This window comes from Streptomyces sp. WAC05292, assembly GCF_003949955.1.
Taxonomy (GTDB): domain Bacteria; phylum Actinomycetota; class Actinomycetes; order Streptomycetales; family Streptomycetaceae; genus Streptomyces; species Streptomyces globosus.
Genome location: NZ_RPSE01000016.1, coordinates 1 through 43,514 on the forward strand (window position 1 = coordinate 1; position 43,514 = coordinate 43,514).

Here is a 43,514-nt window from a genome sequence, read left to right on the forward strand (position 1 = left end):
CGGCCGGCAGCGGGTCCACGGCCTCCCGGGCGCCGGGCAGTACGGCGTCCACGCACTTGGCGATCTTCCAGGACTCCAGTTTCGCGCAGGCCGGGTAGATCGGGATCAGCTGGTTGGCGAAGGCGGTGGCGGCGTCCCGGTCGGAGGCGTCCGCGCCGAGCGGCTCGTAGGCCGGGTGGGCCAGTTGGAGCTTGCGGTTGAACATCGAGACCTTGCCGGCGAACATCGCCCGGCTGCCGGGCAGCAGCTCCTTGTGCGGCTTGTGCACGCCGGCGCCGAAGAAGACCAGCTGGAGGCGGCCGCTGCCGTCGGTGATGGTGACCTCCAGGCGTTTGCCGCGGCCGCCGTTGAAGGTGTGGATCCGCGCGTCGGCGACCTGCGCGACGACGGTGACGTGCTCGTCGAGCTGGTCGGCGAGCCCCGCGAGGGAGGTCAGCTCGCCGCGCTCGGCGTACCGCCTCGGATAGTGGTGGAGCAGGTCGAGGGCCGTGTGCAGGCCGAGCTGTTCGGCCAGCACCTTGGCGGTGGCGGGGCCGAGCGTCTTCTTGAGGTCTTCGTCGAGCGCGGGCACCCGTTCATTGCACACCATCGCGCCGACACAGCGGCTATTCGACCCCGATCAGCAGCGGGGCGGAGTGCCGGCCGCCCTGGTAGGTGACGGTGTCGACCGCGAGGTGCCCGTGCTGGACGTACGCCTCCAGCCGCTCGGCGAGGGCGTCGGGCGCGTCCGGTCCGAGGACGAGGGTGACGAGTTCGCCGCCGGAGCCGAGCATGCGGGCGAGGACGGCCTCCGCGGTCTCGGCGAGTCCGGAGCCGATGACGGCGACGTCCCCGTCGATGAGGCCGAGCACGTCCCCGGCCTGGCAGATGCCGGCGGAGGTGAAGGACTGCCGTTCGGCTATGGCGAGTTCGGCGTAGCGGGTGGCTCCGGCCGCGGAGGTCATGGCGACCACGTCCTCGTCGAAGCTGCCCTCGGGGTCGTGGACGGCGAGGGCCGCGAGGCCCTGGACGGCGGACCGGGTGGGGATCACCGCGACGCGCACGCCGTCGGCGCGGGCCCGCTCGGCGGCGGCGTGCGCGGCGGCGCGCTGGTCGGGCCCGCCGGGCAGCAGCACGACCTCGCGGGCGTGGGCGCGCCGGATGGCGGCGGCGAGCCCGTCGGCGTCGGGGGCGGCTCCGGGCGGGGCGAGGAGGGTGGTGGCGCCGGCCTCCCCGCACAGGGCGGCGAGGCCCTCGCCGGGGACGACCGCGACGACGGCGCGCTGGGCGCGCTCGGCGGGGGTGCGGCGGCGGCGCTCGTCGCCGAAGTGCGTGATGCGGATCCGGTACGGGCGTCCGGCCTCGACGCCGGCCTCGACGGCGGCTCCGGGGTCGTCGACGTGGACGTGGACGTTCCACAGGCCGTCGCCGCCGACCACGACGAGGGAGTCGCCGAGTCCGTCGAGCCGCTCCCGCAGCCGCGCCACGGCCGGTTCTGCGGCCTCCAGCAGGTACAGCACCTCGTACGCCGGCCCGTCGGGCTCCTCCGCGGCGCCGCACGGCGCGGGCTGCCGCACGGCGGGGGCGGCGGCCGGGCCGCCGACGGCCTCGGCCTCGGGCTCCTGCCCGGACAGCGCCTGCCACAGCGCGCCGAGGACGGCGACGAGCCCGCAGCCGCCGGCGTCGACGACGCCCGCCCGGCCCAGCTCGGCCAGCTGCCGCGGGGTGTCCGCGAGGGCCGCGCGGGCCCCGTCGTAGGCGGCGCGGGCCACGTCCGCGGCGGTTCCGGCGGCGGCCCCGGCGGCCTCGGCGGCCCGCGCCGCCGCCGCGGCGACGGTGAGCATGGTGCCCTCCACCGGGTGCGCGACGGCCTGGTACGCCTCCTGCGCGGCCCGGGTCAGGGCGTGCGCCAGCAGGCGGCCGGGGCCGCGGTGGTCGGCGGGGGTGTCGCCGAGGCCGTCGGCAACGCCGCGCAGCAGCTGGGCGAGGATGGTGCCGGAGTTGCCGCGGGCGCCTATGAGCGCGCCGTGGGCCCAGGCCTGGACGGCCTGTGCGAGGCCCGCGGCGCCGGCGGCGTCCAGGGCGCGGTCGGCGGACTCGGCGGTGAGGTAGAGGTTGGTGCCGGTGTCGGCGTCCGCGACGGGATAGACGTTGATCGCGTCGATGTCGGCGCGGGCCCGGCCCAGCGCGGCCACGGCCAGCGAGCTCCAGGTGCGCACCGCGTCGGCGTCGAACTCGTCGAAGGACTGCAGCTGCGGCTCGTGCGGCACCGGGCGTTCCTCCTTGTGCGGGCCAGGGTTCACCGCAGGGTAACGGGGCGGTGCCGGGACGTCCGGACCGCGGGGCGGGCCGGACGGCGGCCATGGTAGTTTTTTGGGACGGGAGCAGTCGTTGTATGCTGCTCCGGTTGCCCGACGACCGTCGGGTCTTCCCCGGCAAACCACTTCAGATCTCTGATCCGGTGCGCCGGATTTCACTGTAAGTGCATCTGAAGTCTTTGGAGTGACCTGTGGCTGCCAACTGCGACGTTTGCGGCAAGGGGCCGGGCTTCGGCAACAACATCTCGCACTCGCACCGCCGTACGTCCCGTCGCTGGAACCCGAACATCCAGCGCGTGCGTGCCGTGGTCAGTGGGACGCCGAAGCGCCTCAACGCCTGCACCTCGTGCATCAAGGCCGGCAAGGTCTCGCGCTGACGCTCCCACGTCGTAGCGCAGCCCTTCCCGGTTGCCAAGAAGGCCGGTCCACCTCGTGGACCGGCCTTTTGCCTTTCCCGGGAGCCGCGGGGCGCCGCTGATCGCGGATCCGCGATCAGCGGTGCCACTGCCAGGCGTGGCCGACGGGGCCGATGCCGCCGCCGAGCGCGAAGCCGGCGGCGATGGCGCCGGTCACGTACTCCTTGGCCTCCATGACGGCCTGCGGGACGTCCTGCCCCTTGGCGAGTCCGGCCGCGACGGCGCTGGCGAGGGTGCAGCCGGTGCCGTGCGTGTGCCGGTTGTCGTGCCGGGGCGCCCGCAGCCACAGCGCGGTCTCGCCGTCGGTGAGCAGGTCGGCGGCCTCGTCGCCGTGGGCGGCGAGGTGGCCGCCCTTGATGAGCGCCCACTCGGGGCCGAGCGCGAGGACCGCGTCGGCGGCCCGCCGCATGCCGTCCTCGTCCTCCACGACCACGCCGGTGAGCTGCGCCACCTCGTCCAGGTTGGGCGTGGCCACCGTGGCGCGGGGGAGCAGCTCGCGGCGTACGGCGTCCAGGGCCGAGGCGGCGAGCAGCGGGTCGCCGTGCTTGGAGACCCCGACGGGGTCCACGACGGCCGGCGCGCCGGTGCCGGCGAGCAGTGCGGCCACCGTCTCCACGAGGGCCGCGGAGGCGAGCATGCCGGTCTTCACGGCCTGCACGCCGATGTCGTCCGCGACGGCCCGGTACTGGGCGGTGACGGCCTCGGGGGGCAGCTCCCAGACGCCGCGGACGCCGAGGGAGTTCTGCGCGGTGACCGCGGTGACCACGCTCATCCCGTGCACGCCGAGGGCGAGCATGGTCTTGAGGTCGGCCTGGATGCCGGCGCCGCCGCCGGAGTCCGATCCGGCCACGGTCAGGCACAGCGGCGGCGCGTCGCTCATCTCGGGCTCTCCTCGGTGGACGGGTCGGGGCCGAAGTGGTCCCATCCGCCGGTGTTGGTCCAGGGCGCGCCGTCGACGGTCACCTGGGGCAGCGCGGACCGGTTCAGCACCTCCCCGATGACCTTCCAGCGGGCGGGCAGCTTCACGTCGGGCGGGAAGGTCGCCACGATGGCGTGATCCTCTCCCCCGGTGAGCACCCACTGCAAGGGGTCGACGCCGACGGCCTGGCCGATGTCGTGCATCTGCGTCGGGATGTCCACGGCCGCCGAGCGCAGGTCGATCCGCACGGCGCTGGCCTCCGCGATGTGCCCGAGGTCGGCGATCAGGCCATCGCTGACGTCGGTCATCGCGGTGGCGCCGAGACCGGCGGCCGCGGGGCCCGCGTGGTACGGCGGCTCGGGGCGGCGGTGCGCCTCGACGAACGCCCGCGGCGAGCGGAAGCCGCGCGAGAGGACCGCGAAGCCGGCCGCGGACCAGCCGAGCCAGCCGGTGACGGCCACGACGTCGCCGGGCTGGGCGCCGGAGCGCAGCACGGGCTCGTGGTTGCGCAGGTCGCCGAGGGCGGTGATGGAGACGGTGATCGTCTCGCCGCGGACGACGTCGCCGCCGACCACGGCGGCCCCGGCGACCTGGCACTCGTCGCGCAGGCCGTCCATCAGCTCGGTGGGCCAGGTGACCGGCAGTTCGGCCGGGACGACGAGGCCGAGCAGCAGCGCCGTGGGCACGGCGCCCATGGCGGCGATGTCGGCGAGGTTCTGCGCGGCCGCCTTGCGGCCGACGTCGTAGGCGGTGGACCAGTCCCGCCGGAAGTGCCGGCCCTCCAGCAGGATGTCCGTGCTCGCCACGACCCTGCGGTCGGGGGCGGACACCACGGCCGCGTCGTCGCCGGGTCCGAGCCGGACCGCGGGGGTGGTGGTGAGCCGTGAGGTGAGCTCCCGAATGAGCCCGAACTCCCCCAGCTCGCCCACAGTGCCCTTCATCGCTGTGCCCCTTCTTGCCCAGTCCGCTTGCGGTCGCGATCCGTCACAGCTCTGGGTACCGTCAACTGATACGTCAACTTCTGCTCTCCGTACGCCCCGCTGTGCGTGGCGCCGTCCACCCGGGTCTCCCCGCGGCGCGCGGCGACGCGGTACCGTGGCGTCCCTTCTTCCCCGGGCCCGCCCGCTGTCCATGGGCCCACCCTGAGGTTAGGGGACTCGATCCTCGTGGCCGCCCTGGAGGTTCCGTGGTACAGGCGTACATCCTCATCCAGACCGAGGTGGGCAAGGCGTCGTTCGTCGCCGAGTCCATCGGCAAGATCCCGGGGGTGATCCAGGCGGAGGACGTGACCGGCCCGTACGACGTGATCGTCCGCGCCCAGGCCGACACCGTGGACGAGCTCGGGCGCATGGTCGTCGCCAAGGTCCAGCAGGTGGAGGGCATCACCCGCACCCTGACCTGCCCGGTGGTCCATCTGTAGCCCCCGTCTACTCTTGGCCGGTGATGTCCGTACACCGCCGGCCCTTCCGTGTGACCGCCCTGCCCGCCGTGGCCGCGGCGGCCGCCCTGGCGGGCTGCTCCCCCGGCGGCGGGGCCCGTGTGGACCCGCCGCCCGCTCCGCCCGCCGACGTCGCGGGCCACTGTGCGGCGCTGCACGAGAAGCTCCCGGAGACGGTGGCCGGCCTGGCGCGGACCCCGACGGAGCCGGAGTCCGAGCTGACCGCCGCGTGGGGCGGCTCGGCGATCGTACTGCGGTGCGGCGTCCCCAAGCCCGCGAAGATGCTCGATCCGAACCAGGAGGGCATCCACGTGAACGGGGTGGCCTGGCTGCTGGAGAAGCAGGACGACGGGTCGTTCCGGTTCACCACCGGGATGCGGCTGGCGTACACGGAGGTCGTGGTCGGCAAGGAGCACGCCACGGACGCGGGGATGCTGGTCGGGCTGTCCGCCGCGGTGGCCGCCGCCGTTCCCGAGGGGATCGCCTCCTGACCCGCGCCCCGCGCGCACACCGACCGCCCGCCGGGATCCCCGGCGGGCGGTCTGCGTCGTACGGGCCGCGGCCCGGGGCGCCGTCTAGCGCAGCCCCGTGGACCGGCTCAGGGCCGCCTGGATCAGGCGGTCCACCAGCTCCGGGTACGAGACGCCCGACTCCTGCCACATCCGCGGGTACATGGAGATCGGCGTGAACCCGGGCATGGTGTTGATCTCGTTGATGACGAACGTGCCGTCCTCGGTGAGGAAGAAGTCGGCGCGCACCAGGCCCTCGCAGGACGCGGCCTCGAAGGCCTCGACCGCGAGCCGCTGCACCTCGGCGGTCTGCTCCGGGGTGAGCGGGGCCGGCACGATGCCCGCCGCCGAGTCGATGTACTTGGCCTCGAAGTCGTAGAAGTCGTGGCTGGAGACCGGCGGGATCTCGGCGGGCGCGCTCGCGCGCGGGCCGTCCTCGAACTCCAGGACGCCGCACTCGATCTCGCGGCCGCGCAGCAGCGCCTCGACGATGACCTTCGGGTCGTGGCGCTGCGCCTCGCGGATCGCCGCGTCGAGGCCGGAGGCGTCGTCGACCTTGGTGATGCCGATGGAGGAGCCGGCCCGGGCGGGCTTCACGAACAGCGGCCAGCCGTGCTCGGCGGCGAAGTCCAGGATGCGGGCCTTCGCCGCGTCCCGGTCGGCCTGCCACTCGCGGGGGCGGACGGTCAGGTACGGGCCGACGGCCAGGCCGAAGGAGGTGAAGACCCGCTTCATGTACTCCTTGTCCTGGCCGACGGCGGAGGCGAGGACGCCGGAGCCGACATAGGGGACGCCGGAGAGCTCCAGCAGGCCCTGCAGGGTGCCGTCCTCCCCGTACGGGCCGTGCAGCATCGGGAAGACGACGTCGACCTCGCCCAGGGCCTTGGGCACGGCGCCCGGCTCCGTGTAGACGACCTCGCGGCTGGCCGGGTCGACGGACAGCACGACGCCGCCCTCGTCCGATTCGGCGAGTTCGGCGACGCTCGGCAGCCGGCGGTCGGCGATGGCCATCCGCTCGGGCTCGTCGGCGGTCAGCGCCCACCGCCCGTCCGTGGTGATGCCGATGGGCAGCACCTCGTACTTGGAGCGGTCGATGGCGCGCAGCACGGCGCCCGCGGTGACGACCGAGATGGCGTGTTCCGAGCTGCGGCCGCCGAACACGACCGCCACGCGGGGCTTGCGGCCCTGCTGCTCAGGGGACTGGGGGAGGTTCTCGCTGCTCATATCGCCACGAGGGTACCCGCTCGGGCGTCCGGAAAGGAGTCAGCGCCGTTCCGGTTTGGCGCTGCGCGCCATCAGCTCCTTCAGCGCGACCAGCGGCGGCTTGCCGTGGTGGACGATCTCGACGACCGTCTCGGTGATCGGCATGTCGACGCCGTGGCGGCGGGCCAGATCGGCCACCGACTCGCAGGACTTGACGCCCTCGGCGGTCTGCTTGGTGACCGCGATGGTCTCCTCCAGGGTCATGCCGCGGCCGAGGTTGGTGCCGAAGGTGTGGTTCCGGGAGAGCGGCGAGGAGCAGGTGGCGACGAGGTCGCCGAGGCCGGCGAGGCCGGAGAAGGTGAGCGGGTCGGCGCCCATGGCGAGGCCCAGGCGGGTCGCCTCGGCGAGGCCGCGGGTGATCAGGGAGCCCTTGGTGTTGTCGCCGAGGCCCATGCCGTCGGCGATGCCCACGGCGAGGCCGATGACGTTCTTCACCGCTCCGCCGAGCTCGCAGCCGATGACGTCGGTGCTGGTGTAGGGGCGGAAGTAGGGGGTGTGGCAGGCCGCCTGGAGCCGCTGGGCGACGGCCTCGTCGGAGCAGGCGACGACGGCGGCGGCGGGCTGCCGGGCGACGATCTCGCGGGCCAGGTTGGGGCCGGTGACGACGGCGACGCGGGCCGGCGGGACCTTGGCGACCTCCTCGATGACCTCGCTCATCCGCTTGGCGGTGCCCAGTTCGATGCCCTTCATCAGGGAGACGAGGACGGCGTCGGGCGGGAGCAGGGGGGCCCACTCGGCGAGGTTGCCGCGCAGGGTCTGGGAGGGGATGGCGAGGACGGCGAAGTCGGCGCCGCGCGCCGCCTCGGCCGCGTCGGTGGTGGCGCGGATGCCGGCGGGGAGTTCGACGCCGGGGAAGTAGTCCGGGTTGGTCCGGGTGGTGTTGACGGCGTCGGCGAGCTCTTGGCGGCGGCCCCACAGGACCACCTCGCAGCCGGCGTCGGCGAGCACCATGGCGAAGGCGGTTCCCCAGGAGCCGGTTCCGAAGACGGCGGCCTTCACGGGAGCGGTCACTTGTGGTCCTGTTCCGCGGCCTTGCGCCGCTGTTCCGCCCTGGCCTTGCGGTGGTCGTAGGGCTGGTCGGGCGCCTTCTCGCCGCGCAGCTCCTCCAGCTGCCGGGTGATGGCCGCCATGATGGCCTCGGTGGCCTCCTTGAGGACCTCCGGCGTGGGCTCCCGGTCGTAGTACGCGGAGAGGTCCACGGGCGGCCCGGCGAGGACCTGGAGGGTCTTGCGGGGGAAGAGGCGGACCTTGTTCTCCTTGGCGTACGGCGGCATGGCCAGGTTGGCGCCCCACTGGGCCACCGGGATGACCGGCGCCCTGGTCATGAGGGCGACGCGGGCGGCGCCGGTCTTGCCGGCCATCGGCCACATGTCGGGGTCCCGGGTGAGGGTGCCCTCGGGGTAGAAGGCGACGCACTCGCCGCGCTCGATCGCCTCGACGGCGGCCCGGAAGGCGTCCAGGGCGTTGGTGGTCTCCCGGTAGACCGGGATCTGGCCGGAGCCGCGCAGGATGGCGCCGACGAAGGGGACCTTGAACAGGGCGGCCTTGGCGAGGAGGCGCGGCACCCGGCCGGTGTTGTACTGGAAGTGCGCGTAGGACAGCGGGTCCAGGTACGAGTTGTGGTTGACGACGGTGAGGAAACCGCCGTCCGCCGGAATGTGTTCCATTCCCCGCCAGTCCCGCTTGAAGAACACGACCAGCGGCGGTTTTGCGATGACCGCGGCCAGGCGGTACCAGAAGCCGATTCTGCGGCGGGACACTCGGACACCTTCCTCTACGACCGGTGCGCGGCTGGGGCACCTCTTCGGGCCGGACAAGTGTGGCGCCCGGCCCGGTCTCTGTCGAGAACACCGTACGCCCCGCTCAGGCGGGCCGGGCCCCGGGCCGGGGGTCGGGCGACAATGGGCCCCTGCCCGGCGGGCGGACCGCGCCGGGCCGCGGTGCCGGCCCGCGCCGCCGCCCACGGAGGGAAGGAGTCCGCCACGGACGCCGTCTGGAGCCTGGTGATCCCGCTCAAGCCCCTCGCGGTGGCCAAGAGCCGCCTCGCGGCGGCCGTGGGCGCCGCCCGGCCGGGGCTGGCGCTGGCGTTCGCGCAGGACACCGTGGCCGGGGCGCTGGCCTGCCCGGCGGTGCGCGAGGTGGTGGTGGTGACGGACGACGCGGCGGCCGGGGGGGAACTGGCCCGGCTCGGGGCGCGCATCGTGGCGGACGCGCCGGGCGGGGGCCTCAATGCGGCGCTGGCGCACGGGGCGCGCCGGATCCGGGCGGGCCGGCCGCGGGCGGCGGTGGCCGCGATGAACGCGGACCTGCCCGCGCTGCGCCCGGGGGAATTGCTACGCGTGCTCGAAACCGCGTCGGCATTTCCGCGGGCATTTCTCGCGGATGCCGCGGCATTCGGCACGACGCTGCTTTCCGCGGGTCCGGAGTCGGAATTGGCACCCGCGTTCGGCGGCCCGTCGCGGGCTCGGCATTCCGCCTCGGGGGCGGTGGAAATCCCCCTGTCCGGGGTGGAGAGCGTCCGGCGGGACGTGGACACCGGGGCGGACCTGCGGGCGGCGCTCGCGCTGGGGGTGGGGCGGCACACGGCCCGATACAGTGCCCGTATGCAGGCGACCGCGTACACCTACGACCCCACGACCCGCAGCGGCAGCGTGCTGCTGGACGACGGCACTCCGGTGCCGTTCGAGGCGCCCGCCTTCGACGCGGGCGGCCTGCGGCTGCTGCGGCCGGGGCAGCGGGTGCGGATCGAGACGGAGGGGCGCGGGGCGTCCCTGAGGATCACCCTGGTCACCCTGCAGACCTTCTAGGCGGGCCGTCCCTGCGGGCATCCCCGCTCGCCGCGCCTGCTCCGACCTGCGCTCCCACCCGTTCCGACCTGCTCGGACCTGCGCGGACGCACCGCGGGCCGGCTCCCCGAGGGGAGCCGGCCCGGCGTGTGTGCGACGTGCCCGGGGGCTACTTCTTGCGGGCGGTCGTCTTCTTCGCGGTGGCGGTCTTGCGCGCCGTCGCCTTCTTGGCGGGCGCCTTCTTCGCGACGGTCTTCTTCGCCGGCGCGGTCTTCTTCGCGGTGGTCTTCTTCGCTGCGGCGGTGGTCTTCGACGCGGCGGTCTTCGCGGTGGTGGCCTTCTTCGCCGTCGGCGCGGCCTTCTTGGCCGTGGCCGTGGTCTTCTTCGCGGTGGTCTTCTTCGCCGTCGCGGTCTTCGCGGCGGTGGTCGCCTTCTTGGCCGGGGCGGCCTTCTTCGCGGTGGTCTTCTTCGCCGCGGCCTTCTTGACCGTGGAGCGGCTGCCGCCGGCGGCGGCCGCCGCCATCAGGCTGCCCTTGGGGGCCTTCTTCACGGCCACCTCGTCGCCCTTGGGGAGCTTCTTGGTGCCGCTGACCAGGTCCTTGAAGCCCTGGCCCGCGCGGAAGCGGGGAACCGAGGTCTTCTTGACCCGGACGCGCTCACCCGTCTGCGGGTTCCGGGCGTAGCGGGCCGGCCGGTCGACCTTCTCGAACGAGCCGAAGCCGGTGACCGAGACCCGGTCGCCCGCCACGACCGCGCGGACCATGGCGTCCAGTACCGCGTCGACGGCGTCGGCGGCCTGCTGGCGGCCGCCCAGCTTGTCGGCAATCGCTTCTACGAGCTGCGCCTTGTTCACGTCTTCCCCTTCGGAGACCTCGCCAGAACGAATGTGTTCAAGCTTATTTCGCACGTTAGGCGGATATATACCGCAAATCAAACACGAAACGGGCTAATCACCCTAGTGCCGCAACGGGAGTGCCCGTTGCGGAGTTCCTTCGCATCAGTCGCCTTCAGGGAATCGACCCTCGTCGAGGTCCTTCATCAACCTGTCCAGGCGCCTTGCCGCATCGGCGAGGTCGTGCTTCGCCGCGGCGGTGACGACCAGCAGCTTCCGGGACAGCGCCATCCTTACGCCCTCCGGGACTTGCAGCGTGCGCACCCGTGTGTGTGCTTCTTTCAATCGGTCCGCGACGAGTCGGTAGAGCTCCAGTTGACTGTCGCGTTCCATGCACAGATTGTGCCATCTGGGGCGAGTTGTCGCCTCACGGGGCCTCAACACACGGCTGTGCCCCCCGCCCTGGGGCGGGGGGCACAGAGTTCTCGCCGTGATCACCCGGGGGTGAATAAGCGCTGCTCAGACTGTAATCAGGCGCGAATCGTACGCGGCTTGAAGGCGGGCCTGGCGCATTCGTAGGCGGCGATGTCGGCTTCGTTCTGAAGGGTGAGGGAGATGTCGTCCAGGCCCTGCAGCAGACGCCACCGGGCATTGTCGTCGAGCTCGAACTCGGCCTCGATTCCGGCCGCGCGGACCTGCCGGGCGACGAGGTCGACGGTCACCTCGGCGGCCGGGTCGGCCTCGGTCAGCTCCCACAGCCGGTCGACGGTCTCCTGCGGCAGGACCACCGTGAGCAGCCCGTTCTTCAGGGAGTTGCCCCGGAAGATGTCGGCGAAGCGGGAGGAGATCACCGCCTTGAAGCCGAAGTTCTGCAGCGCCCAGACCGCGTGCTCGCGGGAGGAGCCGGTGCCGAAGTCGGGGCCGGCGACCAGCACGGTGGCGCCGGCGCGCTCGGGGCGGTTGGTGATGAAGTCGGGGTCCTTGCGCCAGGCCTCGAAGAGCCCGTCCTCGAACCCGTCGCGGGTGATCTTCTTGAGCCAGTGGGCCGGGATGATCTGGTCGGTGTCGACGTTGCTGCGGCGCAGCGGCACGGCCCGGCCGGTGTGGGTGGTGAAGGCTTCCATGGTTCAGACTCCGGAGGGGGCGTGATCGGCCGAGTTGGCGGACAGGTCGGCGGGCGAGGCCAGGTGGCCCAGGACCGCGGTGGCGGCGGCCACCTGGGGGGACACCAGGTGGGTGCGGCCGCCCTTGCCCTGCCGGCCCTCGAAGTTGCGGTTCGAGGTGGAGGCGGAGCGCTCGCCGGGCGCCAGTTGGTCGGGGTTCATGCCCAGGCACATGGAGCAGCCGGCGTGCCGCCATTCGGCGCCCGCGTCCTTGAAGACCTTGTCCAGGCCCTCCTCCACGGCCTGCAGGGCGACGCGGACCGAGCCGGGGACGACCAGCATCCGTACCCCGTCGGCGACTTTGCGGCCCTTGATGACGCCGGCGACGGCACGGAGGTCCTCGATCCGGCCGTTGGTGCAGGAGCCTACGAAGACGGTGTCGACACGGATGTCGCGCAGGGGCTGCCCGGCGGTCAACCCCATGTACTCCAGGGCCTTTTCGGCCGCGTGGCGCTCCGAGGCGTCCTCGTACGAAGCCGGGTCGGGGACGTTCGCCGACAGCGGCGCGCCCTGGCCCGGGTTGGTGCCCCAGGTGACGAACGGGGACAGGGTGGAGCCGTCGATGACGACCTCCGCGTCGAAGACGGCGTCGTCGTCGGTGCGCAGGGTCTTCCAGTAGGCGACCGCGGCGTCCCAGTCCTCGCCGGTCGGGGCGTGGTCGCGGCCCTTCAGGTAGTCGAAGGTCGTCTGGTCGGGGGCGATCATGCCGGCGCGGGCGCCGGCCTCGATCGACATGTTGCAGACGGTCATGCGGGCTTCCATCGACAGCTTCTCGACGGCCTCGCCGCGGTACTCGATGACGTAGCCCTGGCCGCCGCCGGTGCCGATCCTGGCGATGATCGCCAGGATCAGGTCCTTGGCGGTGACGCCCTCGGCCAGTTCGCCGGTGACGGTGATCGCCATGGTCTTGGGGCGGGCCATGGGCAGCGTCTGGGTGGCCAGGACGTGCTCGACCTGGCTGGTGCCGATGCCGAAGGCGAGGGCGCCGAAGGCGCCGTGCGTCGAGGTGTGGGAGTCGCCGCAGACCACGGTGGTGCCCGGCTGGGTCAGGCCCAGCTGCGGTCCCACGACGTGGACGACGCCCTGCTCGACGTCGCCCAGCGGGTGCAGGCGCACCCCGAACTCGGCGCAGTTCTTGCGCAGCGTCTCCAGCTGGGCCCGGGAGACCGGGTCCGCGATCGGCTTGTCGATGTCGAGGGTGGGGGTGTTGTGGTCCTCGGTCGCGATGGTGAGGTCGAGACGGCGGACCTTGCGGCCGGCCTGCCGCAGGCCGTCGAACGCCTGGGGGCTGGTCACCTCGTGCAGCAGGTGCAGATCGATGAAGAGGAGGTCGGGCTCACCTTCGGCGCGCCGGACGACGTGGTCGTCCCAGACCTTCTCCGCGAGTGTCCTACCCATCGCTTTCCCTCCGGCCGGCCGGTACGGCCTGCGCTTCATAGAGATGTGGTGCGCCTGATCGCCGGTACCCCACGTGCCGGACGACGGCCTCGGACCCAGTGGTTCGTGGACCCGCACATACAGACTCGCTGGTTCTTGGAAAATTTGAACTTGCGTTTCACAGTGTGAGACGTGAATATCGTTTCATGGACAACTCTAGCGGCGTCGGCGTTCTCGACAAGGCAGCTCTGGTTTTGAGCGCACTGGAGTCCGGTCCGGCCACCCTCGCCGGGCTGGTCGCGGCGACAGGGCTCGCACGACCCACGGCACATCGCCTGGCCGTGGCACTGGAACACCACCGGATGGTGGCGAGGGACATGCAGGGCCGGTTCATCCTCGGACCGCGGCTGGCCGAGCTCGCCGCCGCGGCCGGCGAGGACCGGCTGCTGGCCACGGCGGGACCGGTACTGACCCACCTGCGCGACGTGACGGGCGAGAGCGCGCAGCTCTACCGCCGGCAGGGCGACATGCGCATCTGCGTGGCGGCCGCCGAGCGGCTGTCGGGCCTGCGGGACACCGTGCCGGTCGGCTCCACACTGCCGATGAAGGCGGGCTCCGCCGCGCAGATCCTGATGGCCTGGGAGGAGCCGGAGCGGCTGCACCGCGGCCTGCAGGGCGCCCGCTTCACGGCGACGGCGCTGTCGGGCGTGCGGCGCCGCGGCTGGGCGCAGTCGATCGGCGAGCGGGAGCCCGGTGTGGCGTCCGTCTCGGCACCGGTGCGCGGGCCGTCGAACCGCGTGGTGGCGGCCGTGTCGGTCTCCGGGCCGATCGAGCGCCTGACGCGCCACCCGGGCCGGATGCACGCCCAGGCCGTCATCGACGCCGCGGCGCGCCTCACGGAGGCCCTGCGCCGCTCGGGCTGACCCGCCCGCCGCCCTTTCCCCACTCCCCCGGGCCCGGGGGCGCGTACGACGCCGCACACGTCCGAACACGCGCCTCCGGGCCCGCACTTCCGCCCGGGCCGGCAGACGCCGGGAAACACGGAAGAGGCCCTCCGCGATGGACGCGGAGGGCCTCTTCCTCGATGTACCCCCGACCGGATTCGAACCGGCGCTACCGCCTTGAGAGGGCGGCGTGCTAGGCCGCTACACAACGGGGGCGTGCCTTGCAGCTGCTGCTGCACTGCGCTGGGCTACCAGGACTCGAACCTAGAACAAAGGAACCAGAAACCTTCGTGTTGCCAATTACACCATAGCCCAAGGTGGTCTGAACCAGACCTCAGTACCCCCGACCGGATTCGAACCGGCGCTACCGCCTTGAGAGGGCGGCGTGCTAGGCCGCTACACAACGGGGGCCCTAGCGATCCTGCATCAAGATGTCCGGGAGCTACCCAGGACCCCTCGCGGGAAGGATCTGTACCCCCGACCGGATTCGAACCGGCGCTACCGCCTTGAGAGGGCGGCGTGCTAGGCCGCTACACAACGGGGGCAAAGCACTGCGTTACTGCTGCACTGCGCTGGGGTACCAGGACTCGAACCTAGAATAAGGGAACCAGAAACCCTCGTGTTGCCAATTACACCATACCCCACCAGAAGTCAATCCCCTGTGGGGACTTTCTTCGGGCTGCGTCTCCGGCTCCGGCCTTTCGGCCCGCCCCGGCGGCGCAGAAAGAACATTACCGGATGGCTGACCGTGCTCCAAAACGGGTATCCCGCGCCAGCACCTCCGGGAGCTGGGCGAGCCCCGCGATCCGGTGCACTCCGTCCGGCCCGGGGCCGCGTACGCCGTCGCGATCCAGCCACACCGCGGTCAGGCCGGCGTCCCGGGCGCCCCGGGCGTCGATCTCCGGCTGGTCGCCCACGTACGCGACCTCGGCAGGCGGCAGCCCGAGTGCCTCGCAGGCGGCGAGGAAGGCGGCGGCCTCCGGCTTGCTGACGCCCAGCTCTGCGGCGCACAACAGCACTTCGAAGCGTTCGCGCAGGCCCAGGTGGCGGAGTTTGGCGTCCTGGTTGGCGGTGGAGGAGTTCGAGAGCACGCCGTGCCGGTAGCGGCCCGCCAGCGCGTCCAGGGCGGGCAGGACGTCCGGGAAGACCGCCCAGGCGGCCTTGTAGTGCTCGACGTACCGGTCGAACCAGGCGTCGGCCTCGGCGTCGGCCATCGCCGGCTCCCCGAGGAAGTCCCGCACCCTGTCGCGCCGCTGCCCCTGGAACGTGGTCTTCCCGGCCGCGAAGCGGTCCCACTGGCGGACCGTGGCCTCCCGCCACAGCGCGAGGGCCTCGGCGGGCGACCCGTAGCGCTCCCCCAGCCCCACCTCCGCGAGCCGGCGGGCGAGCCCGGCGGTGTCCGCCCCGGTGTAGTCGAACAGGGTGTCGTCGATGTCCCACAGCACGGCGCGGATCGGCATACCGCCGAGGCTACCCCCCGGCGCGCGCCTGCCGGGGGCGTACGGGGAATCCGGCCGGGCCGGCGGCCGGGTCCCGCGGAGGACGCCGCAGGGGGCGGCCTCCGGGGGTTTCCGGAGGCCGCCCCCTGCGGGACGGGCGAACCGCGGATCAGGCGGCGGTGGCGGCCAGCTTCGCCAGGGCGGCGTCGATGCGCGCCAGCGAGCGCTCCCTGCCCAGGATCTGCAGGGACTCGAAGAGCGGCAGGCCGACGGTGCGGCCGGTGACGGCGACGCGGACCGGGGCCTGCGCCTTGCCGAGCTTCAGGCCGTGGGCCTCGCCCGCGGCGAGGACGGCCTGCTTGAGCGACTCCGGGTCGCTCCAGTCGGCCGTCTCCAGGCGGGCGCGGGCCGAGGTGAGCAGGCCCGCCGGGTCGCCCTTCATGGCCTTGTCCCAGGAGGCCTGGTCCTCGACCGGCTCCTTGCGGAAGAGGAAGTCGACGTTCGCGGTGATGTCCGACAGGACGGTCACCCGGGTCTGGGCGTACGGCGCGATGGCCGCCCAGGCGTCGGCGTCGAACTCCTCGGGCTCCCAGTTGGCGAAGGGCGCCTGCAGCCACGGGGCGCAGGCGTCGGCGAAGGCCTTCTCGTCCAGCCGCCGGATGTGGTCGGCGTTGATCGCCTCGGCCTTCTTCAGGTCGAAGCGGGCCGGGTTGGCGTTGACGCCGTCGATGTCGAACTTCGCCACCATCTCCTCGATCGAGAAGACGTCCTGGTCCTTGGAGAAGGACCAGCCGAGCAGCGAGAGGTAGTTCAGCAGCCCCTCGGGCAGGAAGCCGCGCTCGCGGTAGAGGTTGAGCGAGGACTCCGGGTCGCGCTTGGAGAGCTTCTTGTTGCCCTCGCCCATGACGTACGGCAGGTGGCCGAACTGCGGGACGGCCTTGGCGACGCCGAGCTCGATGAGCGCCTTGTACAGGGCGATCTGGCGCGGGGTGGAGGAGAGCAGGTCCTCGCCGCGCAGGACGTGGGTGATCTCCATCAGCGCGTCGTCGACCGGGTTGACGAGGGTGTAGAGCGGGGCGCCGTTGGCGCGCAGGATGCCGAAGTCCGGCACGTTCTCCGGGGTGAAGGTCAGCTCGCCGCGGACCAGGTCGGTGAAGGTGATCGGCTCGTCGGGCATCCGGAAGCGGACGATCGGCGTGCGGTGCTCGCCCTGGTAGGCCTCCACCTGGACGGCGGTCAGCTCGCGGCAGTGGCCGTCGTAGCCGGAGGGCTTGCCGGCGGCGCGGGCGGCCGCGCGGCGGGCGTCGAGCTCCTCGGTGGTGCAGTAGCAGTCGTAGGCGTAGCCGCCGTCCTTGAGCTTCTTCGCGACGTCCGCGTAGATCTCCATGCGCTGCGACTGGCGGTACGGGGCGTGCGGGCCGCCCACCTCGGGGCCCTCGTCCCAGGTGAAGCCGAGCCAGCGCAGCGAGTCCAGCAGCTGGACGTACGACTCCTCGGAGTCGCGGGCCGCGTCGGTGTCCTCGATGCGGAAGACGAACGTGCCGCCGTGGTGGCGGGCGAACGCCCAGTTGAACAGGGCGGTGCGGACCAGGCCCACGTGGGGGTTGCCGGTCGGCGAGGGACAGAAACGTACGCGGACGGGGGTCGCGTTAGCCACGCTTGATCACCTTGTTGGTGAGAGTGCCGATGCCTTCGATGGTGACGGCGACCTCGTCGCCGACGCTGAGGGGGCCGACTCCGGCCGGGGTCCCCGTGAGGATGACGTCGCCGGGCAGCAGCGTCATCGCCTCGCTGATGTGGACGACGAGGTCCTCGACGGAGCGGACCATGTCGGCGGTGCTGCCGAGCTGGCGCTGCTCGCCGTTGACGGTGCACTGGACGGCCAGGCCCGCGGCGACGGCCGCCGGGTCGATGCCGGTCTCGATCCAGGGGCCGAGCGGGCAGGCGCCGTCGAAGCCCTTGGCCCGGGCCCACTGCTGCTCGCGCTTCTGCACGTCGCGGGCGGTGGCGTCGTTGGCGCAGGTGAAGCCGAGGACGACCTCGGCCACCCGCTCGCGGGGGACCTCGCGGCACATCCGGCCGATCACGACGGCGAGCTCCGCCTCGTGGTGGACGTCCTGGGAGAAGGAGGGGTAGGGGATCGGGTCGCCGGGTCCGATCACCGAGGTCGACGGCTTGAAGAAGGTGATCGGCGCGTCGGGGACGGCGTTGCCGAGCTCCGCCGCGTGCTCCGCGTAGTTGCGGCCGACGGCCACGACCTTGTTCGGGAGCACGGGCGGCAGCAGCCGGACCTTGCTCAGCGGGACCTTCGTGCCGGACAGCTCGAAGTCCGCGAACGGGATGCCCTTGATGATGTCGAGGACGGGCTCGCCTCCGGCGCCGGGGGCCGAGTCGCCCTCGACCGCGCCGAACGCGACATTGCCGTCGATCGAGAACCTGGCGATGCGCACGCTTTGCGTCTGCCCCTCTGTCATTTCCGCTGGCTGGAGTCTGCGGACTCCAGGCTAACGCGGTGGGAGGCGGGGCCCGGCGCTCTTCCCGCCGGCGGCCCGTCGCGGGACGCCGGCGGTCGCGCGCCCGCTGGCTGCCGTGCTACGGGGCGGCGGGGGCGGCTGCCGGGGCGTCCATGAGGACGGTGCGGCGCGGGTTCGCCGTCTGGGTGGGCAGCTCGACGGCGTGCTCCGGAGCCTGGGGCGCCTGCAGTTCCTCGGCGTCCTTGAGGTGCGCGAGGGTGGTGCGGCGCGGGTTGGCTATGTTGCGGAACATCATCGTCGTCTTCATCGGAGTCTCGGGCCTCGGCTCGGTCGTCGGGTGGGGTTGTCGGTTCCTTCAACCCTGTAAAGGGCAAGGCTAAACATCGGAATCCCCGCCTGAACCGGGAAGTATTGGCCACGGTCATGTGAGTTTGCTCACCAGCGACCCGGCAATACGGACATAACAGGCAGTCAACTAGGGGCGCCGAAACGGACATTGCGCCACTGAATAAGCCATTCCGCTCCTGATCATTACGACTGGGACACCTTGCCAGCCGTGGCGTTTGGACGGCGTAAGTCCGATTCACCCCGAAAGGTCTCGCACCCTGCGTAGTTCGGCGATCACATGGTGTGGCCGACTCCGGGGGCCGACACGCGCACCTTGTTGGAGATCCGCCACTGTGCTGGAATTCGCGGGACCGCCGCGGGAGAACCCCGGCGCGCAGGTGGCGCGAGACCGCGCCGCGCGGCGGTAACGGAAGGATGACGCGCCGGTCACCGACGACCACCATGGGGCCGCAAGCAAGCGCCCCACGACTCGACACCGTCCCACCGTCGCCCGGCGGGACGCCTGGTCCAGAGGTTGCGACGCTAGTGCAGGGACGATTCAAGCGGGATGGCAAGGGGTCTCCCCAGGCCCTTCAGGGCCGAGGGGAAGCTGCGGCGGAGCAGGAGCCTCGCGGCGGGACCGACCGAGGCTCCTCGCCCCAGCACGCCCAAGGCCGCGGGCCGGCCCTCGAAGGTGCGGCCCCCGACGCCGCCGGCGCGAAGGGCGGCGTGAAGAGCAAGGCCACCCGCATCAAGGCCCGGGGCAAGAGCAAGGGCAAGGCCGCGGCCGAGTCCCCGGCCGAGAAGGACACCGCGATACCCGCGGCCCCTCCCGGGCCCGGCTCCCGCCTGCACATGCAGAACTGGCGCATCAGCACGCGCCTGGTGTCGCTGCTGACCCTCCCCGTCGTCGCCGCCACCAGCCTCGGCGGCTTCCGTATCAACGACTCGCTCAACGACATCGAGCAGCTGGAGCACATGCAGCTGCTGACGACGATGACCCGGCAGGCCACCAACCTGGCCGCCGCGCTCCAGGAGGAGCGCGACCGCTCCGCGGGTCCGCTGTCGACCGACAAGTCCGGCAAGATGGACACGCTCGTCACGGGTGTCCGTGCGCAGACCGACGCCGCCGCGAAGGCCTTCGCCAACGCGACCGAGCGCGTCGACAGCGCCGAGGACAAGGACGAGACGCTCAAGTCGATCCGCAACAACATCCTGCAGATCGGCCGCCAGCTCGTCAGCCTGGACACGGTCCGCAAGAACGCCTACCAGAACGGCGCGCAGCAGACCGTCACCGAGTACAACCAGCTGATCGTCTCGCTGCTCTCGCTCTCCCAGGACATGGCGCAGGCCACCTCCAGCCCCGAGATGATCAAGCGTACGCGCGCCCTGGCGGCGTTCTCCTCCGCCAAGGAGTACGCCTCGATCCAGCGCGCCATCATCGCCGCCTCGCTGCCCGACGGCGGCGAGAAGACCGGCAACCTCACCGAGAACGACCGCCTGTACGCCCTCTCCGCGCAGCGCGGCGAGGGCCAGGCCAAGAAGACCTTCGAGCTCGTCTACCAGGGCAACTCCGAGGACCTCCTCGCGGCGCTCGGCGACGGCAACCCCGAGATCGGCAAGGCGGACCACTACACCCGCCGTGTCCTGTCGAACCCCAACCAGTTCGCCAAGGAGACGCAGTACCGCTCCTGGATGGACTGGTACGACGCGGACGACACCAAGCTCCAGGCCATGAAGGTCATCGAGCTGACCCTGCTCGAGGACATGGAGCAGAAGGCCCGCGAGCTGAAGAACGAGTCGCAGCGCGACGCCATCATCAACGGTGCGCTGATCCTCCTCGTCCTCGGCGTGTCCCTCGTCGGCGCGTTCGTCATGGCCCGGTCCATGATCGGCTCGCTGCGCCGCCTGCAGGACACCGCGACCCGGGTCGCCCAGGACCGCCTGCCCGAGCTCGTCAAGCAGCTCTCCGAGTCCGACCCGCAGGACGTCGACACGTCCGTGGAGTCCGTCGGCCTGCACACCCGCGACGAGATCGGCCAGGTGGCCGCGGCCTTCGACGACGTGCACCGCGAGGCGGTCCGCCTCGCCGCCGAGCAGGCCCTCCTGCGGGGCAACGTCAACGCGATGTTCACCAACCTCTCGCGCCGCTCGCAGGGCCTCATCCAGCGCCAGCTCTCGCTCATCTCCGAGCTGGAGTCCCGCGAGGCCGACCCGGACCAGCTGTCCTCGCTCTTCAAGCTCGACCACCTCGCCACCCGCATGCGCCGCAACGGCGAGAACCTCCTCGTCCTCGCGGGCGAGGAGCCGGGCCGCCGGTGGACGCGCCCCGTGCCGCTCGTCGACGTGCTCCGCGCCGCGGCGTCCGAGGTGGAGCAGTACGAGCGCATCGAGCTGGCGTCGGTGCCGGGCACCGACGTCGCGGGCCGCGTCGTCAACGACCTCGTGCACCTGCTCGCCGAGCTGCTGGAGAACGCCACGTCGTTCTCCTCCCCGCAGACCAAGGTGAAGGTCACCGGCCACGCGCTGCCCGACGGCCGCGTGCTGGTCGAGATCCACGACACCGGCATCGGCCTGTCCCCCGAGGACCTCGCCGCGATCAACGAGCGGCTCGCCGCACCGCCGACCGTGGACGTCTCCGTCTCCCGCCGCATGGGCCTCTTCGTGGTCGGCCGCCTGTCCCTGCGACACGGCATCCGCATCCAGCTGCGCCCGTCCGACTCGGGCGGCACCACGGCCCTCGTCATGCTGCCGGTGGACGTCGCCCAGGGCGGCAAGAAGCCGGGCGGCCCCGGCGGTCCCGGCGGCCAGGGCGCCGCGGGTCCGCAGGGCGGTCCCGGTGCCCCCGCGGGCCAGAGCTCCGGCCCGGCCGGCGGTGCACGCCAGGGCGTAGGCGCCGCTCCCCAGCGCAGCGGTGTGGCCGCGGCCATGGGCCAGCGCGCGGCACTGGCCGGCCAGCGCGGCGCGGGCGGCCCGCAGGGCGGCCGCCCGCAGCAGGGCGCTCCCGGCGGCCGCCCCCAGGGCGGCCCCGGCATGCCCGCCGCTCCGGCGGGGCAGGACCAGGGCGGCTTCGGCGGCGGTGCCCCGATGCCGAACCGCGCTCCGGCCGGCGGCCCCGGCCAGGGCCCGGGCGCCCCGGGCGGTCCGGGGGCTTCCGGGCTCCAGCAGCGCCCCGCTGCGGCTCCCCCGGCTTCCGCACCCGCCGGCTTCGCGCAGGGCAGCGGCTTCGAGCGGCCGCAGCCGCCGCAGCCCGCGGCCCCCTCGGGTCCGGCCTCCGCTCCCGCGGCGCCCCCCGCGGCCCCGGCCCAGCGCGGCCCGCGGCCGCAGCTTCCGCCGCGCGGCGGCGCCGCCCGCCCGGAACTGCCGGGCACGGGTGCCCCGCAGACCACCAGCTGGGGCGCCGACCCGGCGCGCCAGGGCGGCCAGGGCGGCCAGGACTTCCCGCGCGGCCACGACGAGCTCTCGGGCCCCGGCTCGACGGCGGAGTTCCCGCGCCCGGACTTCAACGCCCCGCCCCCGCAGGGCATGGGCGGCAACAGCACGACGGGGCAGTTCGCACGTCCCGACGCGCGCGCCGCGGACCCGTCCGCGACGGGCCAGTTCGCCCGCCAGGACTTCCAGGCCCCGCGGCCCGGCGGCCCCGGCGCCGGCGGCTTCGCCCCGCAGCAGCCGCAGCAGCAGCCCCAGCCCCCGCAGCTGCCGCAGCCGCAGCAGCCCGAGGCGCTGCCGCCGGCTCCCGGCCGCGGCCCCGAGCGCAGCCCGATCTTCGAGTCGCTGGAGTCGAACTGGTACCAGCCGGAGGGCCACCGCCCCACCGGCCAGGTGCCGGCCGTGCCCCAGCAGCCGCAGGCCGCCGGGGCGGCGGCCTGCGGCTGCTGGGGCACGGCCGGCACCGCGCAGCAGCAGACCGACACTCAGGCCGGTCCCCAGGTCTCGCGCGCCCCGGACGACGTCCGCGGCCGTCTGACCAACCTCCGACGCGGTATCCAGCAGGGCCGCCAGGCCGGAAACAACGGCCCGGCGACCGGCAGCTACCACATCGACCCCACTTACCAGCAGGAGCGTTAGTTGAGTTCGATGAGCCAGGCGGCACAGAACCTGAACTGGTTGATCACCAACTTCGTGGACAACACCCCCGGGGTGTCCCACACGGTGGTGGTCTCCGCCGACGGCCTCCTTCTGGCGATGTCCGACGGATTCCCGCGCGACCGCGCCGACCAGCTGGCGGCCGTGGCCTCCGGACTGACCTCGCTGACCGCCGGAGCCTCCCGCATCTTCGAGGGCGGGCCCGTCAACCAGACCGTGGTCGAGATGGACCGGGGATTCCTCTTCCTCATGTCCATCTCCGACGGGTCCTCGCTCGCGGTGCTCGCGCACCCCGAGTGCGACATCGGCCTCGTCGGCTACGAGATGGCCCTCCTCGTCGACCGCGCAGGCACGGTCCTCACCCCGGACCTGCGCGCCGAGCTCCAGGGAAGCCTGCTCATCTGACCCACCATCCCCCGGCCGGACGGTACTTCCGGCCGGGGGACCGGGGCCCCGCCCCGGGATCCAGTACCACCGCCAGGCCGTCATACCGTCCCCCCACCGGCCGCCCCGTCAGACGGCACGCTGACCACTGCTGTCCAGCCCGGAGGATCAATGACCCCGCCCCCCGCCTACTCCGATGCGTACGACGACTCGTCGTACTCGGAGGGCGACCAGCCGCTTGTGCGCCCGTACGCGATGACGGGCGGCCGGACCCGGCCCCGCTACCAGCTCGCCATCGAGGCGCTGGTCAGCACGACCGCCGATCCGATGCACCTGTCCGGCCTGCTGCCCGAGCACCAGCGCATCTGCACGCTGTGCCGCGAGGTCAAGTCGGTCGCGGAGGTCTCCGCCCTGCTGTCGATGCCACTCGGCGTGGCGCGCATCCTGGTGGCCGACCTGGCAGAGGCCGGCATGGTGGCCATCCACCAGCCGGGCAACGGAGAGGCCGGCGGTACGCCGGACGTGACACTGCTCGAAAGGGTGCTCAGTGGACTTCGCAAGCTCTAACGGCGGGGCGGCTCGCTCCACCACCTCCGCGAAGATCGTGGTGGCGGGGGGCTTCGGCGTGGGCCAGACCACCTTCGTCGGCGCGGGCTCCGGGATCAACCCCCTGCGCCCCAACGCCGTCAGAACGCGCGCCTCCGCCGGCATCGACGACCTCACCCACACCGGGGACAAGACGACCACCACCGTCGCCATGGACTTCGGCCGCATCACCCTGGACCAGGACCTCATCCTCTACCTGTTCGGCACCCCCGGACAGGACCGCTTCTGGTTCATGTGGGACGACCTCGTCCGCGGCGCCATCGGCGCCGTCGTCCTCGTCGACACCCGCCGACTCGCCGACTGCTTCCCCGCCGTCGACTACTTCGAAAACAGCGGCCTCCCCTTCGTCATCGCCCTCAACGGCTTCGACGGACACCAGCCCTACACCCCCGAAGAAGTCCGCGAAGCACTCCAGATCGGCCCCGACGCCCCCATCATCACCACCGACGCCCGCCACCGCGCCGACGCCAAGAGCGCCCTCATCACGCTCGTCGAACACGCCCTCATGGCACGGCTGAAGTAACGGGGCGGGCATGTGTGCGCGGCGGGGCGGGCTGTGTCGTACGACACGGCCCGCCCTGCTCGTTCATAACGTTTCGACAGAGAATTGCCCGCTGCCGGGCACGGGGTGCGGTCGGGTGGTACCGCTGTGCGCACGAGCGTTCCCGTTTTCACCGCCGGTCACTCTTTATGTCCGTTTTACGTAGGCCGTCGGGCCGTCCGGGCCGCACGGCCGGACTGTTTGGAACACGGCCGTTCACCGTGCTGGAATTCAACTAACCAGCTAGTAGCACCGCCGAGAGGTTGTTGGTCGAGTGAGGCGAAGCAGCTCGAGCCCCGCGGATGAATCCGCGCGCGGCAACTTCACCCCGCCGCAGCGCGCGGCCGCACCGCCCGTCGACGTGCCCGCGGACCCGCCGGCGAAGGGCAGCACCAGCAGGTTCTCGCCCCGCAACTGGCGTGTGGCGACCCGTCTGAACGCCATCCTGCTCCTGCCCGTCCTCGTCGGACTGGTCATGGGCGGCTTCCAGGTGAAGGGGTCCATCGACACCTGGAACGAGGCCAAGGACGCCGAGAAGACCGCCCGCGTCGTGCAGGCGGCGGCGGAGTACGGCCAGGCCCTGCTCAACGAGCGCGACCTCACGGCCGAGCCGCTGCTGAAGGGCGACAAGAACAACCCGGCCGTCGCGAAGGCCTACGCGGCCACCAACGACGCCCAGGAGAAGTTCGCTCTCGCGGTCAAGGACCTCCCGGAGAACCAGGGCCTGGAGCGCCGCCTGGAGCTCTTCCGCAAGGAGGAGCCGAAGCTGGAGGCGGTCCGCAAGTCCGCCTACACGGCCCCGGAGACGGCGAAGAAGAACCTCCCGTCCCAGGCCGGCCCCATCCCCACCGAGGACGGCTACCTCCTCGTCCAGCACTACCTGATGCAGTTCTCCAACGAACTGGGTCTGGGCACCGGCAACGTCACCAGCTACGGCCGGATGGTCTACGCGGTCGAGCTCGCCAAGGCCGCCGAGTCGCTCCAGCGCGCCATCGGCACGCACCTCCTCGTCCGCCCGAGCGAGAACGAGGAAGTCCGCAAGGCCCAGCTGATCGCCTTCTCCTCGTACGCCTACCTGGAGGAGATCGCCGTCGGCGAGTACGTCGCGGCGGGCACCGAGGAGGACGTCAACCGCCTCCGCGAGGTGATGGACAAGAAGAAGAAGGACGGCGAGGCCAAGATCGCCGCCGCGAAGGGGCAGGCCGAGCAGGCCGGCACCCCGTTCAAGGCCCCGCCCGCCGTGGGCGGCTCGGCGCTCGCCGGCATGACCGAGGCGATAGCCGGCGGCGAGAAGCCCGCCGCGCTCGCCAAGAACGGCACGACCCCGCAGGCCTGGCAGGCCGCCGCCACGGCGAAGTTCGAGGGCTACGCCGAGATCGAGAAGGAACTCCTCGACAAGGCGGTCAAGGACACCGTCGCCATCTCCGAGGACGCCCGCAACGACGCCGTCGTCACCGGCGCCATCGTGGTCGTGGCCCTGCTGGCCGCGTTCATCCTGGCCGGCATGGTGGCCCGCCAGATGAGCCGCTCGATGCGCCGCCTGCGCTCCGCCGCCTTCGACGTGGCCGAGCAGCGCCTGCCGGCGCTCGTCGACCAGCTCTCCCGCACCGACCCGGGCAAGGTCGACACCCGGGTCGCCCCGATCCCGATCGACTCCCGGGACGAGATCGGCGAGGTCGCCCGCGCCTTCGACCAGGTCCACCGCGAGGCGGTCCGCCTCGCCGCGGAGCAGGCCCTCCTGCGGGGCAACGTCAACGCGATCTTCACGAACCTCTCCATGCGCAACCAGTCGCTGATCGAGGGCCAGCTGACCCTCATCACCGACCTGGAGAACAACGAGGCCGACCCGGACCAGCTGGAGAACCTCTTCCGCCTGGACCACCTGGCCACCCGCATGCGCCGCAACGGCGAGAACCTCCTCATCCTCGCGGGCGAGGAGCCGGGCCGCCGCTGGGACCAGCCGGTCCCCCTCGTGGACGTCCTGCGCGCCGCCTCCTCGGAGGTGGAGCAGTACGAGCGCATCGAGTTCGAGGGCGTCTCCGACGCCGAGATCCACGGCCAGGCCGTGACCGACCTCGTGCACCTGCTCGCCGAGCTGCTGGAGAACGCCACCACGTTCTCCTCCCCGCAGACCAAGGTCCGCGTGAACGCCACGCGTCTGCCCGACGGCCGCGTCATGGTCGAGATCCACGACAAGGGCATCGGCCTGACCGCCGAGGACTTCGCGGACATCAACCACAAGCTCGCCAACCCGCCGACCGTGGACGCCGCGATCTCGCAGCGCATGGGCCTCTTCGTGGTCGGCCGCCTGGCGGACCGGCACAACATCCGCGTCCAGCTGCGCCCCTCGGGCGAGGCCGCCGGCACCACGTCGCTGATCATGCTCCCGGACGCCATCACCCACGGTGGCGGCGGCGAGGGCATCCCGGACGACGAGTTCACCGTCTCCTCGATGATCCCGCAGCAGGCGGCCGAGCAGGACGCCCCGCTGCGCACGGCGGCCGAGCTCGGCTTCGACGACTCCCGCTACGACGCCGACGGGGGCCCCGCGGGCCCGGTGGGCCGCTCCCTGGGGCACCAGGAGCGCCGCGCGGCCCTCGCCGCCCAGCTCCACCAGCCGCAGGGCGGCCAGGAGCAGCCCGAGCAGGAGTATGCGGAACCGCAGCCGGAACACGGGTACCAGGAGTACCCGGAGTACGGCGGGCAGTCGGCTCCCGTCTACGACCCGGCCTACGACAACGGTCAGGCGCACCACCAGCAGCAGGGCTACGAGGCGTACCCGCAGCAGGACTACGGTTATGCGGAAGCCGGCTACCAGGAGCCGCACCAGGACTCCCAGGCATACCAGGGCGGTTACGAAACCCAGGCTCAGCACGGTGCCTGGCCGGAGCAGAACACCTACTCCGAGGGCTACGACCAGGGGTACGGGACCGAATCGGAACCCCCCGTCGCTCCCGAACCCGCCGCGGACCGCGTAGGCTTCGACCGTCCGGGCGCCGCTGCCGACACCGGTCACGCACTGACCGGAGCGGGCCTGCCGCGCCGCGGCAGCCAGCAGCAGTGGCAGCCGGCGCAGCAGGAAGCGGAGTCCCCCGGATCCCTCTTCGAGCAGCGGCCGCAGCGACAGCAGCAGGCCGCCGCCCCGAAGGCGGACGAGGAGGCCGGCCCGGGTTGGCGCTCGAAGAACGACGAGCGCTGGCAGCAGGCCGGAAAGCTCCGCGAGCCGAAGGCGGGCGGGGTCACCCCGTCCGGTCTCCCTCGGCGGGTGCCCAAGGCCAACCTGGTCGAGGGCTCCGCGGAGACGACCCCGCAGGGCGGCCCCCAGGTCTCCCGCGCTCCGGAGGACGTCCGCGGCAGGTTGAGCAACCTGCGGCGCGGTGTCCAGCAGGGACGCAGCGCGGGTACTGAGCAGTCAAGTAACAGCTATGACCAGGAGCGTTAGTGTGAGCCCGATGAGCCAGGCGGCACAGAACCTGAACTGGTTGATCACCAACTTCGTGGACAACACCCCCGGGGTGTCCCACACGGTGGTGGTCTCCGCCGACGGCCTCCTTCTGGCGATGTCCGACGGATTCCCGCGCGACCGCGCCGACCAGCTGGCGGCCGTGGCCTCCGGACTGACCTCGCTGACCGCCGGAGCCTCCCGCATCTTCGAGGGCGGCGCCGTCAACCAGACCGTGGTCGAGATGGACCGGGGATTCCTCTTCCTCATGTCCATCTCCGACGGGTCCTCGCTCGCGGTGCTCGCGCACCCCGAGTGCGACATCGGCCTCGTCGGCTACGAGATGGCCCTCCTCGTCGACCGCGCAGGCACGGTCCTCACCCCGGACCTGCGCGCCGAACTGCAGGGAAGCCTTCTCAACTGACCCACCATCCCCCGGCCGGACGGTACTTCCGGCCGGGGGACCGGGGCCCCGCCCCGGGATCCAGTACCACCGCCAGGCCGTCATACCGTCCCCCCACCGGCCGCCCCGTCAGACGGCACGCTGACCACTGCTGTCCAGCCCGGAGGATCAATGACCCCGCCCCCCGCCTACTCCGATGCGTACGACGACTCGTCGTACTCGGAGGGCGACCAGCCGCTTGTGCGCCCGTACGCGATGACGGGCGGCCGGACCCGGCCCCGCTACCAGCTCGCCATCGAGGCGCTGGTCAGCACGACCGCCGATCCGATGCACCTGTCCGGCCTGCTGCCCGAGCACCAGCGCATCTGCACGCTGTGCCGCGAGGTCAAGTCGGTCGCGGAGGTCTCCGCCCTGCTGTCGATGCCACTCGGCGTGGCGCGCATCCTGGTGGCCGACCTGGCAGAGGCCGGCATGGTGGCCATCCACCAGCCGGGCAACGGAGAGGCCGGCGGTACGCCGGACGTGACACTGCTCGAAAGGGTGCTCAGTGGACTTCGCAAGCTCTAACGGCGGGGCGGCTCGCTCCACCACCTCCGCGAAGATCGTGGTGGCGGGCGGCTTCGGCGTGGGCAAGACCACGTTCGTCGGCGCGGTCTCCGAGATCAACCCCCTGCGCACCGAAGCCGTCATGACCAGCGCCTCCGCCGGCATCGACGACCTCACCCACACCGGGGACAAGACGACCACCACCGTCGCCATGGACTTCGGCCGCATCACCCTGGACCAGGACCTCATCCTCTACCTGTTCGGCACCCCCGGACAGGACCGCTTCTGGTTCATGTGGGACGACCTCGTCCGCGGCGCCATCGGCGCCGTCGTCCTCGTCGACACCCGCCGACTCGCCGACTGCTTCCCCGCCGTCGACTACTTCGAAAACAGCGGCCTCCCCTTCGTCATCGCCCTCAACGGCTTCGACGGACACCAGCCCTACACCCCCGAAGAAGTCCGCGAAGCACTCCAGATCGGCCCCGACGCCCCCATCATCACCACCGACGCCCGCCACCGCGCCGACGCCAAGAGCGCCCTCATCACGCTCGTCGAACACGCCCTCATGGCACGGCTGCGGTAGTCCCCGCGGCGCACGCGTACGCGAAAGGCCCCCGAGTCCACCGCCGGACCGGGGGCCTTCGCCGTACCCGGGCCGGGTGGCCCGGCGGGGGCCGCTGCCCCGCGCATCCCCGCAGGCATGCGTCAGGCCCCGCACCCTTCGCGGGGTGCGGGGCCTGACGGGCGGCTCGGCGGGGTCAGCCCTGCCAGCTGTGCGGGGCGCGGAAGCCGGGGGTGCGCTCCAGGCGGCGCCAGCCGGCCTGGGAGCGCGGGCGGCGCGGGCCGTCCTGGGCGGGCACGGCCGCGGCGCGGGCCAGCAGGATCGCGGTGATCGCGGCCAGCTCCTCGGGGGCGGCGTTGCCCTTCTCGACGCGCAGCAGGGTGTCGGCGGTCATGCTCATCGGTGGCAGATCTCCTTCGTTACTGCGGCGGGTTGCCGTGCTTGCGGGACGGCAGGTCGGCGTGCTTGCTGCGGAGCATCGCGAGGGCGCCGATCAGCGTCTCGCGGGTCTCCGCCGGGTCGATGACGTCGTCGACGAGGCCGCGCTCGGCCGCGTAGTACGGGTGCATCAGCTCGGCCTTGTACTCCTTGACCATGCGCGCGCGCATGGCCTCGGGGTCCTCCGCCTCGGCGATCTGCTTGCGGAAGATGACGTTCGCGGCGCCTTCGGCGCCCATGACCGCGATCTCGTTGGTGGGCCAGGCGTAGGTGAGGTCGGCGCCGATGGACTGGGAGTCCATGACGATGTAGGCGCCGCCGTAGGCCTTGCGCAGGATGAGCGAGATGCGCGGCACGGTGGCGTTGCAGTACGCGTAGAGCAGCTTGGCGCCGTGGCGGATGATGCCGCCGTGCTCCTGGTCGACGCCGGGCAGGAAGCCGGGGACGTCGAGCAGGGTGACGATCGGGATGTTGAAGGCGTCGCACATCTGGACGAAGCGCGCGGCCTTCTCGGAGGCCTCGATGTCGAGGACGCCCGCGAGGTGGGCCGGCTGGTTCGCGACGATGCCGACGACCTGGCCGTCGAGGCGGGCGAGGGCGCAGATGATGTTGCGGGCCCAGCGCTCGTGGATCTCCAGGACGTCGCCGTCGTCGACGAGCTCCTCGATGACCTTGTGCATGTCGTACGGGCGGTTGCCGTCGGCGGGGACCAGGTCCAGCAGGACGTCCGAGCGCCGGTCGGCGGGGTCGGTGGTCTCGTGGACGGGCGGGTTCTCGCGGTTGTTCGAGGGGAGCATCGAGATGAGGTAGCGGACCTCGGAGATGCAGGTCTCCTCGTCGTCGTACGCGAAGTGCGCGACGCCGGAGGTCTCGGCGTGCACGTCCGCGCCGCCGAGGCCGTTCTGGGAGATCTCCTCGCCGGTGACGGCGCGGACGACGTCGGGGCCGGTGATGAACATCTGCGAGGTGTCGCGGACCATGAACACGAAGTCCGTGAGGGCCGGCGAGTACGCGGCGCCGCCGGCGCAGGGGCCGAGCATGACCGAGATCTGCGGGATGACGCCGGAGGCCCGGGTGTTGCGCTGGAAGATGCCGCCGTATCCGGCGAGGGCGGAGACGCCCTCCTGGATGCGGGCGCCGGCGCCGTCGTTGAGGGAGACCAGCGGGGCGCCGGCGGCGATGGCCATGTCCATGATCTTGTGGATCTTGGTGGCGTGGGCCTCGCCGAGCGCACCGCCGAAGATGCGGAAGTCGTGGGCGTAGACGAAGACCGTGCGGCCCTCGACCGTTCCCCAGCCGGTGACGACACCGTCCGTGTAGGGCTTCTTCGCCTCCAGGCCGAAGCCGCTCGCCCGGTGGCGGCGCAGCTGCTCGACCTCCTTGAAGGAGCCCTCGTCGAGCAGGAGCGCGATGCGCTCGCGGGCCGTCAGCTTGCCCTTGGCGTGCTGGGCCTCGGTGGCGCGGTCACTGGGTCCACGCCGCGCCTGCTCGCGCAGGGAGTGCAGCTCGGCCACGCGCCCGCGGGCGTCCGTCGGCTCGCTGGGGGTCTGGTCCACAACGGTCATGTACCGACCTTACGAAGCGCGCCATGGAAATCCTCCGTTGGTTCCACACAGTCTCGGCCGTGTTCCGCTGTCCGGCCCGCACAGAACCACGGACGAGTGCAGGGAGACCACCATCTGAGACCCGTGCCGATTGTGGGATCTCCATAAAAGCTGCATGGGCGCCCCAGAGAAGTTGAAAGTTAAACGGAATCCTTCTAGTGTGGATGTCGTTGAAGGTTGAACCAACTACCGAGGAGCACACCATGGGCATCTTCACCCGGCGCACCGAGCAGTCCGTCTTCGCCGACGTTCCCGCGAACGCCCCCGCCGCCGACCCGGCGCTGGCCGCCCTCACCGGCGACTACGCCATCGACCCCGCGCACAGCAGCATCGGCTTCACCGTCCGCCACGCGATGGTGACCAACGTCCGCGGCAGCTTCGGCGACTACTCGGGCTCGCTGCACCTGGACGGCGGCGACCCGTCGCGCTCCACCGCCTCGATCGACGTCAAGATCGCCTCGGTCGACACGGGCATCGGCGACCGCGACGCCCACCTGCGGGGCGAGGACTTCTTCGCCGCGGAGCAGTTCCCGCTGATGACCTTCCGGTCCACTTCGGCGGCCCGGATCGGCGCGGACACGTACCGGATGACCGGCGACCTGACCATCAAGGACGTGACCCGCCCGCTCTCGATCGACCTGGAGTTCGGCGGCGCCGCCACCGACCCCTACGGCAACGAGCGCGTCGGGTTCGAGGGCGCCGCCGAGATCCTGCGCTCCGACTGGGGCCTGACCTGGAACGCCGCCCTGGAGGCCGGCGGCGTCATGGTCAGCGACAAGGTCAAGCTGACCTTCGACATCTCGGCGGTCAAGCAGAACCCGGCCGCCTGACGCGGCACCGGGCAGCACCACCGGACCTCCCGGGGGCGGCTAGAAGCCGCCCCCGCCGTCGAAGCCGCCGCCGCCGAAGAAGTCCCCGCCGCCGAAGTCCGAGGCGCCGAAGTCGCCGCCCTCGAAGCCGCCGCCGTAGTCCGAGGCGTACGCCGGGCCGGCCATCATCGAGCCCAGCATCGTGCCCATCAGCAGGCCGGGGAGCAGCCCGCCGCCGAAGTACCCGCCGGCCCAGGGGCCGTAGACCGGGCCGGCGTCGTAGTAGGGGCGCGGCCCGTACTCGGTGTCGACCGTCCGCACCGCCGGGTCCCGGCCCTCGCGCAGCCGGACCGCGTCCGCCGCGCACACCGGCACGCTGCGCGGCGTCCCGCCGGGCGGCGTCCAGTCGCCGTCCTCGGTGCTCGGCCCGTGGCGCGGGTCGAAGAAGCAGGGCGGCCTCCGCTCGGGCAGCGGGGCCCCGCGCCGGCACGCGTCGAGCCGGGCGAGGGCGAAGCGGCCGTCCTCCAGGGCCTCGGTGACGCCTCTGACCTCGTCGGGCCGGTTGACCGCGGCCATGATGTCCTTGGCCTTCTCGTACGCGTCGAGGGCGCGGGCGTAGTCGGTGCGCATGGCGTCGTCGGCGCCGGGTTCGCCGGGGTGGAAGTCCAGCCGGTCGAGTTCCTCGCCGAAGACGGTGATGTCCTCGTCGACGACGACGCGGAGCTTCTCGACGGCCTCGCGCTCCTCTTCCTCCCGCCTGCGGCGGCGCCGCCGCGAGACCGCGTACGCCCCGCCGCCGCCCGCCAGGGCGAGCACGCCGAGGGTCACCAGTCCGCCGACGGGGACGCCGCCGCCGGTTCCGCCGTCCCAGGAGGCGGGTGCGCGGCCCCTGGCCTGGGCGAGAGCCTGGTCCACGAAGTTGTCGAGCTGGGTGGCCGCGTCCACGGGGCCGCCGGCCTTCACCGCGTCGGTGAGGCTTCGTACGGCGCTCGCCGGCATGACGGCCCGGTCCGCTCCGGCGTCGAAGCCGTCTCCGAGCCGGATCGCGTAGACGCCGGCGATGCCGGTCTGGGCCCGGACGGTGCGCAGCACGCTGTCGGGCGGGAACTCTCCGGTGGCGGGCAGGACGGCGACGAACACCGGCTTGTCCGCATCCTCGATCTTCTTCGCGAGCGCGTCGGCCTGCTCCCGGGAGAGCTGGCCGGCGGCTCCGGGGTCGACGTAGACGGGGCCCCGTTCGAAGGCCTCCGCGACCGCGGCGGGGCCGGTTGCCGCCGCGGCCTGCGGGGCGGCCGCGAGGGCGGCCGCGGACAGGGACAGCAGCAGACCGGCGAACACGGATATCAGCCTGGTCCTCATACCCCGAAGCTACCCGTAACGGGTGATTTCCGAACGAATCGGGTGTAGGGGAATCCAGGATTCCGGTGAGCCCGGTGGCCTACTCGGCCGGCTCGACCCCCGCGTGCAGGAGGCCGTACGTGATGGCGTCCTCCAGGGCCTGCCAGGATGCCGCGATCACGTTCGGGGCGACGCCCACCGTGCTCCACTCGCGGACGCCGTCCGTGGTGGAGATCAGCACGCGGGTCGTGGACTCCGTGCCGTGCGTGCCCTCCAGGATGCGCACCTTGTAGTCGGTCAGCTCGAACTTGGCCAGCTGCGGGTAGAAGCGCTCCAGGGCCACCCGCAGCGCCCGGTCCAGGGCGTTGACGGGGCCGTTGCCCTCCGCGGTGGCGACGATCCGCTCGCCCTTGGCCCACAGCTTCACGGTGGCCTCGTTGGCGTGGGTGCCGTCCGGGCGGTCCTCGACGATCGCGCGCCAGGACTCGGTGCGGAAGTACCTGCGGGCCCGGCCCTCGGCCTCCGCGCGCAGCAGCAGCTCGAAGGAGGCGTCGGCCGCCTCGTACGTGTAGCCGGCGAGCTCCCGCTCCTTGACGCGCTCGACGACGCGGGCGATCAGGGCGCGGTCGCCGCCGAGGTCGACGCCGAGCTCCCTGCCCTTGAGCTCGATGGAGGCGCGGCCGGCCATGTCGGAGACCAGCATGCGCATGGTGTTGCCGACGCGCTCGGGGTCGATGTGCTGGTAGAGGTCGGGGTCGACCTTGATGGCGGAGGCGTGCAGGCCGGCCTTGTGCGCGAAGGCGGAGACGCCGACGTACGGCTGGTGGGTGGAGGGGGTGAGGTTGACGACCTCGGCGATGGCGTGCGAGATGCGGGTCATCTCGGCGAGGGCCCCGTCGGGCAGGACGCGCCGGCCGTACTTGATCTCCAGGGCGGCGACGACGGGGAAGAGGTTGGCGTTGCCGACGCGCTCGCCGTAGCCGTTCGCGGTGCACTGGACGTGGGTGGCGCCCGCGTCGACGGCGGCGAGCGTGTTGGCGACGGCGCAGCCGGTGTCGTCCTGGGCGTGGATGCCGAGGCGGGCGCCGGTGTCGGCGAGGACCGTGGAGACGGTGGCGGTGATCTGCGCGGGCAGCATGCCGCCGTTGGTGTCGCAGAGGATGACGACGTCGGCGCCGGCCTCGTGGGCGGTGCGGACGACGGCCTTGGCGTACTCGGCGTTGGCCCGGTACCCGTCGAAGAAGTGCTCGCAGTCGACGAAGACGCGGCGGCCGGCGGCCACGAGGTGGGAGACGGTGTCGCGGACCATCTCCAGGTTCTCTTCGAGGGTGGTGCGCAGGGCGAGCTCGACGTGCCGGTCGTGGGACTTCGCGACGAGGGTGATCACCGGTGCGCCGGACTCCAGGAGGGCGCGCACCTGCGGGTCCTCGGCGGCGGTGCCGCCGGCCCGCCGGGTCGCGCCGAAGGCGACGAGCTTGGCGTGCTTGAAGTCGATCTCGGCGCGGGCACGGGCGAAGAACTCGGTGTCGCGGGGGTTGGCGCCGGGCCAGCCGCCCTCGATGAAGCCCACTCCGAAGTCGTCCAGGTGCCGGGCGATGGTCAGCTTGTCCGCGACGGTGAGGTTGATGCCCTCGCGCTGGGCGCCGTCGCGCAGGGTCGTGTCGAAGACGTGGAAGCCGTCGTCGGGTCCCTGCACGGGCGCGGTGGCCTGTGTCGTCGTCATGCGGGTCTGACTCCTGTCGGGTGAGTGGTTTCCGGGTGCCCGGGTTCCACTGCCCCCATCATCGCGCGCGCTGCCGTCCCGGCCCGATGGGCGCCGGTAAACGAAAAGACCCCTCGCGGGTGCGAGAGGTCTGCGCGCGGGTCAGGGGCACGGTGGCCGCCGCCGCGAAGGTCTTCCACGGGTTCAGCGGTCACTGCGGACCGGCGCGCTGCTGCCGATAATCATGAGCTGAGCAAGCACGTCGGCAGTCTGGCACACCGTGCCGCGGGCCGTCCGGGCCGTCTCACGATACGAGAGACTGATCAAGGAATTCCGAGACGTGGTCGAGGATGTCGCGCCGCCCGATGCCGGGCAGCCCGACGGCGACCTGGATGCTGAACCCGTCCAGCAGGGCCCGCAGCCGGGAGGCGTGGCGGTCGGGGTCCACCGCCTTGAACTCGCCGCGCGAGATGCCCTCGGCCAGGAGGGCGACCAGGTCGCGGTGCCAGGCGCCCTCGATGGCGGCCTGCCGCTCCCGCTCGCCGGGGCCGGCGTCCTGCGAGCGGTTCCACACCTCCAGCCAGAGCGTCCAGTGCGGGTCGCGGGCCCCGTCGGGCACGTACAGGTCGACGTACGCCTCCAGGCGCTCGCGGGCCGTGCCGCGGCGGGCCAGCAGGGCCCGCCGCTCGGCGCCGAGGGCGGCCTCGCTCCACTCCAGCGTCTGCAGCAGCAGCTCGTCCTTGCTGCCGAAGTAGTAGAGGAGGTGGCCGCTGCTCATGCCGACCTGGCGGCCCAGGCCGGCCATGGTCAGGCCGTCCAGGCCGCGCTCGGCGATGGTGGCCATCGCGGCGGCGAGGACGTCCTCGCGCGGCGGCGCGTTCTTCCGCGCCGCTCGTGCTCCACCCGCCGCCATGGGCCACTCCTCGTCGATCGGCCGCAGGTCACACCTTCGGCTGCTGCTGGGTGATGCAGTGGATGCCGCCACCCCCGGCGAAAATCGTACGTGCGTCGACGAGCGTCACGGTCCGGTCGGGGAACAGGCCGCGGAAGATCCCGGCGGCCTCCTCGTCGCGGGGGTCGCCGAAGGCGCACAGCACGACGCCGCCGTTGCAGAGGTAGTGGTTGATGTAGGAGTAGTCGACCCACTCGCCGTCCGCCTCCAGGACGGTCGGCGCGGGCACCTCGACGACCTCCAGGCGGCGGCCCCGCGCGTCGGTCGCGGCGCGCAGGAGGGCGGCGATGGTCTTGCAGCGCTCGTGGTCGGGGTGGGCCGGGTCCGGCTGGGTGTGCACGACGACGACCCCGGGGCGGGCGAAGGCGGCGACGATGTCGACGTGGCCCTGGGTGCCGTAGGTGCCGTAGTCGCCGGCGAGGCCGTACGGCAGCCAGATGGCCTTGGTGGTGCCGAGGTGGGCGTGGATCTCGGCCTCGACCTGCTCGCGGGTCCAGCCGGGGTTGCGGCCCTGGCCCAGCTGGACGGTGTCGGTGAGCAGGACCGTGCCCTCGCCGTCGACGTGCAGGGCTCCGCCCTCGTTGACCAGCGGGGTGCTGTAGGTGCGGCTGCCGGCCAGGTCGGAGACGTGCCGGGCGATCTTGGAGTCGTGCTCCCAGCGGGCCCACTCCTGGGCGCCCCAGCCGTTGAACGTCCAGTCGACGGCGGCGAGGCCGCCCCGGCCGTCGGTGACGAAGGTGGGGCCGATGTCGCGCATCCAGGCGTCGTCGAGCTCCCGCTCGACGACCGTGAGGGGGTGGCCGGGGCCGGCTCCGGCCATTGCCCTGGCGCCCTCGGCGTCGCCCGGGGCCGCGACCAGCGTCACCGGCTCGTGGACGCGCACCGCGCGGGCGACGGCGCCCCACGCCTCGCGGGCCTCCGCGAGTTCGCGCTCGTCGGTGAAGGTGGGGTTGGGGCTGGGCCAGGCCATCCAGGTCCGCTCGTGGGGCGTCCACTCGGCGGGCATGCGGAATCCGTCGGCGACAGGGTTGGTCATGGCGGGGGTCCTTAAGGGGTGGGCCGGCTCAGAGGAAGTACAGGCGGTTGAGGGCGACCGAGTCGGCCGCGGCCGAGTGCAGCGGGTCGCCGTCGAGGGTGACGAGCCCGGTGCGGGCGTCGACGTCGACCGCGCCGGTCCGGGAGTTGAGCAGGAGGTCGGCGGGGCCGATGCCGCGGGTGCCGCGGACGGCGACGCGGCGGCGGCGCGTGGGCATCGCGTCGCCGCCGAGGGCCGCGGCGGCCGCCGAGACGAACGCGACGGAGATGTCCGCGGCCGTGGCCCCGTACGCCCCGAACTGCGGCCCGAGGACGAGCGGCTCGCAGGTGTCGGTGGCGGCGTTGGGGTCGCCGGTGACGCCGTACGCGGGGAAGCCGGACTTGAGGACGAGCTGCGGCTTGGCGCCGAAGAACTGCGGGCGCCACAGCACGATGTCGGCCAGTTTGCCGACCTCGATGGAGCCGATCTCGTGGGCCAGGCCGTGGGCGATCGCCGGGTTGATGGTGAGCTTGGCCATGTAGCGCAGGACGCGGGCGTTGTCGTCGCCCTCGCCGTCGCCGTCCATCGGGCCGAGCTCCGCCTTCATCTTGGCGGCCATGGCGAAGGTGCGGCGCACGGTCTCCCCGGCCCGGCCCATGCCCTGGGCGTCGGAGGAGGTGATGCCGATGGCGCCCAGGTCGTGGAGGACGTCCTCGGCGCCCATGGTGCCGGCGCGGATCCGGTCGCGGGCCATCGCGGCGTCCCCGGGCAGGTCCGGCTTGAGGTCGTGGACGGAGACGATCATGCCGTAGTGCTCGGCGACGGCGTCCCGGCCGAAGGGCAGCGTGGGGTTGGTGGAGGAGCCGATGACGTTCGGCACGCCCGCCATCTTCAGCACGTTGGGGACGTGCCCGCCGCCGCAGCCCTCGATGTGGAAGGCGTGGATGGTGCGGCCTTCCAGGACGCGCAGGGTGTCCTCGACGGAGAGGCACTCGTTCAGGCCGTCCGAGTGCAGGGCGACCTGGACGTCGTGCTCCTCGGCCACGCGCAGGGCGGTGTCGAGTGCGCGGGTGTGGGCGCCCATGTCCTCGTGGACCTTGAACCCGCTCGCGCCGCCCTCGGCGAGGGCCTCCACCAGGGGGGCCGGGTCGGAGGAGGAGCCGCGCGCGAGGAAGCCGATGTTGACGGGCCAGGCGTCGAAGGCGTTGAAGGCGTGCCTCAGCGCCCAGGGCGAGTTGACTCCGACGCCCCAGACGGGCCCGAACTCCTGGCCGATGACGGTGGTGACTCCGGCCGCGAGCGAGGCCTCCATGACGCGCGGGGAGAGCAGGTGGACGTGGGTGTCGACCGCCCCGGCGGTGGCGATCAGGCCTTCGCCGGAGACGATGCTCGTCCCGGTGCCGACGACGACGTCGACGCCGTCGAGGGTGTCGGGGTTGCCGGCGCGGCCGATGGCGTGGATGCGGCCCTCGCGGATGCCGACGGACACCTTGCGGATGCCGAGGACGGCGTCGATGACGAGGACGTTGCTGATGACGACGTCGCAGGTCTCCCGGACGGCGGCGGCCTTCAGGTGCAGTCCGTCGCGGGCGGTCTTGCCGAAGCCGGCGAGGAACTCGTCGCCCGGCTTCTGCGCGTCGTGCTCGACGCGGACGGTCAGCCCCGAGTCGCCGAGGCGGACCCGGTCGCCCGCACGGGGGCCGAAGACGGCGGCGTACTCGTGCGGGTCGATGTGCCGGCTGCCCGGCGCGCAGTGGTCGCTGTGCCTGGTCTGCCTGCTCATGCCCGCTCTCCTTCCCCGGCGCCCGCCGGGCGGCCGCCTGCCGTCTCCGCGCCCAGGTAGCCGCATGCGGCGGCCCGGCGCAGGGCCTCCTCCTTGGCTCCCGGGGCGTCGAGCGGCCCGTCGACGAGCCCCGCGAAGCCGATGGCGATGCGGTCGCCGCCGAGGGGGACGAGGCCGACCTCGCCCTCGCCGTGCGGATCGAACCGGACGGACGATCCGGCGGGGACGCACAGGCGCATGCCGTAGGCGGCGGCCCGGTCGAAGTCGAGGCGCGGGTTGGCTTCGAAGAAGTGGAAGTGGCTGGTGACGCTCACCGGCACGGCGGCGGTGTTGCGCACCCGCAGCCGGAGGGCCGGCTCCGGCTGCGGGGCGCCGGGGCCGGGTACGACGGCGCCGGGGGCGTCGTCGCCGAGGAGGGCGGCGCCGCGGATCGGCGAGGGGACCACCGCGAGGCGGGAGCCGTCGTCGAAGACGGCCTCGACGTGCACTTCGGTGACCACGTCGGCGACGCCGGGCAGGACGTCGTCCGGGCCGAGGACGCGGGACGCCTCCTCGATGGCCTCCGCCAGGCGCTTTCCGTCGCGGGCGGCCTCGCACACGGTGTCCGCGACGAGCGCCGTGGCCTCGGGGACGTTGAGGCGGAGTCCGCGGGCCCGCCGGGCCCGGGCCAGTTCCGCGGCGCTGCGCAACAGCAGGCGGTCGCGCTCCGTAGGGGTCAGCCGCACGCCGATCCACCACCTTTTGCCTCGATGGGTTAGAGCATCACTCTAACTCTGGAATGCGTGGCACGGAACCATTGACCGGACAGCAGGGCCTGGGTCACATTGAATGCCGCTCAAACGAAGCGCCACCACCCCCCGCCCTGCCCAAGGGAGTCCCCCATGCCCATAGAACAGCGCGGAGTCGACACCATCCCGGAGGAGGAGCGGACCAGCGGCCCCCGCGACCTCGTCGCGATCCTGCTCGGCTCCAATCTGTGCCTCGGCGTGATCGTGTTCGGCTGGCTGCCCCCGTCCTTCGGGCTGGGCCTGGTCCCGTCCGTCACCGCCATCGTGGCCGGAACCCTCGCCGGCATCGCCTTCACCGCGCCGCTCGCCCTGGTCTCCCTGCGCACGGCCACCAACCTCTCCACCTCCAGCGGCGCCCGGTTCGGGGTCCGCGGCCGGCTCGTCGGCTCGGTGGTGGGGCTGCTGCTCTCCCTCGGCTACACCGCCCTGACGCTGTGGATCGGCGGCGACGTCATGGCCGCCGCCCTCGCCCGGCTGACCGGCCTGCCGGACACCGGGGCCGTGCGGGCGGCGATGTACGGCGGGCTCGCGGTGTTCACCGCGGCCGCCGCCGTCTTCGGCTACCGGCTGCTGCTGCGGATGAGCAAGCTGCTCTCCGTCGCCATGCTCCTCCTGCTGGCCCTCGGCGTCGCCGCCTACGCGCCCGGCTTCACCGCCGCCGCCCCGCCGGGGACCGGCTACCTGCTCGGCTCGTTCTGGCCGACATGGCTGCTGGCCGCCGTCGCGGCGGGGCTCAGCGGCCCCGTCGCCTTCATCACCCTGCTGGGCGACTACACCCGCTACATCTCGCCGCGCCGGCACCACCCCCGCAAGGTGCTGCGGGCCACCTGCCTCGGGCTGCTCGCCGGCCTGCTCGTGCCGCAGCTGTTCGGCACGTACACCGCGCTCGCCGCCCGCGCGGGCGCCGACTACGCGGGACCGCTGGTCGCCGCCGCACCCCTGTGGTACCTGGTGCCGCTGCTGGCCGCCGCGGCCGCCGGCTCGGTCGGCAACGCGGGGCTGATGCTCTACTCGATGGGCCTCGACCTCGACGCCATCGTGCCCCGGGCCACGCGCGCGACGGCCACGCTGGCCGCGGCCGCCGTCGCCACCGCCTTCGTCTTCGTCGGCTCCTTCGAGTGGGACGTGCAGTCCGCCATGACCTCGTTCGTGCTGCTGCTGACCGCGATCGGCACCCCGTGGGCCGTGATCACCCTGATCGGCCACCGCCTGTGCCGCGGGGAGTACGACGCCGAATCCCTCCAGGTGTTCAACCGCCGGGCCCGCGGCGGCGTCTACTGGTACAGCGGCGGGTGGAACCTGCGCGCCACCGCCTCCTGGGCGGCGGGCGCCGGGGTCGGCCTGGCCGCCGTGTCGACACCGCTGTACGAGTGCCCCCTGCTGGCCCTGACCGGCGGAGTGGACTGCAGTTTCGTCCTGTCGGGGCTGGTCGGCGGCGCGGTGTACGCGGCACTGGCGGTCCGGCCGCAGAGCACCGCGGCCGCGGAGCCGGCGGGGCCGGTCGCCGCCGCCGCGGCGGCCGAGTAGGCACGACGAGGGCACGACCGGAGAACACAGCCAAGGGGAGGCGCCGTGGAAGAGCTGGTGTACGTGGCGGGCAGGATCGTCAAGGGGGTCGCCGGCCTGGCCTACGCCTTCGGCGACTTCCTGGTGGGCGCCGTCCCCGACGGCAGCGACCGCCGCAAGGACGAGCGGCGCCGGGACGCGGCGGACGAGGAGCGCTGACCGGGCTCCCCCGCCCTGCCCGCAACGGCGAAGGCCCCCCGCGCGGCGCGCGGGGGGCCTTCGCCGTTGCGGCAGGCGGCTGCCGGCTAGCCGAGGGGGTGCATCCAACCGTGGGTGTCGGCGCGGTGGCCGGTCTGGAGGTCGAGCAGCGCCTTGCGGAGCTTCATGGTGACCTCGCCGGGCTCGCCGTCGCCCTGCGTCCAGGAGGCCTTCTCGGACTTGACGGAGCCGACGGGGGTGATGACGGCGGCCGTGCCGCAGGCGAACACCTCGGTCAGGGTGCCGTTCTCGTTGTCGCGCTTCCAGTCCTCGGTGGAGATGCGCCCCTCCTCGGCGGTGTAGCCGAGGTCGCGGGCGATGGTGAGGAGCGAGTCGCGGGTGATGCCGGGCAGGAGCGAGCCGGTCAGCTCCGGGGTGACGATGCGGTCGCCGTACACGAAGTACAGGTTCATGCCGCCCATCTCCTCGATCCAGCGGTGCTCGACGGCGTCGAGCCACACCACCTGGTCGCAGCCGTGCGCGGCGGCCTGCGCCTGCGCGACGAGGGACGCCGCGTAGTTGCCGCCGGTCTTGGCCGCGCCGGTGCCGCCCTTGACCGCGCGCACGTACTCCTCGGAGAGCCAGACGGAGACGGGCTTGACGCCTCCGGCGAAGTAGGCGCCGGCCGGGGAGGCGATGACCATGAACAGGAACTCGTTGGCCGGGCGGACGCCGAGGCCGACCTCGGTGGCGAACATGAAGGGGCGCAGGTACAGGGAGGCCTCGCCGGAGGAGGGCACCCAGGCGCTGTCCTGCTTGATGAGGGCGTCGCAGGCCTCGATGAAGAGCTCGGTCGGCAGCTCCGGCATGGCCATGCGGCGGGCGGAGGCCTGGAAGCGCTCGGCGTTGGCCTCGGGGCGGAAGGTGGCGACGGTGCCGTCGGGCTGGCGGTAGGCCTTCAGCCCCTCGAAGATCGTCTGCGCGTAGTGCAGCGTCATGTTCGCGGGGTCGATCGACAGCGGCGCGTAGGGGACGAGCTCCGCGTCGTGCCAGCCGCGCCCCTCGGTCCACTTGATCGTCACCATGTGGTCGGTGAAGTGGCGGCCGAAGCCGGGGCTAGCCAGGATCGCCTCGCGCTCCGCATCGGACAGCGGGTTCGAGGAGGGCTTGAGCTCGATCGTGGGCGTCGTCATGAGTGCTTGTCCTTCACCGGTTGGGTAGGGCGGACCGCGCTCACGGCGTACAGGACGTCCGAGCTTTCCCCGCATTCCGCGGTCTCGCGTTCGATTATCGCGCGCGAGGCGGCTTCGGTGAAGCGGGGAGGTGTGCGGCCCAGGGGAGATGGTGGCACCCGGGGCCGCGCAGGAAAAGCCGCCGGGTGCGGTGGTCGCGCGACCCGGCGGCTTCCTGGAGCGGGGGCAGCCGGGTCAGCCGGCTACTCGTGCGGCGAGCGAGTCGCCGATCTGATCCGTGTTGCGGAAGGTGCCGTCGCGCTCCGCGAGGTCGGCGGCGACCGCGTCCTCGATGCGGGCGGCCTGCTCCTCGTACCCGAGGTGGCGCAGCATCAGGGCGACGGACAGGACGGTCGCGGTGGGGTCGGCCTTGCCGGTGCCGGCGATGTCGGGGGCCGAGCCGTGGACGGGCTCGAACATGGAGGGGAAGTCGCCGGTGGGGTTGATGTTCCCCGAGGCGGCGAGGCCGATGCCGCCGGTCACGGCCGCGGCCAGGTCGGTGAGGATGTCGCCGAAGAGGTTGTCCGTGACGATGACGTCGAAGCGCTCGGGCTGGGTGACGAAGAAGATCGTCGCGGCGTCGACGTGCAGGTAGTCGGTGGTGACCTGCGGGTACTCGCGGCCCACCTTGTCGAAGATGTTCTTCCACATGTGCCCGGCGTACACGAGGACGTTGTTCTTGTGGACGAGCGTCAGCTTCTTGCGGGGGCGGGCGGCGGCCCGCTCGTACGCGTCGCGGACGACGCGCTCGACGCCGTAGGCGGTGTTGACGCTGACCTCGGTGGCGACCTCGGCGGGGGTGCCGGTGCGCAGGCTGCCGCCGTTGCCGGTGTACGGGCCCTCGGTGCCCTCCCGGACCACGACGAAGTCGATCTCCGGGCGGCCGGCGAGCGGGGTGGCCGTGTTCGGGAACAGCTTCGACGGGCGCAGGTTGACGAAGTGGTCGAAGGCGAAGCGGAGCTTCAGCAGCAGGCCGCGCTCCAGGACGCCGGACGGGACCGAGGGGTCGCCGATGGCGCCGAGCAGGATCGCGTCGTGGGCCTTGAGCGCCTCCAGCTCCGCGTCCGGCAGGGTCTCGCCGGTGCGGTGCCAGCGCCGGGCGCCGAGGTCGTACTCCCTGGTCTCCAGCTTCACGTCCTGGGGCAGGACGGCGGCGAGGACCTTCAGGCCCTGGGCCACGACTTCCTGGCCGATGCCGTCACCGGGGATCACTGCGAGATTGATGCTGGTCGACATGTCGGAACCGTACTCCGTGTCCCAGCCCTCAGACATATTGCGTCCATCATGCGGACAGTGCGTGTCGTGGGCGATCGGTGCGGCGGGCGGGGGCGTTCGGAGGATTGGCCGTCTCAGATAGTAGGAAGTCCGAGTAATTGCGGAGACATACAGCGGCAC

40 protein-coding genes, 5 tRNA genes and 1 pseudogene are annotated in these 43,514 nt (G+C 72.5%); 16 read left to right on the forward strand and 30 right to left on the reverse strand.

What is annotated here, in order from left to right; genetic code table 11:
- On the reverse strand, window positions 1–571 hold a 571-nt coding region (locus tag EF903_RS03615), incomplete at its 3' end, for an OB-fold nucleic acid binding domain-containing protein (RefSeq protein ID WP_260614769.1).
- A 34-nt stretch (window positions 572–605) separates the two neighbouring features.
- Window positions 606–2,249 (reverse strand): DAK2 domain-containing protein, encoded by a 1,644-nt coding sequence (locus EF903_RS03620; RefSeq protein ID WP_185902507.1) that lies wholly within the window; start codon window positions 2,247–2,249, stop codon window positions 606–608.
- A gap of 239 nt (window positions 2,250–2,488) precedes the next feature.
- Between EF903_RS03620 and rpmB the strand changes: the two genes are divergently transcribed.
- Complete coding sequence (rpmB, locus tag EF903_RS03625; RefSeq protein WP_064070327.1) at window positions 2,489–2,674, forward strand: 50S ribosomal protein L28; 186 nt, start codon at window positions 2,489–2,491, stop codon at window positions 2,672–2,674.
- A 115-nt stretch (window positions 2,675–2,789) separates the two neighbouring features.
- On the opposite strand, the gene thiD is transcribed toward rpmB, so the two are convergent.
- Together thiD and EF903_RS03635 are read right to left on the reverse strand one after the other, a co-directional pair.
- Window positions 2,790–3,593 carry a bifunctional hydroxymethylpyrimidine kinase/phosphomethylpyrimidine kinase gene (gene thiD, locus EF903_RS03630; protein ID WP_125541128.1) on the reverse strand — a complete coding sequence of 268 codons (804 nt, stop codon included), beginning with the start codon at window positions 3,591–3,593 and terminating at the stop codon, window positions 2,790–2,792.
- Window positions 3,590–4,573: a thiamine-phosphate kinase gene (locus EF903_RS03635; RefSeq protein WP_125541129.1), complete on the reverse strand. Its 984-nt coding sequence runs from the start codon at window positions 4,571–4,573 to the stop codon at window positions 3,590–3,592. Before EF903_RS03635 ends, thiD begins: the two co-directional genes overlap by 4 nt.
- A gap of 245 nt (window positions 4,574–4,818) precedes the next feature.
- Here EF903_RS03635 and EF903_RS03640 point away from each other — a divergent pair, with 245 nt between their 5' ends.
- Window positions 4,819–5,052, forward strand: coding sequence for an Lrp/AsnC family transcriptional regulator (locus EF903_RS03640; protein ID WP_114054348.1), 234 nt, complete (start codon window positions 4,819–4,821; stop codon window positions 5,050–5,052).
- A gap of 23 nt (window positions 5,053–5,075) precedes the next feature.
- Complete coding sequence (locus EF903_RS03645) at window positions 5,076–5,561, forward strand: DUF3515 domain-containing protein (protein WP_125541156.1); 486 nt, start codon at window positions 5,076–5,078, stop codon at window positions 5,559–5,561.
- An 84-nt stretch (window positions 5,562–5,645) separates the two neighbouring features.
- On the opposite strand, the gene EF903_RS03650 is transcribed toward EF903_RS03645, so the two are convergent.
- The 3 genes from EF903_RS03650 to EF903_RS03660 are packed head-to-tail and all read right to left on the reverse strand — an operon-like array spanning window position 5,646 to window position 8,602.
- Window positions 5,646–6,803, reverse strand: coding sequence for a D-alanine--D-alanine ligase family protein (locus EF903_RS03650; protein ID WP_125541130.1), 1,158 nt, complete (start codon window positions 6,801–6,803; stop codon window positions 5,646–5,648).
- Window positions 6,804–6,842: 39 nt separating this feature from the next.
- Entirely contained in the window at window positions 6,843–7,853 is a 1,011-nt protein-coding gene (locus EF903_RS03655; protein ID WP_114054345.1) for an NAD(P)H-dependent glycerol-3-phosphate dehydrogenase, read from the reverse strand.
- Complete coding sequence (locus EF903_RS03660; protein WP_125541131.1) at window positions 7,850–8,602, reverse strand: 1-acyl-sn-glycerol-3-phosphate acyltransferase; 753 nt, start codon at window positions 8,600–8,602, stop codon at window positions 7,850–7,852. Before EF903_RS03660 ends, EF903_RS03655 begins: the two co-directional genes overlap by 4 nt.
- Window positions 8,603–8,743: 141 nt before the next feature.
- On the opposite strand from EF903_RS03660, the pseudogene cofC reads away from it, so the two are divergent.
- Window positions 8,744–9,442: pseudogene (gene cofC / locus EF903_RS03665) on the forward strand (2-phospho-L-lactate guanylyltransferase); the annotation flags it as partial.
- 355 nt (window positions 9,443–9,797) lie between these two features.
- Here cofC and EF903_RS03670 read toward each other — a convergent pair.
- The 4 genes from EF903_RS03670 to leuC form a co-directional block, all read right to left on the reverse strand.
- Window positions 9,798–10,481 (reverse strand): HU family DNA-binding protein, encoded by a 684-nt coding sequence (locus EF903_RS03670; protein WP_125541132.1) that lies wholly within the window; start codon window positions 10,479–10,481, stop codon window positions 9,798–9,800.
- A 144-nt stretch (window positions 10,482–10,625) separates the two neighbouring features.
- A complete protein-coding gene (locus tag EF903_RS03675) occupies window positions 10,626–10,853 on the reverse strand; it encodes a hypothetical protein (protein ID WP_114054341.1) in 228 nt (75 codons plus the stop codon).
- A 137-nt stretch (window positions 10,854–10,990) separates the two neighbouring features.
- On the reverse strand, window positions 10,991–11,584 hold the full coding sequence (gene leuD / locus EF903_RS03680; protein ID WP_125541133.1) for a 3-isopropylmalate dehydratase small subunit: 594 nt from the start codon (window positions 11,582–11,584) through the stop codon (window positions 10,991–10,993).
- Window positions 11,585–11,587: 3 nt separating this feature from the next.
- Window positions 11,588–13,021, reverse strand: a complete 1,434-nt coding sequence (gene leuC, locus EF903_RS03685) for a 3-isopropylmalate dehydratase large subunit (protein ID WP_125541134.1) — start codon at window positions 13,019–13,021, stop codon at window positions 11,588–11,590.
- Window positions 13,022–13,206: 185 nt separating this feature from the next.
- Here leuC and ndgR point away from each other — a divergent pair, with 185 nt between their 5' ends.
- Window positions 13,207–13,923 (forward strand): IclR family transcriptional regulator NdgR, encoded by a 717-nt coding sequence (gene ndgR / locus EF903_RS03690; protein WP_030304142.1) that lies wholly within the window; start codon window positions 13,207–13,209, stop codon window positions 13,921–13,923.
- Window positions 13,924–14,087: 164 nt separating this feature from the next.
- On the opposite strand, the gene EF903_RS03695 is transcribed toward ndgR, so the two are convergent.
- From EF903_RS03695 to EF903_RS03735, 9 genes are all read right to left on the reverse strand, one after another.
- Window positions 14,088–14,160 (reverse strand) — tRNA-Glu (locus EF903_RS03695).
- Window positions 14,161–14,187: 27 nt separating this feature from the next.
- A tRNA-Gln gene (locus EF903_RS03700) sits at window positions 14,188–14,259 on the reverse strand.
- Between the two features lie 23 nt (window positions 14,260–14,282).
- Window positions 14,283–14,355, reverse strand: a tRNA-Glu gene (locus EF903_RS03705).
- A gap of 61 nt (window positions 14,356–14,416) precedes the next feature.
- A tRNA-Glu gene (locus EF903_RS03710) sits at window positions 14,417–14,489 on the reverse strand.
- A 27-nt stretch (window positions 14,490–14,516) separates the two neighbouring features.
- A tRNA-Gln gene (locus EF903_RS03715) sits at window positions 14,517–14,588 on the reverse strand.
- 87 nt (window positions 14,589–14,675) lie between these two features.
- The gene (locus EF903_RS03720) at window positions 14,676–15,404 is read right to left on the reverse strand and encodes an HAD family hydrolase (RefSeq protein WP_125541135.1); all 729 of its coding nucleotides are present in this window, start codon (window positions 15,402–15,404) and stop codon (window positions 14,676–14,678) included.
- A gap of 148 nt (window positions 15,405–15,552) precedes the next feature.
- A complete protein-coding gene (gltX, locus tag EF903_RS03725) occupies window positions 15,553–17,040 on the reverse strand; it encodes a glutamate--tRNA ligase (RefSeq protein WP_125541136.1) in 1,488 nt (495 codons plus the stop codon).
- Complete coding sequence (locus EF903_RS03730) at window positions 17,033–17,833, reverse strand: fumarylacetoacetate hydrolase family protein (RefSeq protein WP_125541137.1); 801 nt, start codon at window positions 17,831–17,833, stop codon at window positions 17,033–17,035. Before EF903_RS03730 ends, gltX begins: the two co-directional genes overlap by 8 nt.
- Before the next feature lie 142 nt (window positions 17,834–17,975).
- Window positions 17,976–18,164, reverse strand: coding sequence for a hypothetical protein (locus tag EF903_RS03735; protein ID WP_125541138.1), 189 nt, complete (start codon window positions 18,162–18,164; stop codon window positions 17,976–17,978).
- A gap of 566 nt (window positions 18,165–18,730) precedes the next feature.
- On the opposite strand from EF903_RS03735, the gene EF903_RS03740 reads away from it, so the two are divergent.
- From EF903_RS03740 to EF903_RS03775, 8 genes are all read left to right on the forward strand, one after another.
- Window positions 18,731–22,252 carry a nitrate- and nitrite sensing domain-containing protein gene (locus tag EF903_RS03740; RefSeq protein ID WP_260614771.1) on the forward strand — a complete coding sequence of 1,174 codons (3,522 nt, stop codon included), beginning with the start codon at window positions 18,731–18,733 and terminating at the stop codon, window positions 22,250–22,252.
- A 9-nt stretch (window positions 22,253–22,261) separates the two neighbouring features.
- Complete coding sequence (locus EF903_RS03745) at window positions 22,262–22,675, forward strand: roadblock/LC7 domain-containing protein (RefSeq protein ID WP_125541158.1); 414 nt, start codon at window positions 22,262–22,264, stop codon at window positions 22,673–22,675.
- Between the two features lie 150 nt (window positions 22,676–22,825).
- The gene (locus EF903_RS03750; RefSeq protein ID WP_125541140.1) at window positions 22,826–23,221 is read left to right on the forward strand and encodes a DUF742 domain-containing protein; all 396 of its coding nucleotides are present in this window, start codon (window positions 22,826–22,828) and stop codon (window positions 23,219–23,221) included.
- The gene (locus EF903_RS03755) at window positions 23,202–23,783 is read left to right on the forward strand and encodes an ATP/GTP-binding protein (RefSeq protein ID WP_125541141.1); all 582 of its coding nucleotides are present in this window, start codon (window positions 23,202–23,204) and stop codon (window positions 23,781–23,783) included. Before EF903_RS03750 ends, EF903_RS03755 begins: the two co-directional genes overlap by 20 nt.
- 292 nt (window positions 23,784–24,075) lie before the next feature.
- Window positions 24,076–27,243 (forward strand): nitrate- and nitrite sensing domain-containing protein, encoded by a 3,168-nt coding sequence (locus EF903_RS03760; protein ID WP_125541142.1) that lies wholly within the window; start codon window positions 24,076–24,078, stop codon window positions 27,241–27,243.
- Window positions 27,244–27,253: 10 nt separating this feature from the next.
- On the forward strand, window positions 27,254–27,667 hold the full coding sequence (locus EF903_RS03765; protein WP_114058494.1) for a roadblock/LC7 domain-containing protein: 414 nt from the start codon (window positions 27,254–27,256) through the stop codon (window positions 27,665–27,667).
- 150 nt (window positions 27,668–27,817) lie between these two features.
- Window positions 27,818–28,213: a DUF742 domain-containing protein gene (locus tag EF903_RS03770; protein WP_125541140.1), complete on the forward strand. Its 396-nt coding sequence runs from the start codon at window positions 27,818–27,820 to the stop codon at window positions 28,211–28,213.
- A complete protein-coding gene (locus EF903_RS03775; RefSeq protein ID WP_037792108.1) occupies window positions 28,194–28,775 on the forward strand; it encodes an ATP/GTP-binding protein in 582 nt (193 codons plus the stop codon). The genes EF903_RS03770 and EF903_RS03775 overlap by 20 nt, the downstream gene beginning before the upstream one ends.
- A 175-nt stretch (window positions 28,776–28,950) precedes the next feature.
- Here the strand turns inward: EF903_RS03775 and EF903_RS03780 are convergent, their stop codons facing one another.
- Window positions 28,951–29,154 carry an acyl-CoA carboxylase subunit epsilon gene (locus EF903_RS03780; protein WP_125541143.1) on the reverse strand — a complete coding sequence of 68 codons (204 nt, stop codon included), beginning with the start codon at window positions 29,152–29,154 and terminating at the stop codon, window positions 28,951–28,953.
- Between the two features lie 19 nt (window positions 29,155–29,173).
- The gene (locus tag EF903_RS03785; protein ID WP_125541144.1) at window positions 29,174–30,757 is read right to left on the reverse strand and encodes an acyl-CoA carboxylase subunit beta; all 1,584 of its coding nucleotides are present in this window, start codon (window positions 30,755–30,757) and stop codon (window positions 29,174–29,176) included.
- Window positions 30,758–30,999: 242 nt separating this feature from the next.
- Between EF903_RS03785 and EF903_RS03790 the strand changes: the two genes are divergently transcribed.
- On the forward strand, window positions 31,000–31,626 hold the full coding sequence (locus EF903_RS03790; RefSeq protein WP_125541145.1) for a YceI family protein: 627 nt from the start codon (window positions 31,000–31,002) through the stop codon (window positions 31,624–31,626).
- A gap of 39 nt (window positions 31,627–31,665) precedes the next feature.
- Here EF903_RS03790 and EF903_RS03795 read toward each other — a convergent pair whose 3' ends face one another.
- The 6 genes from EF903_RS03795 to ureA form a co-directional block, all read right to left on the reverse strand.
- Window positions 31,666–32,964, reverse strand: coding sequence for a hypothetical protein (locus EF903_RS03795; protein WP_125541146.1), 1,299 nt, complete (start codon window positions 32,962–32,964; stop codon window positions 31,666–31,668).
- Between the two features lie 79 nt (window positions 32,965–33,043).
- Window positions 33,044–34,666: a citramalate synthase gene (cimA, locus tag EF903_RS03800; protein ID WP_125541147.1), complete on the reverse strand. Its 1,623-nt coding sequence runs from the start codon at window positions 34,664–34,666 to the stop codon at window positions 33,044–33,046.
- A gap of 283 nt (window positions 34,667–34,949) precedes the next feature.
- Complete coding sequence (locus tag EF903_RS03810) at window positions 34,950–35,558, reverse strand: TetR/AcrR family transcriptional regulator (protein ID WP_125541149.1); 609 nt, start codon at window positions 35,556–35,558, stop codon at window positions 34,950–34,952.
- Between the two features lie 28 nt (window positions 35,559–35,586).
- Entirely contained in the window at window positions 35,587–36,633 is a 1,047-nt protein-coding gene (locus EF903_RS03815) for an agmatine/peptidylarginine deiminase (protein WP_125541150.1), read from the reverse strand.
- A gap of 28 nt (window positions 36,634–36,661) precedes the next feature.
- On the reverse strand, window positions 36,662–38,395 hold the full coding sequence (locus EF903_RS03820) for an urease subunit alpha (protein ID WP_125541151.1): 1,734 nt from the start codon (window positions 38,393–38,395) through the stop codon (window positions 36,662–36,664).
- Window positions 38,392–39,120, reverse strand: a complete 729-nt coding sequence (gene ureA, locus EF903_RS03825) for an urease subunit gamma (protein ID WP_125541152.1) — start codon at window positions 39,118–39,120, stop codon at window positions 38,392–38,394. Before ureA ends, EF903_RS03820 begins: the two co-directional genes overlap by 4 nt.
- A 156-nt stretch (window positions 39,121–39,276) precedes the next feature.
- Between ureA and EF903_RS03830 the strand changes: the two genes are divergently transcribed.
- Window positions 39,277–40,710, forward strand: coding sequence for a cytosine permease (locus tag EF903_RS03830; protein WP_125541153.1), 1,434 nt, complete (start codon window positions 39,277–39,279; stop codon window positions 40,708–40,710).
- 45 nt (window positions 40,711–40,755) lie between these two features.
- On the forward strand, window positions 40,756–40,908 hold the full coding sequence (locus EF903_RS33815; protein WP_185902509.1) for a hypothetical protein: 153 nt from the start codon (window positions 40,756–40,758) through the stop codon (window positions 40,906–40,908).
- Between the two features lie 86 nt (window positions 40,909–40,994).
- Here EF903_RS33815 and EF903_RS03835 read toward each other — a convergent pair whose 3' ends face one another.
- Both EF903_RS03835 and EF903_RS03840 read right to left on the reverse strand, forming a co-directional pair.
- Window positions 40,995–42,080 (reverse strand): branched-chain amino acid aminotransferase, encoded by a 1,086-nt coding sequence (locus tag EF903_RS03835; RefSeq protein ID WP_125541154.1) that lies wholly within the window; start codon window positions 42,078–42,080, stop codon window positions 40,995–40,997.
- Window positions 42,081–42,314: 234 nt separating this feature from the next.
- Window positions 42,315–43,355, reverse strand: coding sequence for a 3-isopropylmalate dehydrogenase (locus EF903_RS03840; RefSeq protein ID WP_125541155.1), 1,041 nt, complete (start codon window positions 43,353–43,355; stop codon window positions 42,315–42,317).
- Window positions 43,356–43,514: the final 159 nt, after the last annotated feature.

What these genes read in the sequence shown, in the direction of transcription:
- ndgR (WP_030304142.1), top strand. Translation starts at nt 13,207, where the DNA reads ATGGACAACTCTAGCGGCGTCGGCGTTCTCGACAAGGCAGCTCTGGTT.
- EF903_RS03650 (WP_125541130.1), bottom strand. Translation starts at nt 6,803, where the DNA reads ATGAGCAGCGAGAACCTCCCCCAGTCCCCTGAGCAGCAGGGCCGCAAG.
- EF903_RS03635 (WP_125541129.1), bottom strand. Translation starts at nt 4,573, where the DNA reads ATGAAGGGCACTGTGGGCGAGCTGGGGGAGTTCGGGCTCATTCGGGAG.
- EF903_RS03820 (WP_125541151.1), bottom strand. Translation starts at nt 38,395, where the DNA reads ATGAGCAGGCAGACCAGGCACAGCGACCACTGCGCGCCGGGCAGCCGG.
- EF903_RS03795 (WP_125541146.1), bottom strand. Translation starts at nt 32,964, where the DNA reads ATGAGGACCAGGCTGATATCCGTGTTCGCCGGTCTGCTGCTGTCCCTG.
- EF903_RS03815 (WP_125541150.1), bottom strand. Translation starts at nt 36,633, where the DNA reads ATGACCAACCCTGTCGCCGACGGATTCCGCATGCCCGCCGAGTGGACG.
- leuD (WP_125541133.1), bottom strand. Translation starts at nt 11,584, where the DNA reads ATGGAAGCCTTCACCACCCACACCGGCCGGGCCGTGCCGCTGCGCCGC.
- EF903_RS03790 (WP_125541145.1), top strand. Translation starts at nt 31,000, where the DNA reads ATGGGCATCTTCACCCGGCGCACCGAGCAGTCCGTCTTCGCCGACGTT.
- cimA (WP_125541147.1), bottom strand. Translation starts at nt 34,666, where the DNA reads ATGACGACGACACAGGCCACCGCGCCCGTGCAGGGACCCGACGACGGC.
- EF903_RS03830 (WP_125541153.1), top strand. Translation starts at nt 39,277, where the DNA reads ATGCCCATAGAACAGCGCGGAGTCGACACCATCCCGGAGGAGGAGCGG.
- EF903_RS03810 (WP_125541149.1), bottom strand. Translation starts at nt 35,558, where the DNA reads ATGGCGGCGGGTGGAGCACGAGCGGCGCGGAAGAACGCGCCGCCGCGC.
- leuC (WP_125541134.1), bottom strand. Translation starts at nt 13,021, where the DNA reads ATGGGTAGGACACTCGCGGAGAAGGTCTGGGACGACCACGTCGTCCGG.
- EF903_RS03720 (WP_125541135.1), bottom strand. Translation starts at nt 15,404, where the DNA reads ATGCCGATCCGCGCCGTGCTGTGGGACATCGACGACACCCTGTTCGAC.
- EF903_RS03785 (WP_125541144.1), bottom strand. Translation starts at nt 30,757, where the DNA reads ATGACCGTTGTGGACCAGACCCCCAGCGAGCCGACGGACGCCCGCGGG.
- EF903_RS03770 (WP_125541140.1), top strand. Translation starts at nt 27,818, where the DNA reads ATGACCCCGCCCCCCGCCTACTCCGATGCGTACGACGACTCGTCGTAC.
- EF903_RS03840 (WP_125541155.1), bottom strand. Translation starts at nt 43,355, where the DNA reads ATGTCGACCAGCATCAATCTCGCAGTGATCCCCGGTGACGGCATCGGC.
- EF903_RS03835 (WP_125541154.1), bottom strand. Translation starts at nt 42,080, where the DNA reads ATGACGACGCCCACGATCGAGCTCAAGCCCTCCTCGAACCCGCTGTCC.
- EF903_RS03780 (WP_125541143.1), bottom strand. Translation starts at nt 29,154, where the DNA reads ATGAGCATGACCGCCGACACCCTGCTGCGCGTCGAGAAGGGCAACGCC.
- thiD (WP_125541128.1), bottom strand. Translation starts at nt 3,593, where the DNA reads ATGAGCGACGCGCCGCCGCTGTGCCTGACCGTGGCCGGATCGGACTCC.
- EF903_RS03765 (WP_114058494.1), top strand. Translation starts at nt 27,254, where the DNA reads ATGAGCCAGGCGGCACAGAACCTGAACTGGTTGATCACCAACTTCGTG.
- EF903_RS03675 (WP_114054341.1), bottom strand. Translation starts at nt 10,853, where the DNA reads ATGGAACGCGACAGTCAACTGGAGCTCTACCGACTCGTCGCGGACCGA.
- EF903_RS03735 (WP_125541138.1), bottom strand. Translation starts at nt 18,164, where the DNA reads ATGAAGACGACGATGATGTTCCGCAACATAGCCAACCCGCGCCGCACC.
- EF903_RS03645 (WP_125541156.1), top strand. Translation starts at nt 5,076, where the DNA reads ATGTCCGTACACCGCCGGCCCTTCCGTGTGACCGCCCTGCCCGCCGTG.
- EF903_RS03745 (WP_125541158.1), top strand. Translation starts at nt 22,262, where the DNA reads ATGAGCCAGGCGGCACAGAACCTGAACTGGTTGATCACCAACTTCGTG.
- EF903_RS03750 (WP_125541140.1), top strand. Translation starts at nt 22,826, where the DNA reads ATGACCCCGCCCCCCGCCTACTCCGATGCGTACGACGACTCGTCGTAC.